This is a genomic window from Petrocella sp. FN5 (assembly GCF_029210395.1).
Lineage (GTDB): Bacteria > Bacillota > Clostridia > Lachnospirales > Vallitaleaceae > Petrocella.
In genome coordinates this window covers 1-42,663 of the sequence record NZ_JARGDP010000023.1, presented here as the reverse complement: position 1 = coordinate 42,663, position 42,663 = coordinate 1, and the positions used below count along the sequence as shown (strand labels likewise).

The following is a 42,663-nucleotide window of genomic DNA, read 5'->3' as shown; positions in this document are numbered from 1 at the left end:
GAAAAAACAAGAAAATTATTAAAAAGGGGTTGACATAAGACGAAGTTGGGTGTATATTATAAACATAATCAGCACTCACCTAAGAGGAGTGCTAACAAAATACTTAAAGGAGGCATTTATATGTTTAGATTAACACCTTATGCACGTGGACAAGTTTCAAGGAGAAGCAATGATTTTTCAGACATTTTCAGTATGTTTGATGATGTATTCAACGATTCTTTGTTTCAATCTCGAGCATTAAATTATGGCTCATTTAAGATTGACATCAAAGATAACGATCAAGAATACATACTTGAAGCGGATCTTCCGGGTGTGAAAAAAGAAGACCTGACCATTGACTATAAGGATGACCAACTATTGATTCAAGTAGAATGTAAGGATGAAGTCGATGAAGAAAAATCCAACTACATCCATAGAGAAAGAAAAATATGCTCTATGCAAAGAATGTTTGGGTTAAAAGACATTCAGGGTGACAAAATTAGTGCTAAGTTAGACAATGGCGTATTAACCATAGTAGCACCTAAGAAAGAAGAAGTGGATAATTCTATTCGGATTGAAGTTAAGTAAGAAAAGACAATCGATTAGGAAGACTTAAATAAAGATGTGTAATTCATTTAAATGGCATAGTTGCTAATAGTGGCTATGCCATTTTTTCGAGCTTCTGTTGAAAAGCCATATTATATGTTAAAATATAACTGTACACAAAGGAGATGGGAAACAATGAAAACAAAACTGTTACCGGGTATCATCGGTGGTTTTATTGGTTTTTTAGTTGGTATTTTTGTTGGTGGTTACTTGGGTTTGGTGGTGGGTGGCACTTTTTTAGGTGGACTCGAAATCTATGAACATACTGGTATGCAAGGCTATGAGTTAGCCGCTTATGTGGGAGCAATAATTGGTGCCCTTGTAGCTACTGTATTAGGCGCCAAAATTGCATTGAAGATTGCTTATAAAAAGGATAAGAATAAATAGTTCCAAGAAAAAAGGTAAGTCAATATCAACTATGAGGTTCCTAGAAGCACCCAAAAAATTCTCTAAGCTTAGATGGCTTAGAGAATTTTTGACGTCTTACCCAATAATTAATCTACTTAGAACTTGTGTTAAAGTAACGAGTCATTTGCGCCGCTAGATTCTGAATCGGCATACTTTGTAAAGAAATATGGCCGGGACCGGTAAGGGTGGTTAGAAAAAGACCTTCCCCACCTAAAAAGATATTCTTAAGACCTTTAACCATTTCTACGTTATAATCTACAGATGCATCAAACATGGCTACATTACCGGTATCCACTTTGAATTTTTGCCCCGGCTGTAGAATATATTCTTCAATGTGGCCATCAAATTCTAAGAAAACATGTCCAGGACCGGTGATTTTTTGTAAAATGAAACCTTCACCACCAAAAAAACCTGCGCCAAGTTTTTTTCTAAAGGCGACTTCAAGCTTAACATTAGAAGTTCCAGCAAGAAAGGCTCCCTTTTGGCAAATAATGGTTTCTCCTTCTTTGAGCTCTTTTGCAACTATTTTACCGGGAAAAGAAGAAGGGAATGCGATGATGGTATTGTCTGCTTTTGATGTAAAGGTATTAAGGAAAACAGATTCACCGGAAAAAGCTCTTCCAAGTCCACCCATTATGCCCCCCTTCATGTTGGTATCCATGGTGATGTAGTCACTCATCCAACCCATAGCGCCCGCCTCAGAAACCAAGGTTTCATTAGCGTTCAAAGTACATACAACAACAGGCAGTGTTTGACCTTTGATTTCATACTTCATAATTAGTTACCTCCTAGTGTTAATATATTTTTATAAAAAAGCATACCGCTTAATCCTATTTTATCACTATAGGAGAAAAAAAAGAAGTGTGTCTAGTATATGATTTTAAGAAACTTGTTCCCTAACAAGCAATTTGCTATAATGAAGTTGGTTCCCCACCTAAAATACCGAGACAAAAATGTAAATTAAAGAAGGTGAGCTTATGTTTGACATACAAGCAGAATTAAACAAACTGCCCTTAAAGCCCGGCGTTTATATTATGAAAGACAATCAGGATGAAATCTTATATATTGGTAAGGCCATAAAATTACGTCACAGAGTTAGACAATATTTTAGAAAGTCAACGCACCACACGAACAAAATCAAACGTATGGTAGCAAGTGTGGCTTCTTTTGAATACATCGTAACAGATTCAGAACTGGAGGCATTGATACTAGAATGTAATCTCATTAAGAAACATCGACCCAAGTACAATACGATGCTAAAAGATGATAAGCATTACCCTTATATCAGGATTACCCTTGGTGAACCGTATCCAAGAATTATGATTGCAAGGGAAATGCAAAAAGATAAGTCGAAATATTATGGACCCTACACAAGTAGCTTAGCAGCAAATGAGACCATTGAGTTACTTAGAAAAATCTATAAAATAAGAAACTGTAATAGAATTCTACCAAGGGACATTGGTAAAGAGCGAGCATGCCTATACTATCATATCCATCAATGTGATGCGCCTTGTCAGGATTATATATCTAAGGAAGCATATAGAGAACAAGTGCATCAGGCCATTGATTTTCTAAACGGTCACTATAAAGAGGTCATTGAAATGTTAGAAAAGGCCATGTATAAAGCCTCAGAGGAAATGGATTTTGAGAGGGCAGCGGATTATCGGGACCAACTTCAAAGCGTTCAGACCATTGCTCAAAAACAAAAAATAATTGACGGTGCTATGGAAGACAAGGATGTAATAGCATTTGCAAAATCAGAATCCGAGGCGATTGTTCAGGTTTTTTTTATACGAAATGGGAAAATGATTGGAAGAGAACATTTTCGACTGGAAGGTATAGAAGAATTAAGTAACAGTGATATTATGGGGATTTTTGTTAAACAATTTTACTCAGGAACACCTTATATTCCAAAAGAACTGATGCTTCAAGAGGCGCTGGATGAAGCCAATATTATTCAATCTTGGCTATCTAGTAAACGTGGGCAAAAGGTATATATCAAAGTACCTAGAAAAGGTGAAAAATCCAGATTGGTAGAGTTGGCCGCTGAAAATGCAGCCTTAACTCTAAACCAATTTGGGGAGCATATAAAGAAAGAGGCAGCTAGAACCAAAGGGGCCGTTGATGAGATTATGTCATTATTAGGTATAAAAACCCCGATTGACAGAATAGAGGCTTTTGATATATCCAATACCCAGGGATTTGAGTCTGTTGGCTCAATGGTTGTTTTTGAAGAGGGTAAACCTAAAAAAACAGATTATCGTAAATTCAAGATAAAGCATGTGAAAGGGCCAAACGACTATGCTAGTATGGAAGAAGTGCTAAGAAGACGATTCACCCATGCCTTAGAGGAACAGAAAGAAATCCTAGTTAAAAAACTAAATCCCGATGTGGGTAAGTTTGCAAGGTTGCCCAATCTAATCTTAATGGATGGCGGAAAAGGACAAGTGAATATTGCTCTAAGTGTTCTTAAGGATCTAGAACTAGATATTACCGTTTGTGGTATGATTAAAGATGATCAACACCGAACAAGAGCCTTATTGTATGAGAACCGGGAAATAGTTATGAAGAAGCGTTCCGAGGCTTTTAAACTCATCACCAGAATTCAAGATGAAGCCCATAGGTTTGCCATTGACTATCACAAAAAATTAAGAAGTAAAGCCCAGGTAGCATCTATACTAGATGATATCAAAGGTATTGGGCCTTCGAGAAGAAAAGCGCTGATCCTTCACTTTAAATCAGTTGCTCATATACAGGAAGCGAGTATAGAAGAACTAAGCCAAGCCCCGACAATGAACAAAATGATAGCACTTAGGGTGTATGAATTCTTTCATAAGCAAGAAGAAGAGATAGAAAATAATTAAGATGAGAAGCATTAAAAATGTCTAGTGCATAAAATGTTTATTTATGATACTCTATATAAGTAAAACTTTGGCTAGAGGCTTGAGTTTAGAATCATAAGATGGTTAAAGGGTCAAAGCTTAGCCATAACATGGAGGATGAACATGTATTCTGTAAAGTTATCGGATATTATCATTAAAATGAAACTAACCAATTTAACACCGGAAGTCGACATATCCAGTTATGAAATATCCCAGTCGGATGTTAACAGACCTGCGTTGCAACTGGCCGGTTTTTATGACTATTTTGATGCAGACCGAGCACAGATTATCGGTAAAGTGGAATACACTTTCATTGAAAATATGGCACCCTATCAAAAACTGGAAACGTTTGAAAGACTATTCGGTTCAAAAATCCCTTGCCTAATATTGGCGAGATCACTTGAGCCGGATGAAGATATGATTGCGATTGCAGAACGTCATGGTGTACCCCTTTTACAGACTAAATTATCAACATCTTATTTTTTATCAGAACTTACCAGATATCTAAAAGTGGAACTTGCGCCGAGTATATCCATTCATGGTGTATTGGTGGATGTATATGGTGAAGGTATATTGATAAAAGGTGAGAGTGGTATTGGAAAAAGTGAAGCGGCACTTGAGCTTATTAAGAGAGGTCATCGGCTGGTAGCAGATGATGTGGTTGAAATCAAAAAAGTATCGGATGACACTTTACTTGGAACTTCACCGGATATTATTAGACACTTTATTGAAGTTCGAGGTATAGGTATTGTAGACTGCAAAACATTGTTTGGTGTTGAATCCGTTAAGGAGAGCCAGACCATTGACTTGATTATTAATTTGACAGAATGGGATAGACAAAAAGAATACGATCGTCTAGGGTTGGAAGAGGAATATGATGAAATACTGGGTAATAAAGTTGTAAGTCATACCATTCCCATTCGACCAGGACGGAACTTGGCGATTATTGTTGAAAGTGCAGCTATTAACCATAGACAGAAGAAAATGGGTTATAATGCAGCGGTGGAACTAAACAACCGTGTGACCGGTAATCTATTACGTCGTTCTCAAGAGAGAGACGAAGAAAATGATAAACCTTAGAGTAAATAAAAACCATTGATAGCATATAAGGAGGCAACATGTACAATATTGGAATAGATTTGGGTGGCACAAACATAGCGGTAGCTATTGTAACCGAGACAGGTGAGATTGTAAGAAAAGGCTCAACACCAACTTTAAACGATAGAAAATACGATGCTATTGTTAAGGATATGGCAGAGCTTTGCATGAAGTTAATGGCAGAAGAAGGGCTTAAGACAGAAGATATTCACTCAGTAGGTATTGGTAGTCCAGGCACACCGGATCCGGTTCATGGTGTTATCGTTTATGCGAATAATTTGCATTTTAATAACGCACCTATACGTCAGGAATTTCAAAAATATTTGAATTTACCGGTATATGTGGAAAATGATGCCAACGTCGCTGCCCTAGGTGAATATGAGTCCGGTGCAGGAAAACTATATAAGGATTTTGTCGCCATTACTTTAGGGACAGGTGTAGGTTCAGGCATCATAATAGATAGAAAAATAATCAGCGGAAGTTGGTATGGTGGTGCTGAAGTGGGACATATGGTTATTCAGTATGGTGGTGAACCCTGTACCTGTGGACGTAAGGGTTGTTGGGAAGCCTACTCTTCAGCTACAGGTCTCATTAGAGATGCCAAAAAAGCGGCCAAAGAAAATCCGAAATCAGCAATGAATACACTGTTAGAAGGTAATCTTGAAAAAATGAACGCTAAAATACCTTTTGATGCAGCACAAAAAGGTGATAAAGTAGCCCAAGAGGTCATAGATAGTTATATTGGCCATTTGGCCGTTGGTCTTGTAAATGTCATCAACATATTCCAACCGGAAATCATTGTTTTAGGTGGCGGTGTTTCCGCACAAAGAGAAAATCTTATTATACCTCTTAAGAAAAAAATCGTAGATGAAATTTATGGTGGAGAAGCGGCATTCAAAACCAAAATCGAAATAGCACAACTTGGCAATGATGCAGGCATTATTGGAGCAGCCATGCTTTATAAGATTAACGAGGTATAGGTAAAAGTAAGTCAGATGCCTTATATTCACTAAGTATCTGAAGTGATATTAATTAAAGGGACGTCTTAGACGTCCCTTTAATTAATATGGTTGATATAGAACATTTACAGTATTTGAGCCCTTATTCTTGGAATCGGTCAATTAACTCTTTATTGGTCATGCTACCATCATCCCAAAGATTTTCTTTGATTTCTTGGACATTTTTTTGTTTCTTTTTCTTCTCAGCTATGAGTAGGGCTTTTTCTTTAGCACGACGCATGTCCTCAATTTGTCTTTTTTTATTCATGATTTCCTGATTGTAGGCACGTAGAGCTTCTGCTCTTTTTTGTTCTTTGACGAGCGCGGATTTGGATCTACCTTTTATGAGAAGATAGATAAATATGAGGGTAATGAAGCTGACCGTGATAAAAGTGTAAGAAGACAAACCGAGTAGAAGCAGAAGGGCGCTTGCGATAATGCCTATGCCAAGTATGCGAATCATACTTCGTGAAATCGTATCATTGTAGAATAAGGCATTTAATATAGCACTATGCAGAGTGTTATTGGCAGACATATTGATACCGACAAATAATAATATTATGGTAAGGGTTAAAGTGAGTTCGGGTTGCATATAAGACCTCCTTGTCTTTTAAGTCAAAGCGAATGGGTCACAAGTGGTTATCGTCATAATCTGCAACCTACTAAATAGTCTATTGTCCTTATTTTTAGGAACTGACTTTGGAAAATGCCATAAATCAAGGGGGATATCTTTTATGAAGAATTTTAAAACATACCTAGGTTTAAGTGCCTTAGTTGTAATTCATGTCATAGCGAATAATATCACCAGAAAAAATTTACTGACTTTGGAACCTATAGTAATCAGCATGGTTTCCCTGTTTTTGGCAACCCTTGTTATTTGGTCCCTACATTTTATCTTAGGAAGAAGAATAGACTTAGATTTCAAAAAGGTTTTAACTCTAAGTGTTGGTGGCATATTTGGCATAGCAGGTTTTCATATATACCTTAGCATGGCCTTAGAGGCTACGAGTCTAGATATTGCTCTGCTCTTTATAGGTGGTATACCTCTTATGACCCTTGTAGCTGCTTTGCTAATCGGAAAAAAAACAAGGTTCAGAAATATATTCTGGGTACATTTCGCCCTTTTGGGGGTTATGTTGATTAATATTCAGGCGATGCGTTCAATGATTTTTATGCCAAGAACCATAGGGATCATGCTACTTGGGAACGTGTGCTTAGTTTTTTATACCTTGTTTAATGAAAAGATGTCCCTTAAATATGAGTTAAGAGAAATCGTATCCATTCAGGTCACGACAGGTAGCATTACACTTATATTGTTCTACATATACAAAATGGAGACAGTAGCCTATGAGCTTAAGGAACTAATCGTCGCATTCAGGGACTTAAAAACAGTGGGGAGCATATTTTTTTTAGTGTTATTCTCAATATGCATTAGTCATTATTTTTACAACCATGCACTTAAAAAAGTAGGTGCGGTTATGACGGCCTTATTCATTAATTTGATTCCGGTTATAAACTTGTTGTACAAATTATTCATAGATGATAATCAGCTCAGGTTTACCGGTATCTTAGGAAGTCTTATGATTTTGCTTTCAATTTATGTGATTGAAGACATATAGGTTAGTGTGTTATAGGGATAGGATCAGTCATCCTTCTTATTTTTGTCCATTTCATCCAAAGCTTTTCTCCTTATATGGATAAAAACATTAACCAATATTAAAGATGGTATGACATAGTAAACAAAAGTGTCTAAAACTCTTGGCATGGTTGTAGGAAGCATAATCTTGAAGTGAGACCAAAAGACAGAAAAAGTCATGGCATAGATGGTCATGTGATAGAGCTGTTTGATTTTTAGACCAAGTCCCAATAGGGTTCTAAGTAAGTTGGCAATCATAAGTATGAATAAGCTGTTAAAAAAGAAATCCACCAATGATATGAAAAACTGAAAAATCATACCAACAGGTATAGCAAGTAGAGCACTCATGACCATAGCCTCTCTTATGAGCACAGAGGAAGTATTGGTCCCATAAGGATTATAGAAATTATCATAACCGTTAACCAGAGGCGAGATACCATCTCGAATGATAATGAATCGATTCGGTGTTAATATAAGTGCATTCTTATAGGCCAGCATATCATTAATATTTAATACACCCTGTCCGTCTATTATGATGGGAAAATCAAAATAGAAAATGCGATAAATCTCTGTGCCTTCTACTTCTAATTGACCTTCAACAAGGCTGAAATTCGGTATAATTCCAGCATCATAAGCTGCTATGGTCTTATCAAAACTGACTTTAAGATTGTAGCTATTGTAGCCGCCGACGACAACAGAAAGCAACAGAATAAATAGGATGATATAGCCAAAAGCTTTTCTTAACGGCTCTTGTAATATTTGAATATAAAATTCAGATGGGACGAGGCTTTTGCCAATTTTGCCAATCCAAGTGTACTTTTTCATAAAAACCTCTTTCTAATCAGATGTTATTACCATTATAGGCAAAGGGTTATTAAAGAACAAGTCTTTTTTCAGTGAAGCATGATAATAGGGTATAATGAAATGTGAATTTATAATTAAGAAAATGGTAATAGAATTGTAACCTTATGCGGTTGTAAGTGGATTTTGATTCCCTTATAATAAGATAGATGGTTAAGGTGTCAAAACTATATAGTTGAACTTTTGCATACAATATATAGTTATGAATGCATCAACGTAATCTATATATTGTATGTAAATTTAGTGAAACTTAGTTTTGACCCTTTAACCATGATAGTGATGACTTAAGCCTTATATATACAGATTGGATGTTTATATACAGGTTGTCTAATAGATTGGAGAACAACATGTCGGCGTATAGATTATTAGCACCTTGCCTTTTTGGACTGGAATCGGTTTTGAAGCAAGAAATAAAAGATTTGGGTTATGAAGTGATAGAAGTTGAAGACGGACGGGTCATTTTTAAGGGAGATGCCCTGGCTGTTTGTAGAAGCAACATATGGCTAAGGACAGCAGAACGGATTATGATTGAGGTGGATCGCTTTGAGGCAAGAAGTTTTGAGGAACTTTTTGAGAAAACTCAAGCCATAGCCTGGGAGCAATATATACCTTTAGACGGTAAGTTCTGGGTTTCAAAAGCATCATCCATCAAGTCGGAATTGTTTAGTTCAAAAGACATACAAAGCATTGTAAAAAAAGCAATGGTGAAGCGTTTGGGTCAGTTTTACAAAGAATCATGGTTTGAGGAATCAGGTGCATCCTATCCAGTACGTATATTTATCAAGAAAAACATGGTCAGTGTGTGTTTGGACACTTCTCTTGAAGCCCTACATAAAAGAGGTTATAGAATCATGACATCAAAAGCGCCCATATCAGAAACACTGGCGGCTTCTTTGATTCTATTATCCGTTTGGAATAAGGACAGAGCTTTTGTAGATCCCTTTTGTGGCTCAGGTACTTTGGTCATTGAAGCCGCTATGATTGGTGCCAATCTTGCCCCTGGCCTAAACCGTAGTTTTGCCGCTGAAGGATGGAAAAATCTAATACCCAAAAATCTTTGGATGGAAGCAGTGGATGAAGCCAATAAAAAGTATGATCCAAATGCGTCATTAAATATTCAAGGGTTTGATATAGATGGTGATATTCTTAAAGTAGCTAGGGAAAATGCAGTGAATGCAGGCGTAGAGAGCTTTATACATTTTCAAGAAAGAGATGTTAAAGAACTAACCCATAAGCGAAGATATGGCGTCATCGTGACGAATCCACCTTATGGTGAGCGTCTATCAAATACAAGTGAAGTAGAAGACTTATATAAAACGATGGGTCAAAGCTTTACAAGTTTGGAAGATTGGTCTTATTATATTTTGACCTCATTTGAAGAATTTGAAAAGCATTTTGGACAAAAGGCACAAAAGAAGAGAAAGCTATATAACGGGATGTTAAAAACCAATTTATATCAGTATTTAGGTAAACGCCCACCCAAGATAGAAAGAGCTGATAGCTAATGAAAAGAATTATATGTTTTATTTTACTATTGGTCATGATGAACATGAGTCCGGTAACCAGGTGGGTACCGACAAGCTCTGTCATGGCATCCACTTTAGATGTTTATCTGAACAATCAGAAGGTGGAATTTAATGCAGATTACGGAATCCCTTTTATAGACCAAACAAACAGAACCTTGATACCCTTTAGAGCGGTACTAGAAGCTTTTGGTGCCAATGTTCAGTGGATAGATAACAGTAAAGTTGCGGTGGCTACAAAAGGCAGTGTAGAAGTTCGTGTACCGATTGAAAAAAATCATATTATAAGAAATACGAAACTCATTGAAATAGATACAAAAGCGGTCATAATCAATAACCGTACCTATATTCCCATTCGAGCTGTTATGGAGGCCTTCGGTTCTAATGTAGAATGGGTTGAAAGCCAAAAAAGAGTTAATGTAACTTATACAGCGGCACCGATTATCAGTCGGCTACCGGAAGTATATGACCTTAGAAATATAGGTAAGGTTACGCCGGTCAAAGACCAATTGGATATCGGAGCCTGTTGGGCCTTTGCTACTTTGGGTGCGATTGAGTCATCTCTTTTGCCGGGTCAGGTTTTTGATTTCTCGGAAGACCATATTAGTCTTAATCATGGTTACAACTTAACACAAAATGAAGGTGGCGATTTTCAGATTTCTCTTGCTTATCTTGCAAGGTGGTCTGGACCTGTTCTAGAATCAGAAGATCCTTATGGGGACGGAAAAACCAATCCAAATCTAAAAGCTGCGGTTCATGTTCAAGAAGCAATTATATTACCGAACAAAGACTACTCAGCTATAAAAAGAGCAATTATGAAATATGGTGGTGTACAGACATCCATTCATATTAGAGATATAGCCCAACAGGAACTTGGCGATGCCTACAATCCTAAGACCTTTGCTTTTTACTATAAAGGTCAATCCTTACCTAATCATGATGTGGTAATAGTTGGATGGGATGACACATACAGTGCAACCAATTTCACAACACCACCTAAGAGAAATGGAGCGTTTATTTGTCGTAATAGCTATGGATCTACATTTGGTGACCAAGGTTATTTCTACGTATCCTACGACGACGTTCTTATAGGTAAGGAAAATATTGTTTATACAAAAATAGAATCAAATAAAAATTATGATAACATTTATCAAAGTGATTGGTTGGGATGGGTTGGAAGAATAGGATTTGGTAAAGACACAGCTTTCTTTTCAAATGTGTACACTACAAATAAAAAAGAAACACTGGAAGCTGTTAGTTTTTACGCAACAGACATGGATACCAGTTATGAGGTTTATGTTGTAGAGCAATTCGAATCCGAAGCGGATTTTTCAAAGAAAAAGCTTATAACACGAGGGGCATTCGATTATGCAGGCTATTATACAGTTAAGTTTAATACAGGCATTCCTGTGGATGGTACATTTGCAGTCATAGTTAAGGTGACGACACCGGATAGTTTGTACCCGGTAGCGGCAGAATATGATAAAGATGTAGCTTGGTTAAAAGATGTAGATCTCTCAGACGGAAGAGGTTATATGAGTTTTGACGGCTTATCTTGGGAAAGCACTGAAAAGGTATTAGAGAGTAATGTATGCTTAAAAGCATTTACAAAAAATTAGAAAAGGTATGATATTAAACATAGTATACGATTAGAACAATGAGGGACTTCTTATGGCCAAAAGATTTCAGATGTTATTAAACATACTAAAAGAACAAAATAAGGTATACATACAGCCACACAATATTCCGGATCCGGATGCAATTGCTAGTAGCTTTGCCTTAGGCATGCTTCTTGAACGGTTTGGGATACCAAGTAAGATCATATATGGTGATCGGATTGAAAAAGCCAATTCCAAACGTATGGTTGATATGTTTAATATTAAGCTTGAAAGTATTGAGGAAGGCTTTTTCATAAATAAGGAAGATTTCATTATATTCATAGATGCTCAAAGAGGCAATTCTAATCTGACGGATTTGCAAGTTAAGCGGGTTGGGGTCATCGATCATCATAGTAACATGAGTAAGGCTAAGTATGAATTTGAAGACATTCGCACTGAAATGGGCGCATGTTCTTCTATGGTTGCAGGGTATTACCAGGAGATGGGGGTGGAACCTTCTCTTGAGGCTGCAACCGCAATGGTTTATGGTATTATGACAGATACAGATAATCTAACCAGATATAATAATAATGCTGATGCAGAAATGTTTTATTGGCTTTATAAGTATGCCGATTTTACTATGATCAAAAATTTACGTATGAATGAAATTGGCAAAGAGGATATATATGCCTATGCCAAAGCCTTACAAAACATTGAAATCTATGGTAATATTGGATTTATACATATTGAAGATTGTAATGACTCTTTGCTTGGAACCATCAGTGACATGGTTTACACCATTGAGGGTGTTGCAATCGTAGTATCCTATGCTAAAAGAGAAGACGGCATCAAGTTTTCAATTCGTAGTGGTCTTAAAGAGGTTAGAGCCAATGACTTGGTACGGTATATTTTGAATAATCAAGGCGTTGGTGGTGGACATGAAGAAATGGCAGGAGGGTTCATTAGGAAGAGCGAAATGCATTTTTTGGAGAATAAAGAACTCAATACCTATGTTAGGTATAGAGTCCTCTCTTATCTTGAGAAGGAAAATAGTTTATAAGGAGGTGTTGCATTGGATTATGAAACAGTTGTTATGGAAGGGTATAATGAGAGCCCGATATTAATAAGAAAATGGACACCTAAAGGCAAGATGAAAGGCTGTTTACATATTTTACACGGTATGGCTGAACATTGTTTAAGGTATGACGATTTTGCAAAATATCTTTGTAAACAAGGTTTTGTTGTTTGGGCTCACGATCATCGTCAACATGGATACAGTATCGGTCATCATGAAGCCGGATTTTTTGATAGAACGGATTCTTGGGATGCCATTGTTGAGGATGTTGGTATTGTTCAAAGAGCGTATAACAAGTTATATGTTAACCAACCTATGTTCATGCTAGGGCACAGTATGGGGTCTCTTATTCTTAGAAGCTACCTTCAATCCCACCAAACACAGCTTTCTGGGGCCATAGTTATGGGATCACCCATAACTTCCAAGTTATTAGCAAAGCTAGGTATTATACTTAGCCGTTTTTCTGAGTATATAAAACCGAATCAACCCAATCATTTCCTCAATTATTTATCTGTTGGTGTGCATAATAAGACAGTCAATAATCCTAAGACACCTTTTGATTGGATTTGCTCTAATCCTGAAACCGTTACGTCATATAGCGAAGATCCACTATGTGGATATAATTACACCCCCAGTTTTTACGAGACCTTGTCAAGAGGTACGCTAGAAGCCAATAATACCATGCTTATGCGTGGCTTTCCCAAAATCAAAACCTTGTTTATTTCGGGAGAAGCTGATTCAGCAGGTAAGATGGGTGAGGGTATAAAAAAACTCAGTGAAACCTATAGAAACTTGGGTATTGACCATGAACTTATATTGATGCCGGGTATGCGACATGAAATATTAAATGAAGTAAATAGAAATGAGACCTATGAAAAGATTCTTGATTGGCTGAATCAAGCTTTAGTATCAACAACATGACACCCATGTGCATTATATGGGTGTCATGTTATAAACTCAACTTTCCCCACTTGGAGGAGTTCAAATAGGTAAAGGAAGAAAAAAATGAAAAAAAACGACTTAATTATTATAGGGAGTGGCCTGTTAATTGCATTATTGGTTTATTTGATTATGGCAGTGGGTCAAAAGAGTTTAGAGACAGATCATTTGAATGTCGAAGTCTATGTAGATGGGGAATTGTTAGAGGTGTTACCCCTAGATGAAGACGGCATATTTACTTATGAAACAGAGAATGGAAGGAATGTACTTGAAATCCATGATCATAAAGCGAGTATTATTGAAGCAACCTGCCCAGATCAAATCTGTGTAAGCAGCAGTGATATTTTTAGGCCGAATCAGAACATTGTGTGTTTGCCTTTTCGTTTTCATGTTCTAGTGCAAGGAGAAGGTGAGGTAGAGTTTGATGCAATTTCACAATAAATTACCTCTGCGACGTATGATTATTCTAGGATTATTAATTGCCATTGCATTGGTTCTTAGTTATTTTGAAAGATTTATTCCTATAAGCTTTGCGGTTCCTGGCATAAAATTAGGCTTGGCCAATGTCGTTACCTTATTGGCTATTAACTTATACCGACCCAAAGACGTGTATTTTCTAGTTGTTTTAAGGGTAATATTGGCATCCATATTTATTGGTAGCATGATGAGTCTTTGGTATAGTATGGCAGGTGGCTTGTTAAGTGCAACCGGTATGTTATTGATGTCCAGTATCCCAAAAGACAAGGTGAGTATTGTAGGCATCAGTGTGGTTGGTGCGATTTGTCATAATATTGGTCAAATTATAATTGTATCCATTATAACGGGTAGTGCCTATGTTGCTATGACCTACTTTCCGATACTTGTAGTGTCGGCAGTCGTGGCCGGTATCTTTATTGGCTATGTGGCAAAGGCAACAAAACCCTATCTGGCAAGGATTGTATTAGATCATATCAGTTAGCATTTTGATGTGTATATTTTTTGAACAAGTATTACGGTTAGATTAAAATGACGGCAGAAGACTTTATTAATCCTATTAACTTTGTTATAATTTAGGTTGTTGAACATGCGTCGGCACTAAACCGTTTAATCTGGATGCCACCTCAAAGGAGAGTATATGATGAAGCGATTCATAAGTCTTTTGGTGCTTACTGCACTTATTATAAATTTATTTCAAATCACCGTTTTTGCAGGCAATCAAACCAAAGAACTATACCTTGAATACGACCAAAATGTATATAAATACGATAGCAGGCTGGTCACCGTTGTCATTAATGAGAAAGAAATCAAGACCGGTGATATGCCGGCAGTAATCATAGGAAACAGAACTTTGGTGCCCGTAAGAGAGATTTTTGAATCAGATGCTATTGGCGCTAAGGTGGAATGGAATGGCAAGACGGAAGAAGTATACATCACTTACCGAGATCAATTTATTGTCTTAGCCATTAATGATAAAACGGCATATGTCAATGGAAAACCCCATGAGTTGGATGTACCGGCTAAGCTGGTGCGAGATCTTAACAAAGACCATCCAAAGACCATGATTCCCCTTAGATTTGTTTCAGAAGTCTTGGGCTTTGAAGTGGATTGGGATAACAGCAGTTATACAGCCATGTTAACCAACGCGGATTTGGTTGTAGACATGCCAAAAGAACCTGAAGTGCCTGAAGTAACGGAACCTGAAACCAATATTATAGACGGTGAAAAGTTGGAAGGCATCACAGGTGAAGGTGCAAACAAAACCTTACCGACAGAACTTAAAAACACACCTGTTCATTGGTCAGCAACCAAAGAACAAATGGAAGCCATTTCATCAAATAAAGACTCTATAGCCCTTACAGCAGAAAACCATCCTGAGACCAGGATTTCAGACATTTCTTATGATACATCCGGTTCTATGAATCGATTTGTGATTAAGGCAACCTCCGCTATATCGGAGGTGAAATATACCTTATGGGATAAAAAGCTTGTCATTGATATATCAAGTTCCGTATCCGGTTTACCAAGTGAGAAAAAATATGACTCAAATCCTATATTGACAAGTATTAGGTCCAGCCAATACAGTACGAATCCTAATGCAACACGTATCGTGTTCGATTTAAAAAATGAATCCATCAAACTGGATGTAGCATTTAATAAGAATCGTACAGAAATTCTTGTAACAACTTCGGAAAATAATATTCACGATATTCTACTAGGACAGAATAATCAAGGTGATTTTATTAGTGTTAAAGGTGTAGCGGCACCGGATGTGAACATTTTCCGTCTTTCAAATCCGGATCGTGTGGTCATTGATTTTGCCAATACAACATCTTTGCTTGGGACCAAGGAAAGTGAAGCATCTGGTCAGTATGTAGAGAAAATACGAACCGCTCAGTTTGAGGCAACCAAAACACGTATCGTTGTTGAAACCGATGGTCAAGCGGATTATGAAGTGGTAAAATCAACCGGTGACGAAACAATGATTCAGTTTAGAGAACCTACTTATGAGAATATTGAGTATAAAAATGAGACCAAACCTGTAATTGCCTTAGAACATGTGGATGTCGCCATAGATATGGATGGTATTATCTATGAAAATGATTACAGAAATAAAACTTTCTATATTACATTAGCAGGTAATTATGGGAATGTATTTGGAAAAGGCTCAGTTAAAGTCCATGACGGCCTAATAGAAACCATAGATATTTCCCAAAACAGTAAAGATCAGACCCAAATCATCATCAAATCAAATACAATATATGAATACAGGATTGAAGAAGTCGGTGACCGGATTGAGATTAAAGCCTACAGACCTAGAGAGCTTTTTGACAAAATTGTTGTCATTGATGCAGGTCATGGCGGACGTGACCCAGGCGCAGTAGCTAATGGCTTACTTGAAAAAGATGTTAATCTGAAGATGCTTTTGTATCTCAAAAATCATTTAGATGCAGATACCAACATTAAAGTCTACTATACAAGATTAACGGATACATTTCCATCTTTGCAGGAAAGATGTGATCTTGCTAATGAAGTGGGAGCGGATTTCTTTGTAAGTATCCATAACAATGCTTTTAATGCAAGTCATAACGGTACAGAGACCTTGTATTTCCCATCAAGTGCACAGAATAAGCTAACATCACCAAAATTAGCTCAGATATTCCAAAAGAATATAGTTGCTTATACAGGCATGATGGACAGAGGACTCAAACAAAGAGAGAATTTATACCTTCTTAAGAATACCAGCATGCCGGCAATTCTTGTTGAGGTCGGATTTTTAACCAATGTAGGTGATGCGGCCAAACTTAAGGATGAGAACTTCCTGAAAACATCAGGAGCGGCTCTATATCAATCGATTCTTGAAACTTTTGAGACTTACCCAACGAAGCGATAAAAAAGGAGGCTGATTCAGCCTCTTCTTTTTATTGCAACTTTAACTTATAGGAAGTATTATAAAAGTAATAACATTTGAGGTAGAAAATGAGAGATAAAATATTACAAACATTGAAGACCACAAAAGAATACGTATCGGGTGAATGGTTAAGTGAAACATTGGGTGTTTCTCGAACCGCTATTTGGAAAGCTATCCACAAATTAAAAGACGAAGGTTATGAGATTGAAGCTGTACCGAATCGAGGTTATCGTCTTATAATGGAAACGGCTGATTTAGTTGAATCAGCCATTCGACTTCATTTAAATCAAGGATCAAGGTTTGCCACAATTAAGGTTTATGAGTCTGTTGATTCGACAAATTCCGAAGCTAAACGCATGAAGGTAAACAAAAAGATGGAAGAAGGCTTAATCATAGCCAAAGAACAGACGGCAGGAAAAGGCAGACGAGGTAAGTATTGGGCATCTGTTAAAGATGAGGGTATTTGGGCATCTTTGGTTTTGGTGCCGGACATACCACCCATGAGAGCGTCTATGTTGACTTTAATCGCTGGACTGTCTGTTGCTATGGCCATAGAAGATAAAACCGGACTGGGAGTAGGTATTAAGTGGCCGAATGATCTTGTAATTTCAGGAAAAAAAGTTTGTGGAGTTCTAACGGAGATGAGTACTGAAGCGGATTACATTCATCATGTAGTTGTAGGTGTTGGTATTAATGTGAATCAAACAATATTTGATACATCTTTAAACCATATAGCTACCTCTTTGAAGATTGAACTTGGAAGAAACGTTAATAGGGTGGAAATTCTATGTGGTTTTTTAAACCATTTTGAGTCATTATATGAAAAATTCTTGAAAATTATGGATTTGAGTTTTATGATAGATAGATACAACAATATGTGTATTAATGTGGACCAAGAACTTAGAATCATTGAGCATGGAAAAACCAAAGAAGCAACGGGCATCAAAGTCACAAGTCAAGGTGGTTTGATGGTTAGAAATAAGGAAGGTGACACAGAAATCATATATGCCGGCGACGTTTCTATTAGGGGCATAAACGGTTATGTGTAGAGGTTAAGAATATGGAAGAGATTGTATTAGCGGCTGCAAGCAGTTATGACAGAAAGTACTATTTTAACAAGGAGTTTGATACAATACCGGATGATATCAAGACGAGCATTCAAATCATGTTGGTATCATTTACAATGGAGATTGGCGGTTTGTTGTCTTTGGTATATGATGAGGATGGTCTGCTATATTTTAGAACAGAATGTGATGAAGAAGATATTCTATACGATGAAATAGGCGCACATTTGAAGATTAAGAAGATGATGGTAGTCCATCAAGACCTTCTTGAAGGCCTTCAATTGTTTTATAAAGTCTTTTATTTAGGAGAATCTCTTGAATAAGCATAAAATTCATGATTGCATTTGAGAATTATACTGCTATAATAGACATGAAACAATTAATGCGAATCATCTATGGATGATGTCTTGTATCCCTTAGAGGAACGAGAACAGGAGGCGATTTTTTGAATAAAACACTAAAAGACACGAGAAAACTGGTAATTTTGGGCTTAATGCTTGCCATCACGATGATACTGGATTTTACCCCTTTAGGTGCGATTCCAATGGGAACGGTTGAAGCAACCATTACACATATTCCAACAATCATTACAGGGATCATTTTAGGACCAGTTGCAGGTTTGATTATGGGACTAGCTTTCGGATTAGTATCTTTTTTTCATGCTTTAATTCGACCAGCATCACCTTTCTCATTGTTATTTATTAACCCCATTATTTCTGTGTTACCAAGAATGCTGATTGGTGTAACAGCATATTATGCTTATGCATTAGCGATAAAGCTTTTCAAGTCAAAACTAGCACCCATAGCCATTGGTATAGGTGCATTTGTAGGGAGCTTAACCAATACAGTACTGGTGCTTGCTGCCCTTAGTTTGATTTATGGAAGTAGGATTGAAGCGATGCTTCTTGAAGCAGGGTTATCGACCAAAGCTTACCTGTGGGCCCTTGGTGTTGCAGGGACCAATGGTTTGATGGAAGCTATTGTTTCAGTTGTCATCGTAACAGCGATATGTTCCGTATATTTTAAGCAGTATAAATCATAAATCTTATAAGAAAGTCTAGCAATATAGCTTTGAGCGTTAACCATGCAATGCTAATAATAAGATGCATATATAAATCAAGAGCTTACTCATATGATAAGCTCTTGATTGTGATTATAGAGAAATGACATATTGACATTATGAGAGCAGTGAATAAAAGGATAAATAAGGAGGGTTTCATATGTTATTGGCCATGGATGTAGGTAATACAAATATAACAATAGGAGTCCATAGTGGTGCTGAATGGATTGGTACTTTTAGAATGACAACGAAAACGCCAAGAACCTCAGATGAGTATGGTCTTTTTCTTCTTGCACTTTTGAATTCAAAGAAGATTGAAGTCACGGATATTGACGGCGTCATTATATCCTCAGTAGTGCCTAATATTATGTATTCACTGAACAATGGTGTAAGGAAATATATCCGCTTAGAACCTATGATTGTTGGGCCTGGTATAAAGACAGGCATATCTATCCATACCGATGATCCAAGAGAAGTGGGAGCAGACCGTATTGTAGATGCTGCAGGTGGCTTTTATGAATACGGTGGGCCACTACTTGTCATTGACTTTGGAACGGCCACCACTTATGATTTTGTTTCTGAAAAAGGTGTATTTGAAGTGGCCGTCACTTCACCGGGGATTAAGATTACGGCCAATGCTTTATGGCAAAAGGCAGCAAAATTACCGGAAATTGAAATCAAAAAGCCAAGTTCCATATTAGCTAGGAACACAATTGACAGTATGCAAGCCGGTTTAGTTTATGGCTATATCGGTCAAGTGGAATACATCGTCAAAAAAATGAAAGAAGAATTAAAGCAACCAGACATGAAGGTGGTCGCTACAGGGGGTCTAGCTAGGGTCATGCAAGGCGAGACGGATGTTATAGACGTTTATGACAGTATTTTGACCTTCAAAGGTCTAAAATACATATATGACCGTAATAGAGGCAAATAAAATGAAGATAAATCAACTTAATGTGAAGAACAATATATTTTTGGCACCTTTAGCAGGTGTTTCTGATCGACCTTTTAGAGTTCTATGCTATGAACAAGGTGCAGGTCTTGTTTATACAGAGATGATTAGTGCTAAAGCCATCGCTTATGATAACCAAAAAACTAAAGATATGTTGGTGACAAGTGAAGGTACAGAGACATTAGGTATTCAGATTTTTGGTAAAGAGCCGGGAATCATGGCAGAGAGCGCTCAAAAAATAGACCATGCGGGAATTGCTCTTTTTGATATTAATCTAGGCTGTCCGGTGCCCAAAGTTGTTAATAATGGTGAAGGATCTGCATTGATGAAGAACCCTAAGTTGATTGGCGACATTGTGGAAGCAATGGTTAAACGATTGTCTAAGCCAGTGACGGTAAAAATCAGGAAAGGCTTTGACGCTAATCATGTGAACGCTGTCTTAGTGGCAAAAACCGCAGAAGCAAGCGGTGCGGCTGCCATTACAGTTCATGGAAGAACAAGAGAACAATATTATAGCGGTCATGCAGATTGGGATATTATCAGAGCCGTAAAAGAAGCGGTAGACATACCGGTAATTGGAAACGGAGATGTATTTAATGCAAAAGATGCGAAACGTATGTTGGAAGAAACCGGTTGTGATGGGGTAATGGTAGCAAGAGGTGCTCAAGGCAATCCTTGGATTTTCTATGAAATCAATCATTATCTTAAAACGGGTCTGATACCGAATCGCCCGGATACTGAAATGATCGTAGAAATGATTTTGCGTCACAAAGAGGCTATGGTAGAAGATAAAGGTTCATATATTGCCCTTAGAGAGATGCGTAAACATGTGGCATGGTACACAAAAGGTCTTAAGCATGGTGCAAGACTTCGACAAGTTATGAATCAAATTGTGGATATTCATGAATTTGACAAAATGATTCATGAGATTCTGTTGCAATGATGGTTAAAGTGTCAAGATGTTAATTGACAACTAGGATATATTAAGTTATAATTTTTGGATATATTGTATGATGGCTTAATATAAAATTCACGTGTGATCTAGATAAACCTGTACATTAAGGCTTATGTAGAACATTTTTTTGGCCGATTACTAACTTAGAATAATCAAATAGAAGGGGTGTCATAAAATGCCTGAAAAGAAAATAATATTGACTTATCATGGTTTACAAGAACTTGAAGCAGAAGTACAGGAGCTAAAAGTTAACAGACGTAAAGTTATAGCGCAAAAGATTAAGGAAGCAAGAGCTCAAGGGGATTTATCAGAGAACGCGGAGTACGATGCTGCCAAAGAAGAACAAGCAGAAGTGGAAACACGTATTGTACAAATAGAGAAATTACTAAAAAATGTTGAAGTTATAGACGAGGATGAAGTCGATTTAAGCTTTATTGGGGTCGGTTGTAAAGTTAGACTCTTTGACATGGAGTATGATGAAGAAATAGATTATGCTTTAGTCGGTTCTACAGAAGCAGATCCTTTGCATGGGAAAATATCCAATGAATCTCCGGTCGGAGAAGCATTGATGGGCCTAAAAGTAGGAGAAATAGCTGAGGTGGAAACACCAGCTGGTTTGTTGAAGTTCAAAGTTCTTGAGATTCATAGATAGAGCGTGTTGATTGTTGAAAAGGAGTGTCGATCATGGAAAATAACCTAATCGCACCAGTAGAAGATTTAAATGAATTATTAAAAATCAGAAGAGGGAAACTGAGTGATTTGCAAGCGGCCGGTAATGACCCTTTTCAAATCACCAAATATGAAGTAACCCATCATAGTATAAATGTTACTGATGATTTTGAAGTTTTGGAAGGTCAATCAATTAGTGTGGCAGGAAGAATTATGACCAAACGCCTCATGGGCAAGGCCTCTTTTTGTCACATTCAAGACCGTGAAGGTCAAGTACAAGTATATGTGCGTAAAGATGGTATCGGTGATGCGGCTTATGAAGCTTTCAAAACCTATGATATCGGGGACATCGTCGGTATTGAGGGCGTGGTTTTTAAGACTCAAAAAGGAGAAATATCCATTAAAGCCAGTGAGGTACTTTTGCTTTCAAAAAGCTTGCAAGTTTTACCTGAAAAATTCCATGGCCTAAAGGATACAGATACCAGATATCGTCAAAGATATATTGATTTGATTGTCAACCCGGAAGTCAAAGAAACTTTCTTCAAACGATCAAGTATTATTAAGGAAATTCGCTATTTTTTAGATGATATGAACTTTCTTGAAGTAGAAACACCTGTGCTTCATACCATTCCGGGAGGTGCAGCGGCTAGACCCTTCAATACCCATCACAATGCCTTAGATATGGACATACATATCCGTATATCATTGGAATTACATCTAAAGCGTTTGATTGTAGGTGGTTTTGAACGCGTTTATGAAATGGGACGTGTATTTAGAAATGAAGGTTTGTCGGTTCGACATAATCCGGAATTTACATTGCTAGAGCTCTATCAAGCATATACAGACTATTACGGTATGATGGAACTTACCGAAAACCTGATTCGTACAGTAACTCAAAAAGTACTTGGCACAGCAAAAGTGGTCTATGACGGAATTGAAATTGACCTTGAAAAACCATTTGAGAAATTGACCATGTTAGATGCTGTCAAAAAATATACAGGTATTGATTTTGAAGAAGTTGCAAGCGATGAAGCGGCAAAAAAATTAGCAAAAGAAAAAAATGTTCACATCGAAAAGCATTTTAAAAAGGGTGAGATACTAAACGCCTTCTTTGAAGCGTTCGTAGAAGAGAACTTAATTCAACCGACTTTTATTATGGATCATCCTGTAGAGATTTCACCTTTGGCAAAACGTAAACCGTCAAATCCTGCTTATACAGAAAGATTTGAACTTTTTATAACAAAAAGAGAATTTGCTAATGCATTTTCAGAATTAAATGACCCAATTGATCAAAGAGGCCGATTTGAATACCAGGAATCTCTTAGAGAAGCTGGTGATGAGGAAGCCAACAAAATTGATGAGGACTTCCTAACAGCTCTTGAATATGGTATGCCGCCAACAGGTGGGCTTGGCATTGGCATTGATCGTTTAATTATGTTGCTTACGGATTCTTATTCTATAAGAGATGTCTTATTATTTCCAACGATGAAAAACAAATAGTTATAATCTGTGAGGATTTCTCTAACTAAGGGAAGTCCTCAATTCATAGTAGACATAGCTAATGCTTGAGATCATCATAGTGAGACCATATTTAATCTATTGTTAATAAAAAATGGTCGAAATGCCATTTTTAATATGTTATAATGTTGTACGTAAGTCATGAGATGGGAGAATACTATGGATGCTCTAAGAGAAAAAGGTAATAATCATAAATTACTACTGAAAAATAGAATCCAAATGATTCTGTTTTTTACGCTGTTCATGCTTCTGTTACAAGGTTGCGGCAAATCTGTTGATGAAGTTGAGGTAACAAATAATAACATACCGCTAACATCCAGTGAAAACCTTAAAAAATACGAAGCCCTGCCGGTTCTATCAGATGTTGTCTATGATTTTGACAGTTATGAGTCGGTTATGTCAACAGATATCACCAAAAGCCATGAAACAAGGGCGGTCAAGGGTATTTATGTTAGCGGCCATGCTGCAGGTATTTCGACATGGATGGATGATTTGATTCATTTGGCAGACACTACAGAAATCAATGCCTTTGTCATTGATGTTAAAAATGATTCAGGACACATTACGTATGACATGAATTTAGAATCAGTTAAAGAAGTAGGTGCAGATATCAAAGCGATTAGAGATATAGAAGCTTTGATGGAACGTTTATATAGCCACGATATATATCCAATTGCTAGGATTGTTGCTTTTAAAGATCCTTTTGTGGCAGAAAGAAAACCTGAATATGCAATAAAAAGAAAAGACGGATCTTTATGGAAATATAAGAATACACCTTGGTTAGATCCTTATAATAAAGACACATGGAAATACATCGTGGATGTATCTAAGGAAGCAGCCAAAATCGGTTTTAAAGAAATTCAGTTTGACTACATACGATTTGAGGCGACAAGCACATTGGCAGAAGCTGATTTCCAAGGGAAAGATGAACTGCAAACTAGGGAAGAGGTAATATTGGAATTTTTAGAGTATGCAATGGAAGAGCTTAAGCCATATGGTGTTAAAGTTTCAGCAGACGTTTTTGGAACGGTTATAACAAGTTCAAAAGATGCAGCTACCATTGGTCAAGATTATATTGAAATGTCAAAAATTGTGGATGTAATATGTCCAATGATCTACCCATCCCATTATGGTTTTGGTTTTTACAATACACCTAAAGGTGAGCATTCAGACTTATATCCATATCGTATTATTTATGGATCTATGATGGATTCAGCTGATAAACTATCTGCGATACCGGAAGGGGAACATAAAGCCATAGTTAGACCATGGTTACAAGCTTTTACGGCCAGCTACCTTGGAAGAGGTAATTACAAAACCTATGATGCAGAAGCTATAAGGGAGCAAATCCAAGCCACTTATGATGCTGGCTTAGAAGAATGGATTCTATGGCATGCAGGCGTCAAATATAATCCGGCTGGATTACTACCAATAGAGCAAAATGAATAGAATAAAGAGGTGACATATGGTAGACCAAGAAAAAGTCAAACTTATGATGAAACTGGCCACATTTGAAAAAAAAGAAGGCAAAGAAGACCTGAATATTATGGAATACTTCAAAGGTGATTATATAGCTTACAAGACTTTTTTGATATTACTAGGTGTTTCATTTTCCTTATTCTTATTTTTTTTAGCAGATATTGGAATGAAATTCTTTGAGGATATGCAACGTTTCATTGAATATGATTTTGTTGCACTCGGTATGCGTTATCTAACCATCTGGGCTGTTTTTATGGTGATTTATGGAATAGTTGCAACAATCATATACAAAAAGCGCTACCGTGAGAGTAAAGAAAGAATCGACGATTATCAGAGAATGCTCAAAGAATTGAGAAAGATGTAAGCATTGGAGGAGGAAACGTTATGACCATGTTGCTTGAGATTAAAGAAATAATCATGCAGAATTATAGAAAGTTTGAACGCATCATCGTACCACTTGCAAAGTTTATTATGGCTTTGGTGGTTCTATCTCTTCTTGGGAGATACTTATCCGGATTCGACTTGGAGAATAAATTCGTCCTTTTGGATAAGTTTTATATCAAAGTGGCGATGGCTGCAATTGTTGCCTTTGTGCCCGGAACGTGGTTTGTTCTATTGATTATGGTGACATTATGGGCAAGAATATTTTTCATATCTATTGAAGCAACATTTATTGTTTTTGGCGTAACAGTAATTATCTACTTAATGTTTATACGCTTGTTTCCAAAGCAAGCGTATTTGGTTATATTATTACCTTTCTTAATTCATATGAAATTAGCCTATGTTTTACCATTGTTTGCCGGTCTTTTTCTTGGTCCTGTTGCCATTGTACCCATTGGTGTAGGTGTTGTTGTCTATTACCTTGGTATGCACTTGCCCGGTATCCTTCAAATGACATCCGTTGATCTTTACGATATGCCCACCACAATCATAGAAATGTATAAATACACAATGAATATATTGATGGGTAATAGAGCTATGTTACTTACGATTGTAGTATTTCTTGCCGTAATTGTAACAACTTACTATGTGGGTCGACTTGAGTTGGACTTTGCTCAGTATATAGCCGTTGGCGTCGGTGGGCTTGTTAATATTTTTGGTTTTATTATGGGTAACCTGGTTTTAAATGCAGGCGTTCAAATCTTAGGTGTATTGATTGGTTCATTTTTTGCAGTCTTCATTGTATGTATTATGCAGTTTTTTAGATTCACTTTAGATTATCAAAAAACAGAACGTCAGCAATTTGAAGATGAAGATTTTTACTATTATGTAAAAGCCATTCCCAAAATCAAATTATCAAAAAGTAAAAGAGAAATCAAAACCATAGAATAAATAGCAAACGAGGTGCTCGTGTGAACGCATTTAACAACTTTTTCAGTTGGTTTGGCAACATTACAAATCAAATACCAACCATACAAATTAAAGATATCATTGAAATCATAATGATCGCTTTTGTAAACTACCAACTGATCAAATGGGTCAGAGGTACAAGAGCATGGGTATTGTTCAAAGGCGTTTTCGTAATACTGGTTATTGCGACCATTGCTATCATTTTTGAGTTAAATACCATCATTTGGATTCTTTCGAATACCATAAATGTTGGTATTATTGCATTTCTAATAATATTTCAACCGGAACTTCGCCGTGCTTTAGAATCTTTAGGACGTAGGAATTTCATCACAGACTTAATCTTATCAGAAGATCATGACAGAAGTTTACATATGAACCACGAGAGTGTTGAAGAGATTGTTGTCGCTGTTGAAGAGATGAGTAAAACAAAAACAGGTGCCTTAATTGTTGTTGAAAAAGAAGTGAAATTATATGACTATGAGCCAACCGGCATTATCATAGATGCAGTAGTCACTTCACAATTAATTATTAATATATTTGAGCATAATACGCCGCTTCATGATGGTGCTATGATTGTACGAGATGATCGAATCGTAGCAGCTACTTGTTATTTGCCCCTGTCAGACAATATGAGTTTAAGTAAGGAACTTGGAACGAGACATAGAGCAGCTGTCGGTATCAGTGAAGTGGCTGATTGCATGGTGGTTGTTGTATCAGAGGAAACAGGTTTTATTTCTCTTGCTACAGGCGGTAACATTATACGCAATGTGAATAAGGAATATTTGATGAATAAGCTTGGCGGAGACAACTCCAAGAAAGTTGGTTTTTGGCCACTTAAGCTATGGAAAGGAAGGCGTCAAAATGATCGAAAAAATCAAGAATAATTGGTTGTGGAAAGTTGCAGCCTTATTAATAGCCTTCGTATTATGGTTGGTGGTTGTCAATTATGATGACCCATATATCAAAAAGACCTTCAATAACGTGGTTGTGGAGAAGAGAAACGAGTTGGCCATTACAGCACAAGATCAGGCCATTGAATATAAGGAAGGCGAAAACATCAGCGTAACCCTAGGGGGAAAGAGATCACTCATTGATCGTTTGACTTATTCAGACATAAAAGCTTATGCAGATCTTGGTAAGGTATCTATTACCAATACCGTTGATATTATTATTGAGGTTAATGATCAGATAGATATTCTGGAAAAAAAACCAAATAATATGCAGATTAGTTTAGAGCCGATTATCAAGTCATTAAAAGACGTACAAGTGTCGTATATAGGCGAACTTGATAGTGATTATATTAGACTCAATCCGGTAATCATTCCAAATCAGATTGAGATAACCGGTCCTCAGTCTCAACTTTCCAGAGTGTCGGAGGTTAGAGTACCGATTCGAATCGATAACGCTTACGATGATGTTACAGTTTATGTTACACCTCAAATACTGGATTCCACAGGAAAAGAAATACTTGGTTTGCAAATGAGTAATAATCAGATACAAGTCAAAGTACCAATACAAAAAATCAAGACAGTGCCAGTTGTATTTCAGACGGTAGGTAGTCTGAACGAAGCGTATAGGCTGGTTACCATGGAGTTGGAAATGAAGGAAATCATCGTTCGTGGTGAACCGGATGTACTCGAAAACTTCACAGAACTTGTGGTTCCTAATATTGATTTAAGTACATTTAATCAGGAGACGGAATCATACAGTATTAATCTAAACCAATACTTACCGGCAGGCATTAATGTTTATAATTCGGATGCTTTAACAGAACTCATCATAGAGGTCGAACCTTTGGTGAATCAAGATTACACCATTGACCTTGAAGAAGTGACAATACGTCAATTAGATGAAGATCTAACTTATAGGTATTTGGATACAACACCACTGAATGTAAGACTTAGAGGTATAGAAAAGGAATTATCTGTTCTTGAGGTAAAAACATTACAGCCAAGAGCCTTTCTAAAAGATCTTGGACCGGGTATTCATAATGTAGAGGTTGAGTTTGTAGTACCTAGTAACTTTGAATGGATCTCTGGCACACCGACGGTTAGAATAGAAATCAGTTCTATCGATCAAGAAGAAGTGTCAACAGATAATTAGATATAATGAGTATACCAATATGGCAAGTGGTCTATACCACTTGCCATATTTTAACTTTTAATCTTAGGAATCAATTGAGATGCCAATTGGTGAATGGTATAATGATAAAGATTTAAAAAAGAAGGAGATTATAATATGGGGAATTTATTTGGAACAGATGGTGTCAGAGGTATTGCAAACAAAGAATTGACAGTTGAACTTGCGTATTTACTCGGTCAAGCCGGTGCTTACGTACTTACAAAGGAAAATAAACATAAACCGACAATTCTCATTGGAAGGGATACGAGATTATCAGGAGAGATGCTTTCTTCTGCTATGATTGCAGGTATATGTTCTGTAGGCGCAGATGCTATGTCTATGGGGGTCATGCCGACGCCGGCTGTTTCCTATTTAACTAGAGAATATGGCGCAGATGCAGGTGTTGTCATATCCGCATCTCATAATCCGGTAGAATATAATGGTATAAAATTCTTTAATAGAGATGGCTATAAGCTTTCTGATAGCATAGAAGAGGAAATAGAAGCTTTGGTTAGAAACGGGAATAGAGATATTGAGTTACCCCTTGGTGTAGACATTGGCCGCCATATCCAGCGAAATGAATGTATTTATGACTATATAAGATTTACTAAAAGGCAAATCAAGACAAGCCTTGAGGGATTGCGTATAGTTATTGATTGTGCCAACGGTGCATCTTATGTATCGGCCCCAGAAGCTCTAAGACAGATGGGAGCAGAAGTCATCATCATACATAACGAGCCTGATGGAACAAACATTAATAAACAGTGTGGTTCTACACATATGGATGATTTACAGTCTTATGTAAAACAGGTACAAGCAGACGTTGGGCTAGCCTTTGATGGAGATGCAGACCGATGCTTGGCTGTAGATGAAAAAGGCAATGTTGTTGATGGGGACCAAATTATGGCTATATGTGGCCTATACATGAAAGAAAAAGGCACCCTGAGAAAGTCGACAGTGGTTGCTACGGTCATGAGTAATCTGGGTTTTTTCATCATGGGTAAGAACCATGGCCTAGCTATTAAACAAACGGCCGTTGGTGACCGTTATGTTCTTGAAGAAATGATTAATAATGATTACAATCTAGGTGGAGAACAATCAGGGCATATTATATTTCTAGATGAAAATACGACAGGAGATGGCTTATTAACAGCCCTTCATCTATTAGAAGTTGTCAAGGAAACGGGAAAGACTTTATCAGAGTTGGCTTCATGTATGGAAGTGTTACCTCAGGTCCTCATTAATGCAAAAGTCAGTAATGTTAATAAATATGCATACAAAGAAAATGAAGAAATTCAAGCGGCCATAGCATTGGTTGAAGATAAGTTTAAAGGCGATGGCCGTGTGTTGATACGCCCATCAGGGACAGAACCATTGGTTAGAGTTATGATTGAAGGTAAAGATAAAATGATCCTTGAAAAAGAGGCTCGACAACTGGCGGACTTAATTGAGTTACGCTTAAAATAGGAGGCATAATATGTGTGGTATAGTAGGATATATTGGTAATCAGGAAGCATCCCCTATTTTAATAGAGGGGTTAAGAACCCTTGAATATAGAGGTTATGATTCATCAGGGGTTGCTATTTTTGACCACAAATTGAATATGGTCAAGTCAAAGGGCAGACTTAGTAATCTAGAAGATAAATTAAAAATCAAAGATTTAGAAGGTGTTGTCGGGATTGGCCATACAAGATGGGCAACCCATGGTGAGCCTTCAGATCATAACGCCCATCCTCACATGAATGAAAGTGGTACTATTGCGTTGGTTCATAACGGCATTATTGAAAACTATATTTCTCTTAAGGAGGAACTTATTGAAAAAGGCTACCGTTTTATTTCTGAAACAGATACGGAGATTGCGGTACAACTTATTGATTCATACTACAAAAAGAGTGACAATATTTTAGAAGCAGTAATAGCGGCACTTCATCGAATCGAAGGCTCTTTTGCCCTTGCAGTTGTGGCAGAAGCAGAGCCGGATAAGATCATTGCAACAAGAAAAGACAGTCCATTGGTTCTTGGCATTGGTGATGGTGAGAACTTCATTGCTTCTGATGTACCGGCTATTTTACGACATACAAGAAAAGTATATTTTATTGAGGATTATGAAATAGCAGTGGTTACCAAAGAAGATATCGTCATCATGGATATGGACCAAAAACATATCAAGAGAGAGATATTTAATGTGACATGGGATATTGAAGCAGCTGAAAAAGCAGGTTATGAACACTTTATGCTGAAAGAAATATTTGAGCAACCAAAAGTGATTCGTGACACATTAACACCAAGACTCCCTATGGATCAGGAGGATGTTTATTTAGATGGCATCAATCTTGAAAAAGAGGTTCTGGAGAAAGTCACAAGAATCTATGTAATTGCTTGTGGAACAGCCTATTATTCTGGCTTAATAGGAAAAGAATTGATTGAAAAGTATGCCCGTATTCCTGTTGTAGCGGAAGTGGCGTCGGAGTTTAGATATAAGGATCCAATTTTAGACGAGAATACCTTAATGATTGTAGTATCTCAATCAGGAGAAACAGCGGATACATTAGCTGCACTTAGAATGGCTAAAAAAGCTGGTGCTCATGTTTTGGGTATTGTTAATGCCGTAGGTTCTAGCATCTCAAGAGAAGCCGACGATGTATTATATACATGGGCGGGACCTGAGATTGCAGTGGCATCTACTAAGGCCTATTCAGCTCAGTTATGTGCCATGTACTTAATTAGTATGAAGATATCTTTAGCTCTTGGTAAATTAAAATTAGAGGACTTTAGAGAACTTAGAACGGCATTGTATCAATTGCCATCTCAAGTTGAACACATTTTAGAAAATGCCGTTTTAATTGAAGATATGGCTAAGAAACATTTGAATATGAAGAATGTATTTTATATTGGTAGAGGATTGGATTATGCGGTTGCCATGGAGGGTGCTCTTAAGATTAAGGAAATTGCTTACTTACACGCAGAACCCTATCCTGCAGGCGAGCTTAAGCATGGTCCAATAGCCCTAATTGAAAAAGGATCCTTACTTATGGGGTTGGTTGGTCAAGAAAGTCTCTTTGACAAGACGGTTAGTAACATCAAGGAAGTCAAAGCAAGAGGTGCTAGTATCATGGCTATTGCAATGGAAGGTAACCTTGAGATTGAGCAAGTGGCAGAAGATGTCATCTATATACCTAGAACCCACTGGTCTTTAGTACCATTGCTTGAAAACATACCTCAGCAATTATTTGCCTATTATATTGCAAGAGATTTGGGTCATGATATTGACAAACCAAGGAACTTGGCGAAGAGTGTTACGGTGGAGTAGTTATTTCTTTTTAATCGACTTTTAATGTTTTTACCATGAGATTTTAGACTTGGCGTACTATAATGAATTCACTAGATGTTTAAGTGATGAAATGAAAGTTGAGGTGCGCTATGAATAAGAGATTATACCGTTCGAATAAAGACAAGGTTTTGGCAGGTGTCTGTGGAGGTATTGCCGAATATTTTAAGATTGATGTGACCATTGTACGTTTGATTGTTGTTTTGCTCGCTTTTCCAAGTTTTGGGATTACTTTTTTTGGTTATATTATTGGTGCGATCATCATACCTGAGCGACCCCTGGATTATGTTGAGGTGGATGATGGTGAAGATGTAGAGGTGGATATGCATACAACCATTGATCTTGATAGTAAGGATACTAGAAGGGTCCTTGGCATCCTATTGATTGGTATTGGTGCTCTGATTTTAATGAGTAAGTTGTTTGTCTGGTTTGATTCTGGTATGATTATTGCAATTGCTATTATCACCATTGGCGTTTTTATTATTAAAAAGAAAAATTAAAGATGAACGAGTCGAAGGTTTTATATCAATTAGGTATAAGGCCTTTTCACTTTTTTTCTATTACTTAAGAATGCTTATATGCTATAATAGGAATGTAAGGAAGGTGATGACTTGTTTGGACATAAAAGGTTAACAGAATGTTATTTTAAGGCCATTCGCAACCAAGATACGATTGAAGTGGATGATGATACTAGAATTATATTTTTCAGTGACGTACACCGTGGTGATAACAGTATGTCAGATGAATTTGCCCATAATCAAAATGTCTATTACCATGCCCTTGAGTATTACTTTAAGAATGAATATACTTATATTGAGGTTGGCGATGGAGATGAGTTGTGGGAGTATAGCAAATTCTCTCATATTAGAAGGGCCCATAGTGACGTTTTTTGTTTGTTGAAAAAGTACTATGACGAAAAACGCCTGTATTATCTTTTTGGTAACCATAATATGGCATTTAGAAATGAACATAGGTCTAAGCATGAGCTGACTCATTTTTATGACGAATATTTAGATGTTAAGACACCCTTATTTCCAGGTATAAAGATTAAAGAAAGCCTGCTGCTTAAAGATCAGCATTCAGATAAGGAAGTTTTAGTGGTTCATGGTCATCAAGGTGATTTTATGAACGATCAAGGTTGGGTTATTTCTTTGTTCTTGATGAGAATTTTTTGGCGTTATATGCACATGGTTGGTCTTAGAAACCCATCAAGTCCTTCTAAAAATAGAGTAAAAAGACATAAAATAGAAAAGTCTTTTTCTAAATGGATTAGGCATAATCATATCGGCATTCTTTGTGGTCACACCCATCGTCCCAAGTTGCCGGATCGGTCAGAAGCTACATACTTGAATTCAGGGTGCTGTGTTCATCCAAGAGGCATTACCGGTATAGAGTTGATAGGACGAAAATTCTACTTAATTCACTGGAGTATCTTGCCGGATGATCAAGGTCGTTTGGCTATACGTAAAAAGATTATGAAGGGTCCATTGAGTTTTGATGATATTAGATTATAAATTAAAGAGGTACCATGAAAACCCTTCAAGATTAATGATATCATAAAAAAACAGCAAGTTATCATGAACCGGATTGTTAGAAGGAAATACCGGAAAATGATGCTTGCTGCTTTTAATATCAGATATTACTTAGGCTTTGAAACTATAGATGGTTTTTTGACGATAGATTTCATTGGCTCTTAGGATTTTGGTGGGGAAGAAATCTTGGTTGATCGCGTCAGGGTAGTATTGGGTCTCAAGGCATACGGCACCATATTTAAGAGTGGATTGGCTGCCTTGTATTGGCAGGTCAGAAGTCAGGAAGTTACCGGTGTAGCAGACAACACAAGCTTCCGTGGTGTTTATCTCAAGTATACGTCCGGTCTTTGGATCTTTTAAGACAATAGACTGATGGGCATCCGGATCCAGGATAAAGGCATGGTCATAACCGCCGGCGTTTTTTAGTTGAATATCATTCTCGGAGATGTTTAAACCAATTGCTGTTGCCTGTGTGAAGTCAAAAGGGCCAGAGTCTGTGGGTAAGACACCGATGGGTATGATTTCAGAATTAACAGCTACATATTTTTTTGACGGCAGGACAAGTAGATGGTCTAATATAGTGGTGGAGGGATTGCCGGATAGATTGAAGTAGCTGTGATTGGTTAAGGTTAGGATGGTATCTTTATCGGTTGTTGCCTTATATTTTATAGTTAGATTGCTTTCTTCATCAAAAATATAAGTCACCACCACATCCAAGTTTCCAGGAAAACCCTGAGCCATATCATAACTAAGGTGGCTTAATACTAACTCGACTTGTGTAGCTGATACGATTTCGGTGACAGACCATATTTGTTTATCCAGTCCAAGATTACCACCATGAAGACAATGCGTGCCGTTGTTTTTTTCCAGTGTATAGTTGGTATCATTGAGATTAAAAGACGCTTGACTGATGCGCCCTGCAACTCTACCTGTGATACAACCAAAATGGGGTGAATAATCTTCATAAGCTTCTATTGAATCAAATCCCAATACCACATTGTTAATCTGACCGCTAGCATCCGGTACATTGATTTCCTTGATGATGCCTCCATAGTTTAGAATTTTGACATTATGACCTTTTTCATTGGATAGGGTATATAGGGTGGTTTTTTGGCCGTCTTTTGTGAGGCCGAAGGGGCTAGATTGACATTGCATTGTAATTCCTCCTTAGTTGAATTTGAGTCTTAGACTATTATACATCAAGGATTCTTATAGCTCAATCATAGAGATTAGTCCTTGAAATAAGAAGCTTAATCCTGTATGATAAGTAATGAGTGGTTAAGCTGTCAAATATAAGTATGGAGGCTTTGACCATTAGATGTCACTACTAAGACAATAGAATTGGAGATTATAGAATGGAAAAAATAGTATTAGCTAAAGTCGGCGACAAAGAATTGACAAAAGACGATATGATTGCAATCATGAGAAATCTGCCACAACAGGATGCTCAGAATTTTTCTAGCTTTGAAGGCCGAAAAGTATTGTTGGATGAAATGGTAGCAGGAGAATTATTCTATAAAAGAGCGGTTGAAAAGAGCTTTGATCAAGAGGATAAATTTCTTGAGATTATGGAAGAGACCAAACGTGCGATGCTTCAAAGATACGCAGTACAAAAAAGCTTGGATGCGATCACAATAGAGCCATCTGAGGTTGAAGCATATTATGAAGCACATAAGAATAATTTTGCAGAAGGGCCTAAAGCCAAAGCCAAGCATATTCTGATGACAGACGAAGCTGACATTATGGAAGTTAAGAACGAAATTGACAGTGGTATGGATTTTGAAGAAGCGGCAAAAAAATACTCGACTTGTCCATCAAAAGAACGTGGAGGCGACCTTGGTACTTTTGAAAGAGGACGTATGGTTCCTGAATTTGAAGAAGCAGCCTTTACACAAAAAATTGGTCTTGTTGGAGATCCGGTTAAAACACAGTTCGGTTACCATTTGCTATTGGTTGAAGAGCGAACGGAAGCCTCTGTTAAAGCCTTTGAAGAAGTTGAAAATCAAGTGAGACAAGAACTTATTGGTAGAAAACAAACTGAAATATACAGATCTGAGATTGAAGCCTTAAAAGAAATCTATCCGGTAGAAATCAACGAGGATGGCTTAAAATAAGCAAAAAGTGTGAAAGTTTTATAGACGAACCTTTAAACCGCCTTTTCTTTAGCAGAAGCTATTGGAAAGGTGGTTTGTTCTTCTTTCTTAACTTGAAGGGTCATGATATAATTAATTTTGACTAAAGCAGTAACATAGAAACGATTGAGGTGTTTGATGATTAAGTTGCAGGAACGTATGGATAAAAAAAAGTTTGAAGGTGCAGGTTTTTTCTATAATGAGCCTATGTGTCTTCATACATCTTTTAAGATTGGTGGTCCGGCAGATTTGTTTTTTGTGCCAAAAACTATAAAACATATTGAGGATATCATCGGATTATGTATAGAACTAGATATACCATATTATATAATGGGTAACGGAAGCAATCTCTTAGTGAGTGACCGAGGCTACCGTGGGGTGATTATACAGATTTGCAAGAATATGAGTGAATACAGAATAGACGGCAATCGTGTCTATGCTCAAGGAGGCATTCTGCTATCAAGTCTTTCTAAGCATATTTATAAAGCCGGACTTAGAGGCTTTGAGTTTGCATCCGGTATTCCAGGAACCCTTGGTGGTGCCGTATATATGAATGCAGGCGCCTATGGCGGGGAAATCAAAGATGTTATTATAGAAGCAGAAACATTAACAAGAAAGGGTGAAGTCAGAATACTGACGAAAGAAGCACTGGAACTGGGTTATCGACATAGCAGCCTTCAGATTCATGAAGATATCGTATTGTCTGCAACTTTAGTACTTGAGCAAGGGGACAAAAAAACAATCAAGATGCTTATGCAGGATCTGGGACAAAGAAGAAAAGATAAGCAGCCCATTGAATTACCAAGTGCAGGCAGTACATTCAAACGGCCGGAAGGCCATTATGCAGGGAAGTTGATTATGGATGCAGGCTTATCAGGCTATCGTATAGGTGATGCGAGGGTTTCGATAAAACACTGTGGTTTTGTTGTTAATGAAGGCCAAGCGACTTGTAAGGAAGTGCTTGAACTTATTGATTATATCCAATATGAAGTCAAAACTAAGTTTGATGTAGACCTAGAAACGGAAGTAAGAATCATAGGTGAATTTTAGTCATAAATGAAGGGAGGCATTAAGATGGAGTTTGTAATAGTGACAGGTATGTCAGGCGCCGGAAAAAGTACCACTTTAAAATTTTTAGAAGACGCAGGGTATTTTTGTGTCGACAATCTGCCACCTGCCTTAATTGGTAAATTTGCAGATGTTTGTTTTAGTCCGGATTCAGGACTAAAAAAGATAGCGCTGGGTGTGGACGTTCGAAGTGGCATGCATTTTGAGATTCTCTTTAGTGAACTGGCTCAGTTAAACAGCCAAGGAATAACCATGGATATCATTTTTCTGGAGTCTAGCAACGACATATTGATTAAAAGATTTAAAGAAACCAGAAGAAAGCATCCATTAGTGGAAGACGGACGAATTGAAGACGCCATTTTAGAAGAAAGAACCCTTCTTGAACCGGTAAAAAGTCAGGCAAAGATTATTATTGACACGACCAACCTCCTAACGAGAGAACTTAGGCTAGAGCTTCATAAAGCCCTTAATGATGAGAAGAGCTATAAGAATCTAATCATCACAGTTCTTTCATTTGGGTTTAAGTATGGTATTCCATCGGATTCGGATCTGGTTTTTGACGTTCGTTTCATACCCAACCCCTATTATAAATCTGAACTCAGAGGCTTTACAGGGAAAGATAAAGTGGTTCAGGATTATGTAATGGAATGGGATGTTTCGACTATTTTTATAGAAAAACTGGATGATATGTTGGCTTTTCTCATACCTAATTATATTAAAGAAGGAAAAAATCAATTGGTCATCAGCATTGGATGTACCGGAGGCAAACACAGATCTGTTACATTAACCGACGCCTTAGCTAGGAAATTAGAGAGTTATAACTACAGCGTACACTGTCACCATAGAGATATTGAGAAGGATGCCCTTAGAGGGAAGTAGCAGGTAAACCATGAAAAATAAAAAAATTGTCTGCATCGGTGGTGGCACAGGATTATCCACCATGCTTAGAGGCTTAAAGATTCATACAGAAGAGTTGACAGCCATTGTTACAGTATCTGACAATGGTGGTCACTCAGGGAATCTAAGAAAAGAAATGAAAATATTGCCACCAGGGGATATAAGAAACTGTTTATTGGCACTTGCAGAAGCAGAACCAATGCTAGAGGCTTTGTTTGCCCATCGATTTTCAGAAGGTTCTCTTAAGGGGTATAACTTGGGAAACCTATTGATTGTAGGTCTTACAGATCTTTATGGTAACTTTGGAGCGGCCATTGAAAAAGCCCATGAAGTACTTCGAGTTAGAGGACAAGTATTGCCTGTGACAACAGAAGATGTCCAGCTTAAAGCTATTTATGACGATGGTAGCGAGATTATCGGCGAATGCGAGATTGTAACAGCTAATAAGAGTCATAAGAAGTATATCAAAAAGATGAAGCTTATGCCAAGTAACCCTAAGGTGTACAAGAATGTTTTGGAAAAGATTGAGACAGCAGATAGTATCATACTCGGGCCGGGAAGTCTTTATACATCTATTATCCCTAACCTATTGGTGGAAGGGGTTTGTGAAGCGTTGAAGAATGCGAAAGGCAAGATTGTCTACGTAGGCAATATTATGACCCAACCCGGTGAGACGGAAGGTTTTACATTGCTTGAGCATGTTAATGTCATCGAGCAGTATATTGGTGTTGGATCGATTGATAAAATCATAGCCAATGACGGTTGGCCAGAAGCTATGATTATCGAACATTATAATCAAGATGGGGCAGAGTTGGTCTTACCTCTAATCAACGATGATCGGGTTTTAGCTGTACCAATGATCGCACTCAACGAAAAAACGGGCTATGTCCGACATGACTCAGAACTATTGGCAAAAATCATCATGTCTATTGATTAGCCTATTAGAAAAAAATGAGGTGAAGGTATGTCATTTTCATCAAAGGTGAAGGACGAACTGGCCAGACATATCGGTGAGGCCAGACATTGTAGGATTGCAGAAGTTGCAGCCATCATCAATGTATGCGGAAAAATAAAAGAGAATGAAAAAGGTGAAGTCATAAGCCTAAAAATACAGACGGAAAATGCGGCAGTAGCAAGAAAATGCTTTACTTTATTAAAGAAAACATTTAATATAAAAGTTGAGATATCCATCAAGAAAAATATTTATCTGAAGAAGCATAGAATCTATCATATTTATGTTATGGACAGTGAAGAGGCTATAACCATTTTGAAAGTTACAAAGTTGCTTGTTGAGGGTAAGGTGGATCGACACATCAGTCCATTAATCGTGCAAACGACATGTTGCAAACGTGCTTATATTAGAGGCGCTTTTTTAGCGAGTGGTTCCATTAGTGATCCGGAAAAGACCTATCACCTTGAGTTTGTAAGTCAAGAAGAAAAGCATACGATAGAGCTCATGCGTTTGGTAAACACTTTTGAAATGGACGCAAAGATTGTCTTAAGAAAGAAGTATTATGTGTTATACTTAAAAGAAGGCAATCAGATTGTGGATTTACTGAACATCATGGAAGCGCATGTTGCATTGATGGAGTTAGAAAACCTTAGAATTCTAAAAGAAATGCGCAACAATGTAAACCGCATTGTTAATTGTGAAACTGCAAATATTAATAAGACTGTATCTGCCGCTGTTAAACAGTTGCAGGATATAGATTATATTGATCAAACAATTGGCCTTGGAACATTGCCGGAAAACTTAAAATCCATAGCAAGGTTAAGGATTGAGCATTCAGATGCCAGTCTTATAGAACTAGGTCAACTGCTAGATCCGGTAGTAGGCAAATCAGGTGTGAATCACCGATTAAGAAAAATAAGTCAAATTGCTGAAAAATTAAAGAGCACAAGGGAGGAATTTCATGACTGAGAAAAAAGTAATGGTTAAAATAGCATCAGGACTTGAGGCAAGACCAGTTGCTTTATTTGTTCAAGTGGCTAGCCAATTTCAAAGCAGCATTTACGTTTCCATGCAAAACAAAAAAGTGAATGCCAAAAGTATTATGGGTATGATGTCGCTTGGCATTCTTGAGGGTGAAAGCATTCTTCTAACAGCAGAAGGACCGGACGAGGAAGAATCCATTGAAAAATTGGAAAACTACCTTACCACAGTTGAGTAAACAAGAGACATAACCCCGTCACCCAATTGTAGCTATACATAAGGTGAGGGGTTTTTTATTTCCATTTAAATGGATTGAAATTAAGGAGAGCATCATGGAAAAACAGATTATTTTTGCGACAAAAAACCAGCATAAGATGATAGAGATTAAAGAGATATTGTCAGATTTACCATACAAGATAGTTTCTATGGAAGATGCCGGTATTGATATTGATGTGATAGAGGATGGGCATACCTTTGAAGAAAATGCTATAAAAAAAGCGAAAGAAATAGCTGCAAAAACCGGTGATATTGTTTTGGCGGATGATTCAGGGCTTGAAGTGGATTATATGCATGGTGAACCGGGCATTTACTCCGCACGTTTTGGTGGTGAAACAACCACCTATGATGTTAAGAATCAGATGATCTTGGATAGATTAAAAAATGCTAAAGAAAAAGAGCGTTCAGCACGCTTTGTATGTGTAATAGCAGCTGCTTTTCCAAACGGCGAGGTAAGACATGTAAGAGGCACCATCGAAGGTTATATCGCCAATGAAGCTAAGGGTGTAGGCGGATTTGGATATGACCCTATTTTCTATGTACCTGAAGAAGGATGCACAACAGCCGAAATGACAGCAGATAAAAAAAATGCTATCAGCCATAGGGGGCAAGCTTTAAGACGTATGAAAGATACGCTTAAGGCTTATTTCGAGGTATAGAGATGAGGATTTTAGTCATCAGTGACACCCATAAAAGAATTAAGCATGTATTAGACCTCATGGAAGGTGATCATCGTTTTGACAGAATCTTCCATTTGGGAGACTTAGTAAGAGATGCTCGGGACATAGAGCGTCTTTTTAACATACCCATTGACTATGTGGCCGGTAACTGTGATTGGGGAGAAATCAATGTGCCTACTGAGAAAGTTGTGTTTATACAAGGGAAAAAGATTTTACTTACCCATGGGCATCATCATTATGTCAAACATGGTACGAATATGCTAAAAGCGTTAGCAAAGAAGGAAAATTATGATATAATTTTATATGGACATACCCATATGGCCCATGAAGAATATGAAGGTAAATGTTTAATTTTTAATCCGGGCAGCATCAGTTCACCAAGAGACGGTGTGGCCAGTTTTGGCGTTTTAACCATTAATGAGGATGGAAAGATCCATACTAATATCCCTAGAATTTCTTGAAAAACGTCTTAAAAACCTTGATTTTAAAGGGGTTTAGAAAAAGAAAAGGAATTAAAAAAAAAACCCTTCAAAAGTGTTGACAAAGTTTTGTTTACTCTGTATAATACATCTTGCACGTTTGAAATAAAAGCCTTTGAAAAACGGGGTGTGGCTCAGCTTGGCTAGAGCGCTTGATTTGGGTTCAAGAGGCCGCAGGTTCGAATCCTGTCACCCCGATTTTTATGCGACACCATAGTGTAAGATGATGGCCATCATTTTGCGGGTGTAGTTTAATGGTAAAACTCCAGCCTTCCAAGCTGGTTACGGGGGTTCGATTCCCCCTACCCGCTTCATCATGAAATGAGCACACCAAAGATATAACTTGTGCCAGTAGCTCAGCTGGATAGAGCATCGCCCTTCTAAGGCGGGTGTCCGGGGTTCGAATCCCTGCTGGCACGTTAATGATTCTTAAGATATCTTAAGATGATCATATGGTGGGTATAGTTCAATGGTAGAGCGCCAGATTGTGGTTCTGGTTGTTGTGGGTTCGAGTCCCATTATCCACCCTTAAAAAATATTGGGTAGTCGCCAAGCGGTAAGGCACTGGACTTTGACTCCTGTATGCGAAGGTTCGAATCCTTCCTACCCAGTTTCCATAAGGTCAATGTAACAGCGGTCATATGGCAGAAATAAGGAACACAGTACTATGGGTCACTAGCTCAGCTGGTAGAGCACTGGACTTTTAATCCAGTTGTCTCGGGTTCGAACCCCGGGTGACTCATCGTTAATGCTTGCAGTAACTTGTTGCTGCTTGCAATAACACAAGCGGATGTGGCGGAATTGGCAGACGCACTAGACTTAGGATCTAGCGCTTTACGGCGTGGGGGTTCGACTCCCTTCATCCGCATTACAAAAGAAGAATCTACCTAGTAGATTCTTTTTTTGTGTTTAACTCATCAAACCCATTTAACCGACAAAGGGTATTATTTTGATAACGACAATCCTCAGTAACTTCCGCTTCAAACCAGTCCGGCACATCAAAATCATGTGCAGCCTCAAGGGATGGGAATTCTACCTCAGCCATTAGGAGACCATCAAGTCGGTCCTTGAAGACATCCAGCTCAATGGTGTATTCACCATAAGGGACGAGGTATCTGGTTTTATGAATCAAATAATAATCCAACTTAGAAGAGAGATGTTCAAATTCCAAGGCGGTTATGGAGATCTCGAATTCTTCCCGAGCAAGAAGTCCTTTACCCTTACAAGTTAGGAAAAAATCTTCATTGGATTTACGTATACGTATGACAGGACTGGTACTGATATAACCTTGAAGAATTTCTTTTTTGGGATAAGAGGCCAGTGGGCCAGGTGAAGATGACACAATGAATTTTCTTTCTATTTCCATTCTAAAAACCTCACTTTTATGATAAACTAGGGTTATGTAAAACGATATTAGGATTATCTTATATTATAAACCATAATCTAATAAAAAGTACATTGACTTATTGGATTATCACGGAGGTATTTTTATGACGAAAATGGCAATATTTTTAGCGACCGGTTTTGAGGAGATTGAAGCGGTTAGTACCATAGATGTTTTACGAAGAGGTGGTATGGTATTAGATTTAATATCTGTTTCCGGTAATCTGGATGTTACCGGTGCCCATGATATAACCGTAAAATGCGACCGCCTATTCTATGAGGTGGATTATTCAGAGTATGAAGTACTCATTTTGCCTGGTGGTATGCCGGGTACGGAAAATCTCAGTAAGCATGAGAGCTTAATGGCACTATTACCCGCTTTTTACTCATCAGGTAAAAAACTGGCCGCCATATGTGCGGCACCAAGTATACTCGGTGATCTTGGTTTACTGACAGGTAAGGAAGCTATAGCTTATCCCGGCAACGAAGTTCATCTTAAAGGCGCCAAAGTGAGTGAGAATGAAGTTGTCACAGATGGAAATATTATTACAGCAAAGGGTGCAGGCGTGGCCATGGCTTTTGGCTTAGAGATTCTTAAGTGGTATTTAGAAGAGGATGAGGTCGTTGCACTTCAAAAAAAACTGATACTAACATAGTGAACAAAGAATCTGTAGCCTTAATGGTCATACAGATTCTTTTGAATTATGCACAGATTATTTCTTAATCAACAACGGGAAAGAGCCTCTTGGTCCATAGAAGCAGATGGGTGAAAATCGGTTTTCACCTGTTAAAATAG

Annotated in this window: 42 protein-coding genes, 7 tRNA genes and 1 pseudogene; 45 read left to right on the top strand and 5 right to left on the bottom strand. The window is 37.5% G+C overall.

All coding sequences use genetic code 11. From position 1 onward, the window contains the following. Window positions 1-120 precede the first annotated feature (120 nt). Both P0N36_RS07805 and P0N36_RS07800 read left to right on the top strand, forming a co-directional pair. Window positions 121-567, top strand: a complete 447-nt coding sequence (locus P0N36_RS07805) for an Hsp20/alpha crystallin family protein (protein ID WP_275842284.1) — start codon at window positions 121-123, stop codon at window positions 565-567. A 153-nt stretch (window positions 568-720) separates the two neighbouring features. Further along, complete coding sequence (locus P0N36_RS07800) at window positions 721-972, top strand: hypothetical protein (RefSeq protein WP_275842283.1); 252 nt, start codon at window positions 721-723, stop codon at window positions 970-972. 112 nt (window positions 973-1,084) lie between these two features. Here the strand turns inward: P0N36_RS07800 and P0N36_RS07795 are convergent, their stop codons facing one another. After that, complete coding sequence (locus P0N36_RS07795) at window positions 1,085-1,768, bottom strand: TIGR00266 family protein (protein WP_275842282.1); 684 nt, start codon at window positions 1,766-1,768, stop codon at window positions 1,085-1,087. Between the two features lie 202 nt (window positions 1,769-1,970). Between P0N36_RS07795 and uvrC the strand changes: the two genes are divergently transcribed. The 3 genes from uvrC (at window position 1,971) to P0N36_RS07780 (ending at window position 5,953) form a co-directional block, all read left to right on the top strand. Further along, on the top strand, window positions 1,971-3,857 hold the full coding sequence (gene uvrC, locus P0N36_RS07790; protein WP_275842281.1) for an excinuclease ABC subunit UvrC: 1,887 nt from the start codon (window positions 1,971-1,973) through the stop codon (window positions 3,855-3,857). Window positions 3,858-3,998: 141 nt separating this feature from the next. Next, window positions 3,999-4,955, top strand: coding sequence for an HPr(Ser) kinase/phosphatase (hprK, locus tag P0N36_RS07785; RefSeq protein ID WP_275842280.1), 957 nt, complete (start codon window positions 3,999-4,001; stop codon window positions 4,953-4,955). A gap of 38 nt (window positions 4,956-4,993) precedes the next feature. Next, on the top strand, window positions 4,994-5,953 hold the full coding sequence (locus tag P0N36_RS07780) for an ROK family protein (RefSeq protein WP_275842279.1): 960 nt from the start codon (window positions 4,994-4,996) through the stop codon (window positions 5,951-5,953). Between the two features lie 121 nt (window positions 5,954-6,074). Here P0N36_RS07780 and P0N36_RS07775 read toward each other — a convergent pair whose 3' ends face one another. Continuing rightward, entirely contained in the window at window positions 6,075-6,563 is a 489-nt protein-coding gene (locus P0N36_RS07775; protein ID WP_275842278.1) for a hypothetical protein, read from the bottom strand. Between the two features lie 142 nt (window positions 6,564-6,705). On the opposite strand from P0N36_RS07775, the gene P0N36_RS07770 reads away from it, so the two are divergent. Then, window positions 6,706-7,590 (top strand): DMT family transporter, encoded by an 885-nt coding sequence (locus tag P0N36_RS07770; RefSeq protein WP_275842277.1) that lies wholly within the window; start codon window positions 6,706-6,708, stop codon window positions 7,588-7,590. 23 nt (window positions 7,591-7,613) lie between these two features. Here the strand turns inward: P0N36_RS07770 and P0N36_RS07765 are convergent, their stop codons facing one another. Then, window positions 7,614-8,432 (bottom strand): DUF1189 family protein, encoded by an 819-nt coding sequence (locus P0N36_RS07765; protein WP_275842276.1) that lies wholly within the window; start codon window positions 8,430-8,432, stop codon window positions 7,614-7,616. A gap of 383 nt (window positions 8,433-8,815) precedes the next feature. Between P0N36_RS07765 and P0N36_RS07760 the strand changes: the two genes are divergently transcribed. The 23 genes and pseudogenes from P0N36_RS07760 (at window position 8,816) to P0N36_RS07650 (ending at window position 33,001) form a co-directional block, all read left to right on the top strand. After that, entirely contained in the window at window positions 8,816-9,973 is a 1,158-nt protein-coding gene (locus P0N36_RS07760; RefSeq protein WP_275842275.1) for a THUMP domain-containing class I SAM-dependent RNA methyltransferase, read from the top strand. After that, on the top strand, window positions 9,973-11,610 hold the full coding sequence (locus tag P0N36_RS07755; protein ID WP_275842274.1) for a lectin like domain-containing protein: 1,638 nt from the start codon (window positions 9,973-9,975) through the stop codon (window positions 11,608-11,610). The genes P0N36_RS07760 and P0N36_RS07755 overlap by 1 nt, the downstream gene beginning before the upstream one ends. 52 nt (window positions 11,611-11,662) lie before the next feature. Beyond that, window positions 11,663-12,649 (top strand): DHH family phosphoesterase, encoded by a 987-nt coding sequence (locus tag P0N36_RS07750; protein ID WP_275842273.1) that lies wholly within the window; start codon window positions 11,663-11,665, stop codon window positions 12,647-12,649. A 12-nt stretch (window positions 12,650-12,661) separates the two neighbouring features. Further along, window positions 12,662-13,585 carry an alpha/beta fold hydrolase gene (locus P0N36_RS07745; protein WP_275842272.1) on the top strand — a complete coding sequence of 308 codons (924 nt, stop codon included), beginning with the start codon at window positions 12,662-12,664 and terminating at the stop codon, window positions 13,583-13,585. A gap of 84 nt (window positions 13,586-13,669) precedes the next feature. Then, window positions 13,670-14,044 carry a NusG domain II-containing protein gene (locus P0N36_RS07740; protein WP_275842271.1) on the top strand — a complete coding sequence of 125 codons (375 nt, stop codon included), beginning with the start codon at window positions 13,670-13,672 and terminating at the stop codon, window positions 14,042-14,044. After that, entirely contained in the window at window positions 14,028-14,561 is a 534-nt protein-coding gene (locus P0N36_RS07735; RefSeq protein WP_275842285.1) for a Gx transporter family protein, read from the top strand. Before P0N36_RS07740 ends, P0N36_RS07735 begins: the two co-directional genes overlap by 17 nt. Window positions 14,562-14,717: 156 nt before the next feature. Beyond that, on the top strand, window positions 14,718-16,973 hold the full coding sequence (locus P0N36_RS07730; protein ID WP_275842270.1) for an N-acetylmuramoyl-L-alanine amidase: 2,256 nt from the start codon (window positions 14,718-14,720) through the stop codon (window positions 16,971-16,973). Between the two features lie 86 nt (window positions 16,974-17,059). After that, window positions 17,060-18,040: a biotin--[acetyl-CoA-carboxylase] ligase gene (locus P0N36_RS07725; RefSeq protein WP_275842269.1), complete on the top strand. Its 981-nt coding sequence runs from the start codon at window positions 17,060-17,062 to the stop codon at window positions 18,038-18,040. 11 nt (window positions 18,041-18,051) lie between these two features. Then, window positions 18,052-18,378: a DUF6145 family protein gene (locus P0N36_RS07720; RefSeq protein WP_275842268.1), complete on the top strand. Its 327-nt coding sequence runs from the start codon at window positions 18,052-18,054 to the stop codon at window positions 18,376-18,378. Between the two features lie 122 nt (window positions 18,379-18,500). Then, on the top strand, window positions 18,501-19,097 hold the full coding sequence (locus tag P0N36_RS07715) for an ECF transporter S component (RefSeq protein WP_275842267.1): 597 nt from the start codon (window positions 18,501-18,503) through the stop codon (window positions 19,095-19,097). Between the two features lie 178 nt (window positions 19,098-19,275). Next, window positions 19,276-20,049: a type III pantothenate kinase gene (locus P0N36_RS07710; RefSeq protein WP_275842266.1), complete on the top strand. Its 774-nt coding sequence runs from the start codon at window positions 19,276-19,278 to the stop codon at window positions 20,047-20,049. 1 nt (window position 20,050) lies between these two features. Further along, window positions 20,051-21,010: a tRNA dihydrouridine synthase DusB gene (gene dusB, locus P0N36_RS07705; protein WP_275842265.1), complete on the top strand. Its 960-nt coding sequence runs from the start codon at window positions 20,051-20,053 to the stop codon at window positions 21,008-21,010. Between the two features lie 187 nt (window positions 21,011-21,197). Further along, window positions 21,198-21,674 carry a transcription elongation factor GreA gene (greA, locus tag P0N36_RS07700; RefSeq protein ID WP_275842264.1) on the top strand — a complete coding sequence of 159 codons (477 nt, stop codon included), beginning with the start codon at window positions 21,198-21,200 and terminating at the stop codon, window positions 21,672-21,674. 32 nt (window positions 21,675-21,706) lie between these two features. Next, window positions 21,707-23,191 (top strand): lysine--tRNA ligase, encoded by a 1,485-nt coding sequence (gene lysS, locus P0N36_RS07695; RefSeq protein ID WP_275842263.1) that lies wholly within the window; start codon window positions 21,707-21,709, stop codon window positions 23,189-23,191. A 177-nt stretch (window positions 23,192-23,368) separates the two neighbouring features. After that, the gene (locus P0N36_RS07690) at window positions 23,369-24,658 is read left to right on the top strand and encodes a putative glycoside hydrolase (RefSeq protein WP_275842262.1); all 1,290 of its coding nucleotides are present in this window, start codon (window positions 23,369-23,371) and stop codon (window positions 24,656-24,658) included. A gap of 16 nt (window positions 24,659-24,674) precedes the next feature. Continuing rightward, on the top strand, window positions 24,675-25,052 hold the full coding sequence (locus P0N36_RS07685) for a hypothetical protein (RefSeq protein WP_275842261.1): 378 nt from the start codon (window positions 24,675-24,677) through the stop codon (window positions 25,050-25,052). Window positions 25,053-25,072: 20 nt separating this feature from the next. Beyond that, the gene (locus tag P0N36_RS07680) at window positions 25,073-26,020 is read left to right on the top strand and encodes a hypothetical protein (RefSeq protein WP_275842260.1); all 948 of its coding nucleotides are present in this window, start codon (window positions 25,073-25,075) and stop codon (window positions 26,018-26,020) included. 20 nt (window positions 26,021-26,040) lie between these two features. Further along, entirely contained in the window at window positions 26,041-26,922 is an 882-nt protein-coding gene (gene cdaA / locus P0N36_RS07675) for a diadenylate cyclase CdaA (protein WP_275842259.1), read from the top strand. Next, window positions 26,900-28,141, top strand: a complete 1,242-nt coding sequence (locus P0N36_RS07670; protein WP_275842258.1) for a CdaR family protein — start codon at window positions 26,900-26,902, stop codon at window positions 28,139-28,141. Before cdaA ends, P0N36_RS07670 begins: the two co-directional genes overlap by 23 nt. 135 nt (window positions 28,142-28,276) lie before the next feature. Next, on the top strand, window positions 28,277-29,626 hold the full coding sequence (gene glmM / locus P0N36_RS07665; RefSeq protein ID WP_275842257.1) for a phosphoglucosamine mutase: 1,350 nt from the start codon (window positions 28,277-28,279) through the stop codon (window positions 29,624-29,626). 10 nt (window positions 29,627-29,636) lie between these two features. Next, entirely contained in the window at window positions 29,637-31,469 is a 1,833-nt protein-coding gene (gene glmS / locus P0N36_RS07660) for a glutamine--fructose-6-phosphate transaminase (isomerizing) (protein ID WP_275842256.1), read from the top strand. Between the two features lie 110 nt (window positions 31,470-31,579). Then, window positions 31,580-31,765: pseudogene (locus P0N36_RS15675) on the top strand (PspC domain-containing protein); the annotation flags it as partial. A gap of 333 nt (window positions 31,766-32,098) precedes the next feature. Continuing rightward, on the top strand, window positions 32,099-33,001 hold the full coding sequence (locus P0N36_RS07650; RefSeq protein WP_275842254.1) for a serine/threonine protein phosphatase: 903 nt from the start codon (window positions 32,099-32,101) through the stop codon (window positions 32,999-33,001). Window positions 33,002-33,130: 129 nt separating this feature from the next. On the opposite strand, the gene P0N36_RS07645 is transcribed toward P0N36_RS07650, so the two are convergent. Then, on the bottom strand, window positions 33,131-34,174 hold the full coding sequence (locus tag P0N36_RS07645; RefSeq protein WP_275842253.1) for an aldose epimerase family protein: 1,044 nt from the start codon (window positions 34,172-34,174) through the stop codon (window positions 33,131-33,133). 200 nt (window positions 34,175-34,374) lie between these two features. Here P0N36_RS07645 and P0N36_RS07640 point away from each other — a divergent pair, with 200 nt between their 5' ends. From P0N36_RS07640 to P0N36_RS07570, 15 genes are all read left to right on the top strand, one after another. Further along, window positions 34,375-35,133, top strand: coding sequence for a peptidylprolyl isomerase (locus P0N36_RS07640; RefSeq protein ID WP_275842252.1), 759 nt, complete (start codon window positions 34,375-34,377; stop codon window positions 35,131-35,133). A gap of 156 nt (window positions 35,134-35,289) precedes the next feature. After that, window positions 35,290-36,201: a UDP-N-acetylmuramate dehydrogenase gene (murB, locus tag P0N36_RS07635; RefSeq protein ID WP_275842251.1), complete on the top strand. Its 912-nt coding sequence runs from the start codon at window positions 35,290-35,292 to the stop codon at window positions 36,199-36,201. 24 nt (window positions 36,202-36,225) lie between these two features. After that, window positions 36,226-37,098 carry an RNase adapter RapZ gene (gene rapZ, locus P0N36_RS07630; RefSeq protein WP_275842250.1) on the top strand — a complete coding sequence of 291 codons (873 nt, stop codon included), beginning with the start codon at window positions 36,226-36,228 and terminating at the stop codon, window positions 37,096-37,098. A gap of 10 nt (window positions 37,099-37,108) precedes the next feature. Continuing rightward, window positions 37,109-38,053, top strand: coding sequence for a gluconeogenesis factor YvcK family protein (locus tag P0N36_RS07625; protein WP_275842249.1), 945 nt, complete (start codon window positions 37,109-37,111; stop codon window positions 38,051-38,053). 27 nt (window positions 38,054-38,080) lie between these two features. Further along, entirely contained in the window at window positions 38,081-39,037 is a 957-nt protein-coding gene (gene whiA / locus P0N36_RS07620; protein ID WP_275842248.1) for a DNA-binding protein WhiA, read from the top strand. After that, window positions 39,030-39,287: an HPr family phosphocarrier protein gene (locus P0N36_RS07615; RefSeq protein WP_275842247.1), complete on the top strand. Its 258-nt coding sequence runs from the start codon at window positions 39,030-39,032 to the stop codon at window positions 39,285-39,287. Before whiA ends, P0N36_RS07615 begins: the two co-directional genes overlap by 8 nt. Window positions 39,288-39,381: 94 nt before the next feature. Next, the gene (locus tag P0N36_RS07610) at window positions 39,382-39,984 is read left to right on the top strand and encodes an XTP/dITP diphosphatase (protein ID WP_275842246.1); all 603 of its coding nucleotides are present in this window, start codon (window positions 39,382-39,384) and stop codon (window positions 39,982-39,984) included. A gap of 2 nt (window positions 39,985-39,986) precedes the next feature. Beyond that, window positions 39,987-40,466, top strand: coding sequence for a metallophosphoesterase family protein (locus tag P0N36_RS07605; protein WP_275842245.1), 480 nt, complete (start codon window positions 39,987-39,989; stop codon window positions 40,464-40,466). A 141-nt stretch (window positions 40,467-40,607) separates the two neighbouring features. Further along, window positions 40,608-40,682 (top strand) — tRNA-Pro (locus P0N36_RS07600). Window positions 40,683-40,724: 42 nt separating this feature from the next. Next, window positions 40,725-40,795: transfer RNA gene (locus tag P0N36_RS07595), tRNA-Gly, on the top strand. 34 nt (window positions 40,796-40,829) lie between these two features. Beyond that, window positions 40,830-40,903, top strand: a tRNA-Arg gene (locus tag P0N36_RS07590). Between the two features lie 36 nt (window positions 40,904-40,939). Beyond that, window positions 40,940-41,011 (top strand) — tRNA-His (locus P0N36_RS07585). A 12-nt stretch (window positions 41,012-41,023) separates the two neighbouring features. Continuing rightward, window positions 41,024-41,095: transfer RNA gene (locus tag P0N36_RS07580), tRNA-Gln, on the top strand. A gap of 58 nt (window positions 41,096-41,153) precedes the next feature. Beyond that, window positions 41,154-41,226, top strand: a tRNA-Lys gene (locus tag P0N36_RS07575). 44 nt (window positions 41,227-41,270) lie between these two features. Next, window positions 41,271-41,352 (top strand) — tRNA-Leu (locus P0N36_RS07570). Between the two features lie 15 nt (window positions 41,353-41,367). Here the strand turns inward: P0N36_RS07570 and P0N36_RS07565 are convergent. Then, entirely contained in the window at window positions 41,368-41,850 is a 483-nt protein-coding gene (locus P0N36_RS07565) for a CYTH domain-containing protein (RefSeq protein WP_275842244.1), read from the bottom strand. A gap of 124 nt (window positions 41,851-41,974) precedes the next feature. On the opposite strand from P0N36_RS07565, the gene P0N36_RS07560 reads away from it, so the two are divergent. Then, window positions 41,975-42,523 carry a DJ-1 family glyoxalase III gene (locus P0N36_RS07560; RefSeq protein ID WP_275842243.1) on the top strand — a complete coding sequence of 183 codons (549 nt, stop codon included), beginning with the start codon at window positions 41,975-41,977 and terminating at the stop codon, window positions 42,521-42,523. The last annotated feature ends 140 nt before the right edge of the window (window positions 42,524-42,663 follow it).

Bases quoted from the DNA above. Each gene is read 5' to 3' on its own strand.
- glmM (WP_275842257.1), top strand. From the start codon at position 28,277: ATGGGGAATTTATTTGGAACAGATGGTGTCAGAGGTATTGCAAACAAA.
- P0N36_RS07610 (WP_275842246.1), top strand. From the start codon at position 39,382: ATGGAAAAACAGATTATTTTTGCGACAAAAAACCAGCATAAGATGATA.
- P0N36_RS07755 (WP_275842274.1), top strand. From the start codon at position 9,973: ATGAAAAGAATTATATGTTTTATTTTACTATTGGTCATGATGAACATG.
- P0N36_RS07770 (WP_275842277.1), top strand. From the start codon at position 6,706: ATGAAGAATTTTAAAACATACCTAGGTTTAAGTGCCTTAGTTGTAATT.
- uvrC (WP_275842281.1), top strand. From the start codon at position 1,971: ATGTTTGACATACAAGCAGAATTAAACAAACTGCCCTTAAAGCCCGGC.
- P0N36_RS07760 (WP_275842275.1), top strand. From the start codon at position 8,816: ATGTCGGCGTATAGATTATTAGCACCTTGCCTTTTTGGACTGGAATCG.
- P0N36_RS07560 (WP_275842243.1), top strand. From the start codon at position 41,975: ATGACGAAAATGGCAATATTTTTAGCGACCGGTTTTGAGGAGATTGAA.
- P0N36_RS07690 (WP_275842262.1), top strand. From the start codon at position 23,369: ATGGATGCTCTAAGAGAAAAAGGTAATAATCATAAATTACTACTGAAA.
- P0N36_RS07565 (WP_275842244.1), bottom strand. From the start codon at position 41,850: ATGGAAATAGAAAGAAAATTCATTGTGTCATCTTCACCTGGCCCACTG.
- dusB (WP_275842265.1), top strand. From the start codon at position 20,051: ATGAAGATAAATCAACTTAATGTGAAGAACAATATATTTTTGGCACCT.
- P0N36_RS07730 (WP_275842270.1), top strand. From the start codon at position 14,718: ATGATGAAGCGATTCATAAGTCTTTTGGTGCTTACTGCACTTATTATA.
- P0N36_RS07740 (WP_275842271.1), top strand. From the start codon at position 13,670: ATGAAAAAAAACGACTTAATTATTATAGGGAGTGGCCTGTTAATTGCA.
- P0N36_RS07625 (WP_275842249.1), top strand. From the start codon at position 37,109: ATGAAAAATAAAAAAATTGTCTGCATCGGTGGTGGCACAGGATTATCC.
- P0N36_RS07640 (WP_275842252.1), top strand. From the start codon at position 34,375: ATGGAAAAAATAGTATTAGCTAAAGTCGGCGACAAAGAATTGACAAAA.
- P0N36_RS07780 (WP_275842279.1), top strand. From the start codon at position 4,994: ATGTACAATATTGGAATAGATTTGGGTGGCACAAACATAGCGGTAGCT.
- P0N36_RS07680 (WP_275842260.1), top strand. From the start codon at position 25,073: ATGACCATGTTGCTTGAGATTAAAGAAATAATCATGCAGAATTATAGA.
- P0N36_RS07765 (WP_275842276.1), bottom strand. From the start codon at position 8,432: ATGAAAAAGTACACTTGGATTGGCAAAATTGGCAAAAGCCTCGTCCCA.
- P0N36_RS07795 (WP_275842282.1), bottom strand. From the start codon at position 1,768: ATGAAGTATGAAATCAAAGGTCAAACACTGCCTGTTGTTGTATGTACT.
- P0N36_RS07670 (WP_275842258.1), top strand. From the start codon at position 26,900: ATGATCGAAAAAATCAAGAATAATTGGTTGTGGAAAGTTGCAGCCTTA.
- rapZ (WP_275842250.1), top strand. From the start codon at position 36,226: ATGGAGTTTGTAATAGTGACAGGTATGTCAGGCGCCGGAAAAAGTACC.
- hprK (WP_275842280.1), top strand. From the start codon at position 3,999: ATGTATTCTGTAAAGTTATCGGATATTATCATTAAAATGAAACTAACC.
- P0N36_RS07805 (WP_275842284.1), top strand. From the start codon at position 121: ATGTTTAGATTAACACCTTATGCACGTGGACAAGTTTCAAGGAGAAGC.
- P0N36_RS07605 (WP_275842245.1), top strand. From the start codon at position 39,987: ATGAGGATTTTAGTCATCAGTGACACCCATAAAAGAATTAAGCATGTA.
- P0N36_RS07735 (WP_275842285.1), top strand. From the start codon at position 14,028: ATGCAATTTCACAATAAATTACCTCTGCGACGTATGATTATTCTAGGA.
- greA (WP_275842264.1), top strand. From the start codon at position 21,198: ATGCCTGAAAAGAAAATAATATTGACTTATCATGGTTTACAAGAACTT.
- P0N36_RS07720 (WP_275842268.1), top strand. From the start codon at position 18,052: ATGGAAGAGATTGTATTAGCGGCTGCAAGCAGTTATGACAGAAAGTAC.
- lysS (WP_275842263.1), top strand. From the start codon at position 21,707: ATGGAAAATAACCTAATCGCACCAGTAGAAGATTTAAATGAATTATTA.
- P0N36_RS07685 (WP_275842261.1), top strand. From the start codon at position 24,675: ATGGTAGACCAAGAAAAAGTCAAACTTATGATGAAACTGGCCACATTT.
- P0N36_RS07775 (WP_275842278.1), bottom strand. From the start codon at position 6,563: ATGCAACCCGAACTCACTTTAACCCTTACCATAATATTATTATTTGTC.
- whiA (WP_275842248.1), top strand. From the start codon at position 38,081: ATGTCATTTTCATCAAAGGTGAAGGACGAACTGGCCAGACATATCGGT.
- P0N36_RS07725 (WP_275842269.1), top strand. From the start codon at position 17,060: ATGAGAGATAAAATATTACAAACATTGAAGACCACAAAAGAATACGTA.
- P0N36_RS07800 (WP_275842283.1), top strand. From the start codon at position 721: ATGAAAACAAAACTGTTACCGGGTATCATCGGTGGTTTTATTGGTTTT.
- P0N36_RS07645 (WP_275842253.1), bottom strand. From the start codon at position 34,174: ATGCAATGTCAATCTAGCCCCTTCGGCCTCACAAAAGACGGCCAAAAA.
- P0N36_RS07615 (WP_275842247.1), top strand. From the start codon at position 39,030: ATGACTGAGAAAAAAGTAATGGTTAAAATAGCATCAGGACTTGAGGCA.
- P0N36_RS07710 (WP_275842266.1), top strand. From the start codon at position 19,276: ATGTTATTGGCCATGGATGTAGGTAATACAAATATAACAATAGGAGTC.
- P0N36_RS07750 (WP_275842273.1), top strand. From the start codon at position 11,663: ATGGCCAAAAGATTTCAGATGTTATTAAACATACTAAAAGAACAAAAT.
- glmS (WP_275842256.1), top strand. From the start codon at position 29,637: ATGTGTGGTATAGTAGGATATATTGGTAATCAGGAAGCATCCCCTATT.
- murB (WP_275842251.1), top strand. From the start codon at position 35,290: ATGATTAAGTTGCAGGAACGTATGGATAAAAAAAAGTTTGAAGGTGCA.